Raw genomic sequence first — 57,671 nt, 5'->3', positions numbered from 1 at the left:
AATTTTGTGGGGGAAGGGTTTGCTAAAGGCTGGGATAGGTGCAACATCGTGCAAAAACTCTGTTAATTCATATAGTTTTGCTATAACAGCTTGTGCTTCAGGACTGTCATCGAATTCGTGAAAATTTTCTTTAGCAGCGACTAAGCAAGAAGCCGCTGGGCAGACGATGGCATCGCATTCAACACCTTTAAAGGCATTGAGCAGTTTTAATGTGGTTTTTTTGGCTTCGTTAAAGCAGCCTGAGTTTGTCATTGGTTGGCCGCAGCAGGTTTGACCGCTAGGCAAGATGACTTGGTGACCGAGTTTCTCTAGTAGTTCAAGTGTCGCTACCCCAACTTCTGGGACCATTTGGTTCACTAGACACGGAATGAAAAGTGCTATCTTCATTGTGCTTTCTCTTCTATTTGCAGACATTATTATGCGATTTAAGAGCCGCAAAAAGCCTGCAAGAAGCGGACTTTAACTTAGCTCGATATTCGCTTTAGGTTTCCTCACCCGATTAATATAGGCGCATAACCTTATAAAAAGTAGTGCTAATTTAGCAAATAAATAGAGAGACTTTTGCAAAAATGAAAACAAGCTAGGTAACTGTATAATATGAAGATATTGAGTTAAAGCTCTAATGTTATAAATCTTATATTTTAAAAGTGGGGTGGCGAGATTGGGGCGCGTATGTTAATGAAAAGCAAAAAGAATTAGAGGCAGATATAGCCTCTAATTCTTTACCTTTAGTCTGCTCAGCTTAAGTTTTGTCGGTAGTAACTAACAGGTAAACCTAAGTAAGTTATTTACAGCGGTTACTATCGAGTGCACTCTTCTAGTAGATAAGCTAAGTGACGGTATGACACGCCGCTGTGTTGAGTTAAGCCAACTTCACACATACGGTTAGCGTAATAGCCCTCTTTGACATCTACTGGGATGAGCTTTTTGATATTCCTTAGGGCGCTGGCATTGATTTCGGGCTTATAAAGTCCTTTCTCACCGGCATATCCGCAGCAATCAATGCCAGCTGGTCGAATGACTTGTGTGCTACAAGCATCGACTATAGCTTCCATTTTTGGCTCAATCTTCATCTTACGTGCGCTGCAACCAAGATGCAGTGCAACCGCAGGTTTCTTGCTAGTTATGGTTAACTTATTCAGTAGTTTGTCATGGATAAAGTCGACCATATCAACAATCTCAACCTTGTCGGTTAATGAGCTGTCACCGGCAAGCGTGCGGTAGGTACAAGATAACGCATCAATAATGACTGGCAGTTTTCCGCCTTGAGTCATAGAGGCAACCGCTTCAATTAACTCTTTGCGTTTTGCATCGGCATTTTTAAAATCACCCTTTGACTCCCACATTTGACCACAGCATAGATCACGGGTTTTCTCTGGAGTGATAACGTTGTAACCAGAGCGCTCTAGCAGAGTCACAACCACTTCTGGCAAGGTTCTATTGTCAGGATCTTTTGGTGTCGGGCCAAATGTGCGTCCACCACAAGCAGGGAAGTAAACCACGGTTTCTTGCCCTGGAATTGGCGCGGAAAGTTTTGGTAGCTTACCGCCTTTAGGGAAGTCCTGATTCCAGTAAGGCACTTCTTTTGTCACTACGCGACCAGCTTTCATGATCGCACCAGTAACAGCGCTACCAGTGATTTTATGAATAGTGCCTAATACGTCAAAGCCCGTGCTGATCACTTGGTTAACGGCACCAAAATGCTTAGCTTGGAAATCTAGCACTTTTTGCTCTGTGGTGCTTATGTAAGGGGTTCTCAGTTTACGCACTAACTGACCCATACTGTTATCTACAGGGCAAGCAATGGTACAAAGCTGACAAGCCGCACAGGTATCAACTACGTCATATTTAGCGGCAGCGCGCATTTCGCCGGCAGCTTGTTTATCACCAGATTGCTCTAGGCGCTCAATTTCACGTAAGGTGGCGATACGCTGGCGCGGTGACATGTTAAGTGCTGATGTCGGGCAGGTCTTTTCACAGAAGCCGCATTCGATACACTTGTCGACCAAATCATCGACCACTGGACATGGCTTAATATTTTTAACGTGGATTTGACTATCGTCGTTAAGAATAACACCTGGGTTTAACAGACTTTCTGGATCAAATATCTGCTTAATGCGCTTCATTAAGGTGTAAGCATCACTGCCCCATTCCATCTCTACAAAGGGAGCCACTGCACGACCTGTGCCGTGCTCGGCTTTCATCGAGCCGTCATATTTGTTGATCACCATCTCAGCCACATCCTGCATAAAGGCATGGAAGCGCTCAATATCGGCTTGGGAATTAAATGTTGGCGTGATGATGAAGTGGAAGTTTCCTGCTAACGCGTGCCCATAAATAACGCCTTCAGGGTAGTTATGCTTATGGAACAGTTCAGTTAAATCATTCGCTGCAGCAGCAAGGTGCTCTAGCTCAAAGGCGACATCTTCAATAATGACAGAGGTCCCTTTTGGTCGCTCGCCGCCAATAATTGGGAATAGTCCTGAACGCATCGCCCAGTATTGACCAAATACTGCGGGGTCGTCACTAAAGGTAATAGGGCGCTCAGTATCAATATGGGCAAGTTTGGCGATAACATCTTGAGTGTAGTGTTCAAGCGTCTCTTTATTATTAGCACGGGATTCAATAAGCAGAATTGATGCGCCTTCAGGTAACTCAGACAGCCAGAGCGGCATACCTTCTTTACCAGTAACAGACTTAATCGATGCCCAGTCAAGCAGTTCGGCTGCGGCAACGCTATCACCGACTAATGGTGGAATCGCTTTTGCGGCATCTTCCATATTGAAAAATACCGCCATCGCCGATGCTTTAAAGCGCGCTTCATCGACGGTGTTGTAGGTCACCTCTTCTACAAAGGCGAGGGTGCCTTCGGCGCCTACAATAAGGTGGTTGATAAGCTCAAACGGATCGCTAAAGTCGACCAACGCATTAAGGCTATAACCTGTGGTATTTTTAATGGAAAACTTTTTACGAATTCTGTCAGCCAGGGTCTGATTACTTAGCGTCATCTCTGCTAAATCTAGCAGTGATTTTATCATCTCTGGATGAGTCTTAGTAAACGCAGCCTTAGATGCGTCACAGCCGGTATCAAGTTCACTACCATCTGCAAAAAGCAACTTTGCTGATGCAATTGTTTGATAGCTGTTTTGCGCCGTACCACAACACATGCCTGAAGCATTGTTTGACACAATCCCCCCTATTTTTGCAGAAGCAAGCGTGGCAGGATCCGGGCCAATCTTTTTGTTTAATGGTTTTAGCGCGGCGTTAGCATCAGCGCCAATAACAGCGGTACCTAAAGTGATTTGCTTGGCATCATCGCTTACTTTTAGTGTTCTAAAGCCATCGTGACCCAGAATAAGTAAAATGCCTTCACCAATGGCTTGACCTGAAAGGCTGGTACCTGCGGCTCTGAAGGTGACTGGCGCGCCATAAGTGCGAGCAATAGCGAGTGTACGTTTGGCTTGCTCCAACGTGTCCGCATGGACAACTATCTCAGGTACGATTCTGAAGTAACTGGCGTCAGTCGACCAAGCAAAACGGCGTACAGGATCGTTTGTGGCGGCGTCCTCACCAACTTGCTTACGTAGATCTCTTAATACAGCTTCATAATTAATTGACATCGATTCTATCTCTACACACTTCTATAAGAGTGGATGAAAGCCGCGCTATGCGGCTTTCTCAATATTATTGTTATTAATTTGATTAGTTTTGAACTAGAAACCGCCCCATATCGCGGCAATGGTGCCAGCGACTAAAGCATAGCCTAGTGCAACAGGCATGGTTTTACGGATGATCTCAGACTCGCGCCCAGCCATACCCACAACGGTTGCGGCAGCGACAACATTCATCACACACATCATGTTACCGGCGTTAGCGCCAATACCTTGCATGGCTAAGATTAGCGCATGGTTAGCACCTATGTTATCGGCAACGCTGTACTGAAGACCGGAGAACATCATGTTGGAGAAGGTCGCTGAGCCTGATAGGAAGGCGCCGAAGATCCCTACAATCGGTGAAACCCAAGCCCAAACCGCGCCCATGCTGCCAGCTAATGTGTCAGCCAGTGCTACCGGCATAGAGGCAAGTCCTGAGGCATTCTCACCTGAGTTAAGGAATATTTTCACCATAGGTACAGATGCACCTAATGAAATGATAGTTGGCACCATCGACTTACACGAAACTGAAATGGATTCTTTAATCGCAGGAGACTTCATTCTAAACAGGAAGAAACCTAAGATACACACCAGTACGAAGAAGGCACCAGGTGCGTATAGCGTGGCAAAGCCTGCTTTTAGCTCTGTACCTAACAGGCCAGTCCAGCTGATATTAAAGCTAGTTAACCAAACTTTTAATGGTTCAACGGTGCGCGATAGAACCAGTAGTGCAGCCATAATAATGTATGGAGACCATGCGGCAACTTGGTAGAACTTCGCCTCTGTTGCCAGCTCTTTACGCTCTTGGCCATCATTCTCGGCGAAATCATTCCAAGGCTCTTTTGGTAGAAGGTATCCTTTCTTAGCTACTGGGATCACAATTGCCATCCCGACAAGCGCACCAATTACTGATGGGAACTCTGGGCCGGCAAAGTAGTTAATTAACCATGCTGGCACAGTGAATGAAAGACCAGCGAATAGCGCAAACTTCCAAATAGCTAAGCCTTCTTTAAAGGATTTATTGCGGCCGAAGAAGCCTGTGAGTATCGCGACCATGGTTAATGGAATAAGCGTGCCGGTGATTAAATCGATGGTGATCATGTGCATTGCGATGAACTGTGCATAATCAGCAAAGCTGCCACCATGCTGTGCAATTTGCTCGGCAGCCATATTTACGCCACCTTGAGTAAGGCCTTGATCCATACCAAACAAAACGGGTAGACCAATAGCGCCGAACGAGACAGAGGTCGAGTCGGCAATCAGCGCGACGACCGCTGCGGCGATAGGAGGAATGCCCAATAGAACTAGCAGTGGTGCACCAATCGCTGCTGGTGTGCCAAAGCCTGCTGAACCTTCAATGAACGAGCCAAATAGCCAACAGATAATGATGACCTGCACGCGGGCATCGGCACTAATGTTGGTAAAGCCTGCACGAATGGTATCCATAGCGCCGGAGTACTTAAGCGTATTAAGCAGGAATACGGCACCGAAAATAATGGTTAATGGTGTTAACGCTGAAAGTAGACCTTCAACCACTGACGCTGCGAGAAAAGTGGTATCCATTTGCCAAACAAAAACAGCAGCTAGGCCTGTAAAAACCATGGAAATGGGCATTGCTCTTGATGCTGGCATCCGTAAAAGCACCAAAAACAGCATTACACTGATTATCGGCGTTAAGCTTGCGAGTAGTTGAATAAAGGTCATGCTTGCCTCGTTGATTATTGGGTGGCGAACTTCAATTGTTAGTACCCGACTTATGCTTAATTTTTGATACTGACGGGTTGAGGTGTGTACTAAACGTTAAATAGGCTAACGCTAATATGATCTAGATCAGTTTGTACCTTAATTGTGGTTGAGAATGCTAGTAGTGAGATGCGTCATTGTTTGCTAGTTTTTTTGGCTGTGATCTAGATCACGCTCGTTTCTTTGCTTAAAGCTATTTACGACGCTTTTTTGATAGTTCAGCAGACAAAACAGTAAAAATGGACAGGCGAAATGCGTTATTTGATCTAATACTTTCGTGTTGTGACGTTAACTTTGGTTACAGTAACAAAACCTCGATGTGAACCACGTCACGCTTTTGGTGTTGGGTGTACAGTTTAAATGACTGGGTAATTATCTATGTTATTGGTTTAATTGTTCTTTAAATTTATTTATATGGTCAGTCTTCGAATTGATTAGAGATGTTTAATGTGGTTCTCGTTGTGATTATCTAACCAATAACTACTTTAAATAACGCCCGTTGCCAGTGTGATAAGTTGCTTAAACAGTAGGCTGTTATTAGCTTGTTGCGGATAAAAGACAGTGTGTAAATGATTGAAAGAGTAGGGTCAGTAGCTTTGCTACTGACCCAAGAAATATTAAAACAGCTTGCTACCCCAGCCTAACTTGGTTCGTAAAACATGGAAGTAGTTGTGCCCTTTAGGGTGAATGAGCCTAAGGGTATCGGCGCTACGTTTGACAATAATCTCATCACCTGGCAGTACCGATAAGTTGACGTGGCCATCACAGCTCACCTCTAAGTTGTCACCATTATGTGGTGACACTACAAGCTTAATAATACTGCAAGCATCGACCACTATCGGCCGACAAGAAAGAGTGTGAGGGAACATGGGGACTAAAATCATCGCTTCTAAGTTAGGCGTGAGGATCGCACCTCCTGCTGATAACGAGTAAGCGGTTGAGCCGGTTGGAGTCGATACAATCATACCGTCAGCACGTTGGCTATACATGAACTTGTCATCAATATAGACTTCGAACTCAATCATATGGGCAATCTTACCCGGGTGAAGTACGGCTTCGTTGACGGCGGTATTACTCGATTTAAGCTCACCATGACGGTGTACTTCAGCTTCAAGTAAGAAACGATGTTCGGTATCAAATTCACCTTCTAGTACTTTTGATAAAGCCTCTTCAAAAGAATCTGGTGGCAAATCGGTAAGAAATCCAAGATTACCCCGGTTAACCCCAATAACGGCGATATCAAACCTTGCCAGCACACGTGCAGCACCAAGCATATTACCGTCACCACCGACAACAATCGCGAGATCGCATTGCGCGCCAATCTCTAACAGATCGACCGAGTGAGTATGTGAGCCGACATCGGCGGCAACGCGCTCCTCAACCAAGACGCTGTAGCCTTGCATTGTTAACCAATGATGCAATCTCTTTAGGGTGAGATTGGTTCCTTCATGGTTAGGTTTGCCAATAAGTCCAATAGTGTGAAAGGTATTGCTCATATTTGTGTCAGATCCGGCTTTAGGCCTTGAAACCTCAAAATTGATCCCCATAATATGCCCAGAGCATGCAGAAACAAAGCATTTTTAGCTGGAGCAAAAATGAGCAACGAAACAAATAAAGCACAAGATAACCAAATTGATGAGCAAGTTGAATCGATTGTAGAAGGTGAACTACTGACAGAAGGTAGCGATGAAGCCTCTTTAATGGACGAACTGACTCAAGCAAACTTTCGTGTTGAAGAGCTAGAGAAGGCTTTGCAAGAAGCGCAATCAACTGTGGATTCACAAAAAGACTCAGTGATCCGAGCGGCTGCTGAAGTGGACAACATTCGTCGCCGCGCTGCGATTGATGTCGAGAAAGCGCGTAAGTTTGCGCTTGAGAAGTTTGCCAACGAACTGCTACCTGTACTCGATAACATGGAGCGGGCGCTTCAGGGAACCGATGCAGAAGCTGAAGCGACTAAAGCGATTTATGAAGGCGTTGAGCTAACGGCTAAGAGTTTTGTGAGTGCGGTTGAGAAGTTTGGTTTAACGCAAGTCGATCCGCAAGGCGAAGCATTTAACCCTGAGCTTCACCAAGCGATTGGTATGCAGCCAAGCACTGATTTCCCAGCCAATACTGTGATGATGGTAATGCAGAAAGGTTACACCCTTAACGAGCGTCTACTGCGCCCTGCAATGGTAATGGTGTCACAAGGCTAGTAGATATTAGCTGATACGTCTTTAAACTTTTTAGTATCTAAATAGTTTAAAGACTAAAAAGGACTGCGACTGCAGTCCTTTTTTATATCTGATACTGATTAAATTAGTTTAAGCTAAATACTCTTCAATCTGCTTTTGAATACCCGCAGCATCAAGCTCGAGTTCACTGATAATTTCATTAGGTGCGCCGTGCTTAATAAACTCATCAGGTAAGCCGATTTGTAACACTGGTTTTGGCAACTTAAGTGTTTGCAGTAGCTCAAGTACTCCTGAGCCTGCGCCGCCCATAATGGCGTTTTCTTCAACGGTAACTAGCACATCATGAGTTTCAGCCAACTCTTTTACCAAGTCGACATCAAGTGGCTTAACAAAACGCATGTCTGCAACGGTGGCATCGAATGCTTCTGCGGCAACTAAACTATTTGCCAGCGTAGTACCAAAGTTAAGGATGGCAACTTTTTGACCGCGACGTTTAACCAAGCCTTTACCTATTGGCAGTGCCGTCATAGTTTCGACCTGCTTAGCACCTGTAGCACTGCCACGAGGGTAACGTACTGCTGTTGGGCCCTCTTTATAGCAATAACCGGTATAAAGCATCTGACGACATTCGTTTTCATCAGACGGTGCCATGATGACCATATTTGGCACGGTGCGCATGAAACTTAAATCGAATGCCCCTTGATGAGTTGGACCATCTGCGCCAACGATACCGCCGCGATCGATAGCGAATACCACTGGTAGTTTCTGCAGCGCCACATCGTGGATCAGTTGATCGTAGCCACGCTGTAGGAAGGTTGAATAAATAGCGACTACTGGCGTATAGCCTTCACAGGCAAAACCTGCACCTAAGGTGACCGCATGCTGCTCGGCAATTGCTGCATCGAAATATTGCTTAGGGAAGCGCTGAGAAAACTCAACCATACCAGAGCCTTCGCGCATTGCTGGGGTGATAGCTAATAGCTTTTCATCTTTCTCAGCCACATCACAAAGCCACTTACCGAACACTTGCGAGAAGGTTGGGTCGCTTGGCTTGCTAGCCGGCTTTTCAAAGGTTGACGGATCAAACTTAGGCACAGCATGCCAGCCGATAGGATCTTTTTCTGCAGGCTCATAACCACGACCTTTTTTGGTCATGATATGCAAAATTTGGGGGCCGCTGAGGTTACGCATATTGCGTAAGGTCTCAACTAAGGCATCAACGTCATGGCCATCAATAGGGCCAATATAATTAAAGCCGAGCTCTTCAAACATAGTGCCTGGAACAACCATGCCTTTAAGGTGCTCTTCGGTGCGCTTCGCCATCTCTTTGATGACAGGCATACCTTTAAGTACTTTTTTGCTGTTCTCGCGGATAGTGGTATAAAAGCGGCCTGACATCAGCTGGGCGAGGTGATTATTAAGCGCCCCAACGTTTTCAGAGATAGACATCTCGTTGTCATTTAAGATCACTAGCATGTCGTTGTGCAGATCGCCGGCGTGGTTCATGGCTTCAAACACCATACCGCCAGTCATTGCACCATCACCAATAACAGAAACCACTTTACGACCCGCTTGCTCTTTTTCAGCAGCAACAGCCATAGCAAGTGCAGCACTCACGGAAGTACCTGAGTGGCCAACGCTAAAGGTGTCGTATTCACTCTCTTCGCGCCAAGGGAAAGGATGAACTCCACCTTTTTGGCGAATAGTGTGCATTCTTTCACGACGACCAGTAAGGATTTTATGAGGGTAGGCTTGGTGGCCAACATCCCAAATAAGTCGATCAAATGGTGTGTTATAGACATAGTGGATCGCCACTGTCAGTTCGACAGTGCCAAGGCCTGATGCAAAATGGCCACTTGATTTACCCACTGACTTCAAAAGGAAACCTCTAAGTTCGTCAGCCAATTGTGGCAGAACGGCTTGAGGGAGCTGTCTCAGCTCATCTGGGGTATTTGCCTGTGCTAACACAGGAAATTGAGAAATATCAAAACTCATATCGAGATTCTTTGTCTCTTATTTATACTCTTCGCTCAATGATATAACGGGCGAATTCGGCAATTAACTGGCTATTGTATGGTAATTTAGCCAGCGCTGATAGTGCGTCCTCAATCAAACTTGCTGCAGTTTGTTGGGCACCTTCTAAACCAAGCAACTTCGGATAAGTGCTCTTATTTGAATCTGTGTCAGAACCTTGAGGCTTTCCAAGCTCTTCGGTACTGGCAATTATGTCTAAAACATCGTCTTGTACCTGAAATGCCAGCCCTATGGCGTCAGCAAAATCGAGTAAAGCTTGTCGTTCATCATCGTTAATCTTTGCTGCAATAATGGCAAACTCGACTGCGCAGCGGATTAGTGCACCCGTTTTGAGTTTATGCAGCTGGATAAGGGTGGCTAATTCTATCTGCTTATCTGTGGCACTTAAGTCCATCGCCTGACCGCCGCACATGCCACTGTAACCAGAGGCATTTGCCAAGGCTTTAACCATAGCTAAATTCTGTGATGGGACAATATTTTTAATTGGCTCACTGATGATTTCAAATGCCAGAGCTTGCAAGGCATCGCCAGCTAGAATCGCTGTCGCTTCATCAAAGGCGATATGTACAGTCGGCTGACCGCGGCGCAGTGCGTCGTCATCCATGGCGGGAAGGTCGTCATGGATAAGTGAGTATGCATGAACACATTCAATTGCTGCGGCACAAGAATCTAATGTTTCGAGTTTAACGTTTAGCATCTCGCCGATGGCATAAACCAAGAAGGGGCGAATACGCTTGCCGCCAATTAGGGCGCCATGTTTCATCGCAGCTTTTAGCTTAGGATCGATATCGTCAAGCGCATCAATACGAGTAGCTAGCAGCTGGTTTATACGTTGTTGGTAGGTAACAAGTGACTCTGCTAACAATTACTCGCCCTCAATGTGGTAAGGCTTAAGCGCGTCAACACCCTCATCAGCCATAAGCACTGCGACTTTTTGCTGGGCATTTTCTAGTTTACCTTGGCTATTACGCACAAGCTTAATTCCACGCTCGAATTGCTTTAATGCGTCATCGAGAGAGACATCACCGTGCTCTAAGTCAGCAACTATTTTTTCTAGTTCGGAAAGTGATTCTTCAAAAGAGAGGTTTTCTGGTTTTTTTGCCACGATGATCATTCCTAGAATTAAGCGATACACAAAGTATATCAGCAGGGCACAAGGGTCAAATTAAGCCGTTGACTATTTGCACAAAAGCACGTTTTCGTGTGAAAAAAGTCCACTAAAAGCACATTTATTTACGCAATTTCATCGACAGCTTTTGGTAATCGTCTGTTGAGTGAATACGTGAAATATACATTTGGGATCTATTTTAACGGATTTAACGTAACAATTGCGGGAAATATCACTCAAGAGATCTTAACTTTGGTCGCTATATTAGGTGCAATGTTGAAAATGTGAGTGCTATTTAGCCGTTTATTTACGTGGTGCTTGCCGTCACGTTGCAAGCGTAATATTGTCGCTTATGGATTTTATCGACGCTAGCGTTTTTAGTTATTATTGTGAGCATTCAATTGTATTAGCAGCGTGATTATATTGGTATTTGAGGAGCAATTTTGGATTTAGCAACCCTAATAGGACTGATTGGCGCATTCGCGTTTGTTATCATGGCGATGGCAAGTGGCGGTGGCATAGGGATTTTCATTAATGTGCCCTCTATCTTGATTGTGATGATAGGCTCACTGTTTGTTGTGATGATGAAGTATAACCTCAAGCAATTTTTCGGTGCAGCTAAAATCGCAGCCAAAGCATTCATTTTTAAAATTGATAAACCTGAAGATTTGATAGAACAGTCAATAACGATGGCTGATGCCGCTCGCAAAGGTGGCTTTTTAGCGTTAGAAGAGGCTGAAATTAGCAACAGTTTTATGCAAAAAGCGGTCGATATGCTAGTGGATGGCCATGATGGTGACGTGGTTCGCGATGCGCTAGAAAAAGATATCGCTTTGACTGAAGAGCGCCATAAAACCGGTGTGGGTATTTTTAAATCCATTGGCGATGTGGCGCCGGCTATGGGAATGATTGGTACGCTGATTGGTTTGGTGGGTATGTTATCAAACATGGACGATCCTAAATCCATTGGCCCAGCGATGGCGGTTGCTCTACTGACGACACTTTATGGTGCTGTAGTGGCTAACATGGTTGCGATACCGATAGCGGATAAATTGTCCCTAAGAATGGGCGAAGAGATGCTAAATCGAAATTTAATCATGGATGCTGTACTGGCTATTCAAGATGGTCAAAATCCTCGTGTCATTGAGGGGTTCCTCAAGAACTATCTTTCTGAAAAAGCTCGCACAATAGATACCTTGGACGGGGCTTAGCTCCATGGCAAAGAAAGTCAAATGTGACTGTCCGCCACCTGGGGCGCCGCTATGGCTGGCAACCTTTGCCGATTTGATGTCCCTGTTGATGTGCTTTTTTGTACTTTTGCTCGCATTCTCTGAAATGGATGTGATGAAGTTTAAGCAGATTGCGGGCTCAATGAAGTATGCATTTGGGGTACAAAATAAGGTAGAAGTTAAAGATATTCCTAAAGGAACATCGGTCATTGCATTGGAGTTTAGGCCTGGTAGGCCTGAGTCTACTCCGATTGAAATCATCAATCAGCAAACCAATGAAATGACTGAGCCGATGTTAGAGTTTCAGGCGGGTGAAGATGACAGTGCTGGTGGCGTACAACAGCAGCGAGGTGAGCAGCGTGGCGGCGAGTCATCGTCGACAGCCCAAGAGCAAGAAGATGCGCAAGCGCTAGCTAAGTCAACTTCAGAGTCTAAAAGTGAAGCCTCCAAAGCAGAAGCCGCTGCTCAGGAACAAATTAATCAACAAGTTAAGAAAATGGCGCAAGAGCTCAATAAAGAGATTGTTGATGGCGCGATTGAAATAGAATCTCTAGGTCAGCAGATTATTATTCGTATTCGAGAAAAAGGCGCCTTTGCATCGGGTTCTGGTTTTCTACAACCGCGCTTTAAGCCAATTGTTAGACGAGTCGGCGAGCTGCTAAAAGATGTGCCGGGTATTGTTACCGTATCTGGTCACACCGATGATTGGAATATTTCCAATGAGCTTTATAGCTCAAACTGGGACCTGTCGAGCAAACGAGCTGTAGCGGTTGCCCACGAAATGATAAGAGTAAAAGGCTTTGATCAGCAGCGGCTCAAGGTTGTGGGGATGGCTTCATCGGCGCCATTGGTCGAAAATAACTCTCAAGCAAATAGGGCGCGCAATCGCCGTGTCGAAATCGCTATCGAACAGGGCAAAGCAAAAGAGTCTGACGAGATCCAAGTCTCAAAATAGTTAATCTATCCGCTCGAGCAGATAGCAGCTAGTGTTGCTATCTGCACTCCACTTAGGGATTCCTCTGCTTTATATACGACTTTCATGGTTGCAAAGACGAATATTCGCCGATAATGACAGATCAGATATACGCAAACGTGTCGGGATATTGTTATAATCCACCTATTGCTGTTTAAATTTGCCCCCGCGGAAGACCAATGAAATTTATCGTAAAACTGTTCCCTGAAATCATGATGAAAAGCAAGCCGGTAAGAATGCGCTTTACCAAAATGCTTGAAACCAATATTCGTAATGTACTTAAAAAAGTAGATGAGTCCGCAAAAGTACAACGTCAATGGGACAAAATCATGGTGATGGTGCCAGATGATAGACCTGATTTGATTGAAGCATTTGGCGAGCGTTTAGCTTGTATTCCCGGTATTGCTCATGTGTTGCAAGTGAATGTAAGCACGTTTGAGTCTGTTGATGATATCTATCAGCAAACGTTAGCCGTGTATAAAGACCAGCTAGCAGGAAAGACATTTTGTGTGCGCGTTAAGCGCGCGGGTAAGCATGACTTTAACTCGATTGAAGTTGAGCGCTATGTTGGTGGTGGTCTAAACCAGTTTACTGAAGCTGCTGGCGTACGGCTGAAAAACCCTGACATGACGGTAAATCTAGAGATAGATAACGAACAGCTTTATCTCGTTGATAAACGTATTCAAGGTCTTGGTGGTTTCCCAATGGCGACCCAAGAAGATGTGTTGTCACTTATATCGGGCGGTTTCGATTCTGGTGTTTCTAGCTATCAGTTTATCAAGCGTGGTTCGCGTACCCACTACTGCTTCTTTAATTTAGGTGGCGATCAACACGAAATTGGTGTTAAGCAGGTTGCCTACCATTTATGGCAGAAGTACGGTGAATCACACAAAGTTAAGTTTATCTCTGTGCCATTTGATCCTGTGGTACAAGAGATTCTAGAACGAGTCGACAATGGCCAGATGGGGGTGGTACTTAAGCGTATGATGATGCGAGCTGCTGCACGCGTTGCTGACAAAATGGGGATCCAGGCATTGGTCACTGGTGAAGCGATGGGGCAAGTCTCTAGCCAAACCTTGACTAACCTCAATGTCATTGACCGTTGTACAGAGCAGCTTATATTGCGGCCGTTAATTGCGATGGATAAGCAAGATATTATCAATATAAGCCGCGAGATTGGTACAGAGGACTTTGCTAAGTCGATCCCAGAGTACTGCGGCGTGATTTCACAGAAACCAACCGTGAAAGCGGTACTGTCAAAAGTAGAAGCTGAAGAAGCTAAGTTCTCTGAAGATCTGATTGATAGAGTGATTCAAGATGCTGTCATTATTGACATCAAAGAGATTGCAACTCAGATGGATACCAAAATTACTGAAGCAGAAACGGTTGCTGCAATCAGTACTGATGAAGTGATCATTGATGTACGTGCGCCTGAAGAGGAAGAGAAAGACCCGCTAGAAATTGAAGGGATTGAAACCAAAACTATTCCATTCTATAAGTTAGCGACTCAATTTGCAGATTTAGATAAAGGTAAGACTTACTTATTGTATTGCGACCGCGGTGTGATGAGTAAGCTACAAGCGCTTTATTTGCAGGAGCAGGGTTACAGTAATGTTAAGGTTTACCGACCTTAAAGAGTAGCAGCGACACTATTTGATGAAAAAGCGACCCCAAGGTCGCTTTTTTTGTGATGTTAAAGTGGAATATTTTTCAATAGACACAAAAAAAGCCACCCTTTTTAGGTGGCTTTTTATATATTAATCACGAGACAGAGATGGTTTTCCATCTATGGCCTAACTTTTATCAATCGATTAAAGTGCCTGAGAGCGTCTCTACTGTATTAATATTTGTTAAGTGACTAGTCAGCTAGCTGAACTGTTTTAGTCGCTTTGTCTTCTTGCAGCTCTTCAGCAACAAGCATAGTGTTTAGCTCTTCGGTTAACTGTACCTGCATTAACTCCATGCTTTCTGCTAAGTTAGCAGTTAATGTCGCTTCAAGGTCTGTGGTGTCTACAGCAATTTCATCTGCGCTAACAGCGGTAGAAGCTGATAGGAGTGCGATAACAAATACAGTTTTAAGGTTTAACATGTTCAATAGCCTCCAGGCTTAAATTTGGGGTTGTTAGACACTCCCCAATTACGTCGTAGAGGTTGTCCAACTAGTATCATTTCGTTGGCGCAAAATTTAACCAAAACCACTGGCCTTTACAAACGATAAAATGTAACAATACTCATTAGAAAAACTAATTAAAAAACGGGATCTCGATCACTATGGCCAGACGACTACCCCCCCTTAATGCGGTGAAGGCATTTGAGGCTGCAGCAAGGCATTTGAGCTTTACGCGGGCGGCGGAGGAACTGTTTGTGACTCAAGCGGCAGTGAGTCATCAAATTAAGGCGCTTGAAGAATATTTAGGGCTAAAGTTATTCAGGCGTAAAAACCGCTCTCTTTTATTAACAGAAGAGGGACAAAGTTACTTTCTTGATATCAAAGATATCTTTACACAACTCGCTGACGCGACTGATAGATTACTCGCAAGAAGTGCTATAGGCTCCTTAACTGTAGCGACTTCTCCGAGTTTTGCTATTCAGTGGTTAGTACCTCGGCTTGCCAAGTTTAGTGAAAAAAAACCAGATATTGATGTACGAATTAAAGCCGTCGATGATGAGGATGGTTCGTTGACCGATGACGTCGATGTTGCCATCTATTATGGCCTTGGAAATTGGAGTGGAATGCGAGCCGATAAACTGCGTAATGAAGTGCTTATTCCAGTTTGTTCACCGATGTTGTTAAGTGGTCCTAAGCCATTAGAGAAACCAAGTGATCTAAAAAATCACACTCTGTTACATGATTCTAGCCGTCAAGATTGGCAAGCTTGGTTTAGACAATGTGGGATTATGGATATTAATGTGAACCAAGGTCCCATATTTAGTCACTCCTCCTTGGTGCTACAAGCTGCTGCTCATGGGCAAGGTGTAGCGCTAGGCTACAGTGTACTCGCTAGACCTGATATTAAAGCTGGTCGTTTGGTATGCCCATTTCCTGAGGTTCTAGTCAGTAAAAATGCATATTATTTAGTTTGTCAGCAAAACCATGCTGACATTGGTAAGGTTGCGGCTTTTAGAGAGTGGATGCTTGATATGTTTGAAGAGGAGACTCGCAGTGAGCTCCTTACCGGATAAATTAAAGCAAGCATACTTAGAGGGGGCGATTTCAACTGCGGTAGAACAGCTAAGTGCAGACGAGCTGGCCTATGATGCTGGCGAATACCTTTTAACGCCTCCTGCTGCTAATGATCAGCAAAACTGCGATACGCTCATTATTCTGGCTCATGGTGCAGGTGCAAATATGCAGCATGAGTTTATGGCGCTGTTGGCTAGCGGCCTAGCTCAAGCAAATGTGCAAGTTGTGCGTTTCAATTTTCCTTATATGCGCGCCAATGCTATCGACGGTAAACGACGTCCGCCAGATCGCGCGCCAAAGTTGATTGCCGATTATGCCTTGCAGCTGAGTATATTAAAGCAGCATTTTAAGCCACAAAAAGTATTTCTTGTCGGTAAGTCGATGGGAGGGCGTATGTCTGCCATTTTGGCTGAAAGTTTGATGCTTGATGGCGTTGTTTGTTTAGGTTACCCATTTATTCCTTTAAAAGGCGGTGAGCCTCGGCTTGAGCCTATCGAGAAGTGCAAAGCACCGCTTATGGTCATTCAAGGCGAGCGCGATAAGTTTGGCCATAAAGGTTTAGTTGAAACTTGGCCGGTAATGGATAAAGTGCAATTGCACTGGTTAACCGATGGTGATCATAGTTTTAAACCAAGAAAGTCGTCAGGTACCACGTTTGAGGCTAATCTAGCGAAAGCTATTTCACAGATCCAGACGTTTATAGGCTGACAATGCTTTGACGTCGTAGTGTCGATCTAGCGTAAATTTAATCTAACTCACAGCATTAGGTTGATGAGATTCAGGAGGCTAAATGCGTAGTGGTTTTTTATTATTGGCAGCGTTAAGTGGTTTTATGGCGGTAGCCCTTGGGGCGTTTGGCGCGCACGGGCTTAAGAATGTTGCCTCTGCCGAGATGATAGCAATCTTCAATCTTGGAGTTGAGTATCAGTTTTATCATACCTTTGCATTGATTGTGGTTGCGTTCGCCGGCCATTGGCTTAAATCTCGCCTATTGGATTGGGCTGGTTATCTCTTTATGTTGGGGATTGTCCTGTTTTCAGGTTCGCTCTACTTATATGCTTTACTCGGCACTAAGTGGACGGGTCCCGTTACACCGCTGGGTGGTGTTTGTTTTCTTCTCGGTTGGTTGTTTATTGCTGTCGCAGTGTGGAGAAACCGAGTTAAAGAGCTCGATTAAACAGTACAGCAATATACTGGCAGTACCCTACTGGGCAGTAAAAGTGTAAAATAGCGGGCAGCAGTTTTGTTGGCCGCTATTTTTATTCGTTATCTTCAGGAAATTCAATGATAAACCTATTTTTATTTTGCCGTGCTGGTTATGAGAAAGATTGCGCGGCAGAGATCCAAGTGCGTGCCGCTGAGCTCGATATTGGTGGTTTTGTTAAAACAAACACCAATGATGCTTATGTGATATTTCAGTGTTTCCAAGCGGGTGATGCTGAGATATTAGCAAAGAACATCAGTCTTGATTCGTTGATTTTTGCTAGACAGATGTTTGCCGCTAAAGCGCTATTAAAGGGATTACCTGAACAAGATCGTATCACACCGATTGTTGAAGCTTTGGCTGATATACATAAAGCGGGTGAGTTACGAGTTGAAACACCTGATACCAATGAAGCAAAAGAGCTGTCTAATTTCTGTCGTAAGTTTACGGTGCCGTTAAGACAAGCGTTAAGAAAGTCGGGTAACTTGTTAGAGAAAGAAAACCCTAAACGCCCGATTATTCATGTCTGTTTTGTTGCTCCTGGTCAAGCTTATGTTGGCTTCTCATTAAGCAATAACAGTTCTCCATACTTTATGGGGATCCCGCGTCTTAGAGTCGCAGCTGATGCACCAAGTCGTTCTACTTTAAAATTGGATGAAGCCTTTATTCACTTTATCCCTAAAGATGAGCAAGAGACCCGTCTTAGCAGTGGTATGAGAGCGGTTGATCTCGGTGCTTGTCCAGGCGGTTGGACTTATCAGTTGGTAAGGCGTGGTATGTTTGTCGCTGCGGTTGATAATGGGCCTATGGATGAAAAGTTAATGGAAACGGGTCAGGTAAAACATTATCAAGCTGACGGTTTCCGTTTTGAACCACCAAGAAAAAATATCACTTGGTTGGTTTGTGACATGATTGAAAAACCAGCTCGAGTGGCCGAACTTGTTGAAGCTTGGGCGATTAATGGTTGGTTCAAGGAAGCGATATTCAACTTGAAGTTGCCAATGAAGGCACGCTATAAAGAAGTGACTACCATACTGGACACTATGGCTGAAATCTTGAAAGAGAATGGCATTAAAGACTTTAGCATGGCGGCTAAACATCTTTATCATGACCGTGACGAAGTCACAGTGCATTTATGTTTAAAGCCAGCGCAGCCTTCTTCATAAAATTCGCTTAATCAAAAGGCCCTAAGTGTTAAACACTTGGGGCCTTTTTAGTGTGCATAGCGCAAGAACTTCTATCTACGAAAGACGCTCAATAACGGCTTGTGTGAAATCAGTTGTACCATGAGTACCACCCAGATCGCGAGTTGTACGGTCACCTTCTTCAATCACTGCAGTAATTGCATTGCGAATAAGCTCAGCTTTGTCGCTCATGCCTAGGTATTCAAGCATTTGAATTGATGCTAGAACTACTGATGTCGGGTTCGCAAGATTCTTTCCTGCAATATCTGGTGCACTGCCATGTACTGCTTCAAAAATTGCAGCATCGCTACCAATGTTTGCACCTGGTGCCATACCAAGACCACCTACAAGACCTGCACAAAGATCTGACAAGATATCACCAAATAAGTTGGTGGTAACAATCACGTCAAAGATTTCAGGACTCATGACTAACTTCATACATGTTGCATCAACAATCATCTCTTCAGTTTCGATGTCTGGGTAGCGCAAGCTCACTTCGCGCGCGACTTTTAAAAACAGACCTGAAGTTGACTTCATGATGTTAGCTTTATGAACGATAGTAACCTTTTTACGACCCTCTTTACGGGCTAGCTCGTAGGCAAAAGTCGTAATTTGCTCTGCACCTTGGCGAGTAATAATACTGGTCGCTTCCGCGGTTGCACCATCATCTGAAACGGTTTGCCCTAGGCCTGAATACATGCCTTCGGTATTTTCACGAACGGTGATGATATCGATATTGTCGTAACGTGCTTGAGTACCCTTAAAAGACAATACTGGGCGAACGTTAGCGTAAAGGCTAAATTGCTTGCGTAGGCTCACGTTGATAGAGGTAAAACCTTCACCGACTGGAGTCGTTAATGGGCCTTTAAGCGTAATACGATTTTTTTCGATTAAATCGAGCGTGCGTTGAGGTACTAGTTCACCGTGCTTTTCGAGAGCAACAAGACCTGCGTCCGCAAATTCATAGTCAAAATTACAACCCGCTTTATCGAGAATTTTTAGTGCTGAATCGATAATGCTTGGGCCAATCCCATCACCTGGGATGACGGTTATAGTTCTTTTTGTCATGGATAATCCTACCGCGCTGAGGCGTTACTGCAATTGTCTAACCATGTCTTAAGGACATAGCAAGTGATTAAAGGTCTGTTGCCAATCATGCTGCACTTGAAGAAATACTGGCTTCATCTTTGTTTTAGGTCATGCCTGACGTGTAAACATCTGAGTCATATCAGCATTTATTCAAGGGCAACAGCTTCCATTAAAGGAGTAGCAACATCCCTTAGTATTATTTTCGTTTTGTGCGACGTATTTTAAACACTTTTAAACACTTTTCACAGGAAAAGGTGAGCAATCTCACGTTTTTTTCTGTAGGGTAACTTGCATAAATCACCGCTAATGACGATGATTGATCGTTAAAGGTTAAAAAAGTCTACTTTAGTCTAATAACTATATAAAAATGAGGAAGACCTTGAAGTCATTACCTATGAAATCTCTGCTGTTATTTTCGGCGAGTCTATTACCAGCAAGCCTCTATGCCGCGACCCATTCAATCACTCCTGACGACATCATGCGATTCGAATCACTCAGTAAACCTGTGATCTCGGATACAGGCACAACTCTGGCGGTTGAGGTTTCACCAGACAGAGGCGATAGCCGCGGTTTAGTCAAAAACCTGACCATGAAAAAAGAGTTTAGTGTAAAAGGGGGGAGTAAGCCAAAGGTAAGCCATGACGGTCGTTATGTTGCCTTTGTTGACAAACAACCTTTGCTGACAACTGAGATGGCATCGAAGAAAGAAAAGAAGCAACTAAAGTCAGGTATGGTGTTAGTCGATACTAATACGGGCAAAGAGCTGCGTTATGAGCGGGTTAAGTCGTTTGAATTTAACGAAACCGGCTCACATATTGCCATTTGGTATGAAGCCGAAGACAAGAAAAAAGAGACTAAAGCTAAAGACAGCGATGAAACAAGTAAAAAAGACATTAAAGTTGATGATTACGACAAAGGCTCAACCGTTGAGCTTGTTGCACTTGATGAGCTGAAATCGATTACTTTTAAAGATGTGACCGCATTTAATTTTGACAAGGCAGGTAAGCACTTTGCGCTTGCAATAAATAATGTCGAGGCTGACAAACACGAACTAAGGTTAGTCAGTTTGGCTAACAATAGCGCCAAAATAGTCCATAGCTTAAAACAGCAACAGCTTGGATCATTGGCCTTGAGTGACGACGGTAAGTACTTAGGTTTTACTTTCGGTGATGCTAAACAAGCGCCATTCGGGCGTGAATATTCATTATCTTTGTTCAATATTGAGTCTGGGAGTGTTACTACTACACCGACATCAAAAGATTGGACTTTAAATCGTTACGCTTCTTTACGCTTCTCAGATGACAGTCAACGCCTGTTTTTCGGACGTGTGCCACAGGTCAGCCAACAAATCGAGTTAGCAAAAGTTGAAAAAGAAGCAGACCTTTATGATCAAGGTGTCATTACTGGTCAGCGAGCGCTGCGTGTTTGGCATGGTGAAGATCCTCGTATAAAGCCTCATGAAGTAAAACAGTATAAAAAAGAGCTTAAGCGTACTTATCTAGCAGTGCTGCATGTTACTGGTAATAATCTGGTGCAACTTGCAGATTTGCAAGTTCCTGATGTAGAGATTCAACAACAGCAGCGTTATGCACTGGCAAGTTCCGATTTACCCTATAGAAAGATGATCACTTGGGCTGGCTTTTATCGAGATTTTTATTTAGTCGATATCAATACTGGTCGTAAAATTCCAGTGTTGAGTCAACAGAGCAGTGGGTCAGAGCCTGTTCTATCACCCAATGAAAAGTTTGTTGCTTATTACCTGCAAGGAAATGCTTTCCTATACGAAATTGCTAATGATAGGAAAATTAATGTTACTAAGAGCTTAGGGGTATCCTTTGCCGATGAAGACCATGATTATCCATCGAATGCGCCTGGGTATGGTTTCGGTCCGTGGCTCGCTGATGACTCAGGGCTGCTTATTTACGACAAGTTTGACATCTGGCAGTTAAATACTCTTTCCCATGAGGCCTTTAACCTGACGGCAGGCAAGGGACGTAAAGAGAGAGTGCAATATCGTGTGACTGGATTGGTTGAGGATAAAGACAGTCCGAGTGTATTGAGCAATAACCAACAGGTGCTTTTACAGGGTTATAGTGATATCACCAAAGGTGATGGTTTTTATCAAGCGCAAATAGGCACTGCAGGCGTGACTAAACTTGTAGGCGGTGACTACAAGTTGAAGCTTCTAGCTCGCAGTAAAGATGCGGAAACCGTGGTGTTCTCGAAAGAACAATATGATCTCTTCCCTGATCTTTATACCGCTGACTATTTATCACCACAGAACGCAACCCGTCAGACAGATTTTGATAAACAAAGACGGGCATTTAACTGGGGGAAGTCTGAGTTAGTACAATGGACCAATGGCGATGGTAAGCCGCTTGATGGTGTGCTGATTAAGCCGACTAACTACGTTGAAGGTCAGCGTTACCCGGTACTCGTTTATTACTATCGCTTTATGAGTGACAGATTACATTCGTTCCCGCAAATGAAACTTAATCATCGACCGAACTTTGCTTGGTTCGCTGATAATGGTTATGCGGTCTTTCTACCTGATATCCGCTTTGAAGTCGGTTACCCTGGAGATAGCTCTGTACAAGCGTTAACTTCTGGGGTGCAACACCTGATTGATATCGGTATTGCCGACCCACAAGGCGTTGGGATCCAAGGGCATTCTTGGGCGGGCTACCAAACTGCTTTTGCGGTGACTAAAACCAATATATTTAGGGCTGCAGTCTCAGGTGCCCCTGTATCTAATATGACCAGTGCATACAGTGGCATACGTCACGGTAGTGGTTTAGCAAGGCAGTTTCAGTATGAAACCGGTCAAAGCCGTATAGGTGAAAGCCTATTCAAATCACCGCAAAAGTACATCGAGAATTCGCCAGTATTTTATGTTGAACGAATTAACACGCCGATGATGATTATGTTTGGTGATAAAGATGATGCCGTGCCCTGGGAGCAAGGTGTTGAGCTGTATTTAGCGATGCGTCGCGCTGGTAAAGATGTGGTATTCCTGCAGTATCAAGATGAACCTCATCACCTTAAAAAGTATCCTAATAAGCTAGATTACAGTATTCGAATGATGGAATATTTTGATCACTACTTAAAAGGAAAACCAGCACCTCAGTGGCTTAAAGAGGGTGAAGCTTACACTGAGTATAAAAAAGCAGATTAACGATAAGCGTTGAAAACAGCCGAGGTGATTAGTTACCTCGGTTTTTTTATTTCTAAAATTAAGGAAAAGTATAGAGCACTAAAAAATTTATAGCCTTATCAAGGTGGAAATTTTGAAAGTGGCTGATATGTTTAATAAGTAATCAAATTAAAGAGTAGCAGGATGTCACTCTAAACCTAAACTACAAGGAAGTAATAATGAAAAATATCACGTCAGCTGGTTTTATACTTTGCGTGTCTGCTTTATCAGCGTTGTCTTATAGTGCCTATTCGGGGGCAAAGGCGTTGGAAGGGGAACCTGAGTGGGAGGCTAAAGTCGCTAGCAGTGAGGAGTTAGAAAAGCTGCGATTAGAGCTGTTGATTAAACAGCTTGAGGAAGAAAAGCAAGAGAAAGAAGAAGCAGATTCTAAAGATTAATCTCAACCTTTTATTTTTAATGTTTCTTAAGCGAAAAAGCAGCTTGTAAGCTGCTTTTTTGTTTGTAGGTTATAGAGCTTATCCATATTGGTTTTCAAAGTAGCTTTCAATAATCAATACTGCAGACATGGCATCGACTTGGCCTTTGGTTAGCGCTTTATAGCCACCCATCTCAAAAAGTCGTGCTTTAGCATCAGCTGTTGTTAAGCGCTCATCTTGAGTAACCACTTTGACACCGAAACGGCCATTTAGCCTGTTACCAAATTTTTTGGCCCTCAGCGTTATCTCTTGTTCAGTGCCATCCATATTGAGAGGTAACCCCACCACAATTAAGTCGGGTTTCCATTCCGTGATAATTGCTTCAATCTCTTCCCACTTAGGAATGCCATCAACCGCTTTAATAGACATTAACGGCCGTGCGCTTGCTGTTAGTTGTTGGCCAATTGCAATACCAATACTTTTTGTACCGTAATCAAAACCTAATACAGTTTGTGAACTCATTTGTTATTCCCGATTCCTTACTATGCATGTCCAGCAAGGTTGGACAGTTGCCAGATATCGAAGCCGAGTGACTCTGCTGCTAGTTGCCAACGCTCCTCATGTTCAATATCAAATAGAAGCTCTGCTGTTGCGGGAACTGATAACCAAGAGTTATCCGCTATCTCTTGCTCTAGTTGACCTCTTGTCCAGCCGGCATATCCTAGCGCGATAAGAAATTTATCGGGCGCTTTATCTGATCCTAAACAACTAAGAATATCTTGGGAAGTGGTTAGCATCAGCGAGTCGGTAATGGGATCGCTATTGCTCCAGCAATCTTGGTTGGTATGCAGCACAAAGCCGCGCTCAGGATTAACAGGGCCACCTACAAGTACTTCTCTACCGAGTGAGGTTACAGGTTGAGGTTCTTCCGCGAGTTCCATCTGTTGTAACAGTTCATCGACGATGATGCCGCTAGGGCGGTTAATCATAATCCCCATAGCGCCTTTTTCATCATGTTCACAGATATAGATCAATGAGCGTTCGAAAAAAGTATCATTTAAAGAGGGCATTGCGATAAGAAATTGATTTTCCAAGCTATCCATAAAACGTCCTTAGTGGTTAGCCGCCAGCAAGCTTTACTGTGTAACCTAACTTTTCGAGTAACGTTTTAAGTTGCTCTCTATTATCTGTTTGCACTTCAACACAGAAATCTTTGACAGTACCGCCACAGCCGCACTGCTTCTTTAATTTTTGTGCAAGGGCTTTAAGCTCTTTTTCTGCGAGGCCTAGCCCTTTAATTACCGACACACCTTTTCCTTTTCGGCCTTTGCTGTCTTTATGTATTCTGACAATGCCGTCACCAGTAGGCGCACTTTGAGTCGCTTTTTCTTCGGTGATTCTGCCAATATCGGTGCTGTAGACTAATGAGACGTTCGGATCGGATTTCATAAATATTATTGATGAATTACTGATAAGCGTAGTTTAACAAAGATGCAGTTGAAGCGGGAGTCAAATGAGTGGATATCTTCTTTCGCCAATCGCTAATGCCATTGGCGAATTAAAATAAGGCTAGAGGTATAACGCAAGCTCTATTAGTAATGCTGCAAAGGTTAAGCTTGCTATCACTGCGAGGTATCTGTGCAACTGAGGTAAAGCGACTGCGCAGGAAGTGAGTACAAATCCGACTGCAGTGCCAGCAAAGGGGGTGATAGGAGCACTAATGATAGCAACAACCAACCAAGTCAGAACGGTAATGGGTAACAGTAGCAGTGAATGCTGGCTTAGCTTATTAAAGAAAGAGGGGCTATTGTCAGCATGTTGAATCGCTTTTTCTGGCGTAAAGAAAAACATAATACTGGCAGCAATAATCGCGACAATGAACCAAAGCATAATAAAAAGCCTATTAAATAGTAATTGATAATCATTATCATTAACTTGTTTGCTTAAGTCAAGCTGAACCAGAAGCTGATTTACTAAAATTGAGTTGTAGATTAATAGATTGCTATGTAAGCTTATTTAAAACAGTGTCTGAATGCCGTTGGCATGGTGGAGAGAAGATGAAAAAGATATTAGTTATTATTGCTGCATTAGCACTTAGTGCTTGTAGTTCACTTAAGACAAGCTCTGATTATGATCCAGGAGTGAATTTCGCAGATGTTAAAACCTATGCTTGGGTTGAAAAAAAGACTGATAAAGCGGCATACCATCTTGATGGATTAATGGATCAACGTATACGTGCAGCGGTTAATGACCAGCTGCAGCTTAAGGGGTTAAGTTTAGTTGCTGCAGACAAAGCGGATGTATTAGTTAACTACCTGACTAAAGTCGATAAGAAAATTAATGTCGATACCTTTAATAGTAACTATGGTTACAACCCATATTATGGCGCTGGCTGGGGTAGAGGAATGGGCATGGGCCATACTCAAACAACAGTGCGTGAATATGAAGTTGGGACATTGATTGTTGATTTGGTCGATACCAAGTCTGGTAAGTTGATGTGGCGCGGTTCTGTAGCTGATACTGTGCGCGATAAAGATACGCCGGAAGAGCGCGTTGAAGTTGTTAACACTGCCATTGGTGCATTGTTACAAAGCTACCCGCCTCAGCCTGAAAAATAGATTTTAATATAAAACGGCCGATTGGCCGTTTTTTATTGCCATATCAAATAACCTACAGACGAGCAGTTGGGCACTCTAAGCTGATTAGCTTGATTGAAACTAGCCGTTGTTAAAGTTTTCTGTAACGCTAACCTTAGCCTATTCGAATTCGTAAAGAGAGATAAGTGACGTGATCCGTTGTTGATAAATCCACAGCGTCGCTATTGCGGATTAGTGAAAACCTGTTAACTTCAGTATTAATAACATCTATTTAACCTTTTGCTGCGTTTTGGCGCTATATCAAATGATCGTATTGAGTTTTTATCTAAGCATTTTTGGAGATAACAATTTTTATGGAACCACAGTTAGTAGAGATCAAAGATTTTGTGTCTTTCACACTTGCCATCATTGCGCTGTTTATTGGTAAAGGGATTATCTCTCGTTATGAATTGCTGCGTAAATACAGCATTCCAGAGCCTGTTGTCGGAGGTTTTGCCTGTGCCGCGGCCGTTGGCGTTTTGTATTACGCATTTGATATTCAAATTGAGTTCAACCTCGCGGTAAGAGATACCTTATTGCTCTATTTTTTTGCAGGGATTGGTTTGAAAGCTGATTTTGCCACCTTACTTAAAGGAGGCAAGCCTTTACTGATCCTGATTGTATTAGCAAGCGTGTTTATCTTTTTACAGAATTTCACCGGAGTAACTGTTGCGACGCTGTTTGGATTAGATCCCAAAGCAGGCTTGATGTCCGGGTCGATTTCACTTATTGGCGGTGTAGGCACTGCGATGGCTTGGACACCGACTTTTGTTGAAGAGTTGGGGATCACTAACGCCAGCGAACTGGGCATCGCATCAAACACCTTGGGGCTAATATCTGCCTGTGTGATTGGCGGTCCAATCGCAGCTTACTTGATGAAGCGTCATCAGGTTAAAGCCAACACTAACGAAGAGCTTGATATTGGTACCAGCCATCAAAATAACACTTCACATATGAAGGTTGATTACTTCGGCGTATTACGCGCTTGGTTATGGCTTAACGTGACACTGATTATTGGCTACTTTATTGATCTAGCTATGCAAGAAGCGGGTTTGAAACTACCTATGTTTGTAGCTTGTTTGCTGGCGGGGATAATCATCGGTAATTTAGGGCGAGCAATAATAAATCGTCGTAAGAAAAAAGACAGAACGTATATCGAAGATGCGTCTCGAGGTTTATCTCTAATTCAAGATATCTGCCTTGGGATGTTTTTAACCATGGCACTGATGAGCCTGAAAATCTGGGAACTGGAAGGTAGTTTACTATACATATCAGTGATCATGACCCTACAAGTGCTGCTTTCGGTAGTGTTTACTATTTTTGTCGTGTTTCGCTTAATGGGCAAAGATTATGAAGCTGCGGTGATCTGTTCAGGTTTTGGCGGCGTTACTCTCGGTTCAACTGCAACCGCAATTGTTAACATGACTGCTGTGACTCAGCAATACGGTGCGGCGCACAGAGCGTTTATTATAGTGCCGTTAGTGTGTGGATTCTTTATTGATATTATCAACGCAATGATCATCAACTTGTTCGTTTATTTCTAATGTTTTACTAATGAAAAGGGAGCATTTGCTCCCTTTTTTCATTTCTGATGAACCTTTTATATTTACCAGTCGTCTTTATTGTAAATGATAAGTGGAGTGATATAGAGCCTATGCAGCAAGCGCAGATTGAGTTGTGGGTATTAGAAGCTCAAGCGGGAGATAAACAGGCTTTCTCGGCTTTGTGCCAACACTTTTATCCCAGTGCGATAGGTTTTGCTGCCAAGGTTGCAGGTGACTCAACATTGGCACAAGATGCGGTTCAAGATGCACTGTTAAAGCTGTCGAAAACGATTTATAAACTCGAAGACCCGGCAACCATTAATGCATGGGTGTTTCAATTGGTACGTTGGCAGGTGCTGGATCATTTGAAAATACAGAATCGCTATAAAAGCCTAACAGAGGTGGATGTTCATAAGTATGAGGCGGTGGATATAAAGCCTGATGAAGCTATAGAAGGGTTAAAGCACGGGCTTTCAAAACTGCCGCCGCTTGAAGGGCAAGTATTACACTTATTCTATTTAGAGGAGTTGAGCATTGCTGAAATAGCCAAAATTTTGGAGATCCCCAAAGGTACAGTTAAATCACGATTATTCAGAGCAAGAAAACTATATAAACAGCATTTGGAGCAGGAGAGTTAGTTATGGATATTGATAAAAAGATTCGTCAAGAACTAGCAAAAGAGAAGGCTCTATTGAGTCAGCAGCAAACCGCAGATGCATCTTTATTTGCGATGCTGGGCGATGCCTACAAAGGTCGCTTAGGTGGTTGGATGGTATTGATGAGCATTATTGCCGTGTTATTAAGTGCTCTTATGTTATGGTCGGGCTATCAGTTCTTTTTTGTGGTCGAAAGTGTACCTGAACTGATCCGCTGGGGAGTGACCTTATTGCTAAGCAGTATGATGCAGATAGCGATTAAGATGTGGACCTTTAACGAGGTTAATCGTAATGCTCTGCAGCGAGAGATAAAAAGATTGGAGTTGGCTATTGTGGTGAAGGAGTCGCAATAGCCGTGCTGTGAGCCAAATTTGAGTTTATAACAGCTCTTTTACTATGCGTTTTAGCAAATAGGTTTCACGATCAATCGACATTCCCTTTTTAGGGCTATTGGCTATGGTGTGCTCGTTATGAGCAATGGCTTGATGGATATTGATCCATAAAGGGCGCATACCATTTTGGATTTCATGATCTTCAAGCCGTGTTTCACCCAGTTCCGGATGAATGGTGCATACAAAACAGAATGACTCCATATGTACTAAGTCAAAGCCATCCTTGTACCAAGGCCTAAACTCTTCATAAAGACCAAACTCACTGATGACATCAATATGCTTGGCACCGGTTTCTTCCTCTAGCTCTCTGATTAAGCCTTGGCGTAGATCTTCTCCTTCGTCTACACCGCCCCCTGGAATACTGTAGTCATGGTAGCGCTCGGTGTATAGCATTAGAATATTCTCACCATCAAGAATAATTCCGCGCGCTGCTTGGCGGTGGAATCGATTACCTGCGAGGGACGCCAGGTCAGGATGGATAGTAGATCTTAAAAGCTGCATAGTTTTAATAGGCCTAATGTTTTGCAAGCGTTATATCAAGGGGAAAAGCAACTGGCCGCCGATTGTACGCGATACGATTATTGAATGCCTCTAATAATTAAGGCCATTTTAGAGCGCAGCTAAACACTACTTTTTGTCGAGTGTCAGTGCTTGATATTGCTTAATGATATTCGACACATCTTCAGCTGAAACATCAGTTACTGAGGTTATCGTGCTAATTCGCCTGCTCAATTGACCAGACTCAATACGCAGGTAGTGAGATAAGGTTTTTTGCAAATAGCGCTGATCGAGTGTGCGGGTTAAATCCCACATCTGGCTACCAACCAATGATATTGGCACTTTAGAGTGAGTCGAAACATGCAGCACCTCATAGAAGCGGCGGTTTTCTTCTAGCAGACGCTCATCAATTAAGCCAAGTCCTAGGTTTTTGAGCGCTTTACGGACTTCATAAATATGGTGGACAGGGCATAAGATAAACTCAAGTTGCTGCAGTGGGTGAGCAGCTATGATTGCGTCGACTAAGCTGATTAACAGTTCGCCGCCGACTCCAGCAATGATGATCAGCTGGCTATTTGTTCTTTTAACCAATGGTAACAACGCGACATCTATGCAGTGTACTTGCCAACGCTGTTCCTTCCCATCCGCAGCGGGGTAAAAGCGCTCAAGTTTATTGCTCACTTCTCGCATTAAATCAGGTACAACATCAACAAAATGAACCACTGAAGCTCGATCATTATCTAATAGCTTGGCACCTAACAAGCCATGATCGCAGCAACAATCCCATATATGCTCATAGCGGTTGTTTACCATGGATTCAATTAAGTTTAGGCGCTGGCTTATTTTCATCTGCAGTTGTGACGTTCAATTTAAAAGAGGAGGGCATTCTAATCTATCTTCTAACGATATAAACCCCATGTGCCTTTAATTTGGCAAATCACAGCATATCTTCATTTTTTACCCTAATGACTTTGGGCTCAATTGTGTTCATAGACTGATGGTTAGGCTCATTGGAGCGTGAACCGAGAGCGAGGTTGAGCATTGCTGCGGCAACCTTGTCAGCCGCAATTGGTTGATAACGTTTCAGTAGTCCAATAAATAGCGGAGAAATTAGATTAAAAATTGTTTGCCCGAAAGATTCGAGCGGACGCCGTTCAGTACGTTCGCCAATAAGTAGACTTGGCTGGAAAAATACCAGCTTATGGACTGCGCTTTCAGTCTGCAGATTGTCAGATAAATTAGACTCTAATGTCGCTTCAGTCTCGCCTTTGACTCGATTATAGAAAGAGTTTGATTGAGCATTCGCCCCAAGTGCGGTGACAATAAAGCTACTGTTTGCCTGACATAATTGCACGAAGTCGACAACGGCGGTTTTATCTACGGCAATGAATGCATCTTGACTCCCAGCTTGTTTGATTGTGGTACCCAAACAGCAAAATGCTTGATCTATATTTTCTGGTAATGAGAGTGTGGCGAGCTCGTCTAATTGGCAGGCGATGAATATAACCTCTGTGGTGCTAGAGGGCTGGTAGCTAGCTTGGCGGCGGCCTAACATATAAATTTTGTTATAGGCAGTAGAGTCTATTAGCTTTTGCAGTAGGTGCTGACCAATTAAACCCGTAGCACCGATAATAGCTGCATTCATAAATGGCTTTCTTTATCTAAATAGGTTGTAAATAGTGTAGATGCAAACAGAGTCGATTTACATCTTTTCTGCCATCAATCAACAGTGATAAAGCGGGAGTTTCCTTGGCTCAACTTATAAAAAATGCCGATTTTAGAATCGGCATTAACTTATTTGCTTAGGAGACTTTATCGCAGATATTAAGCTTGTAGCTGCTCTATTGCTGTCAATCTTGCTATCTCTATAATGGTTAGCGTTGCTTTTTCCATAGATTCGAGACAAACATATTCATGCTTTCCATGGAAATTGTGGCCACCGGTGAAGATATTCGGACAGGGGAGCCCCATATAGGAAAGACGTGCGCCGTCAGTACCACCTCTAATCGGCTTGACGATAGGAGTGATATCTAAGTTAAGCATTGCTTGTTTGGCAATATCGATAATATGTGGGTGTGGCAAGATTTGCTGTTTCATGTTGAGATAAGAATCTTCAAGTGCAATAGATAGCTTACCTATTTTTAGCTCACTATTATATTTTGCCACTAAATCGGCTAACCAGCGTTTTCTTTGTTCAAACAGTGTTAAATCAAAATCTCGAATAATATAGGTGAGTGTGGCTTTTTCTGTGACGCCTTCCATGCCTATAAGGTGGAAAAAACCATCATAGTCAGCACTAAATTCTGGTGTGTCTTTTAATGGCATTTTTGCATGGAAGCGGGCTGCCATAGTTTGAGCGTTGATCATGACGCCAAACGCACTGCCTGGATGGCAGTTATTGCCTGTTGCTGTTATTACTGCTGTAGCGGCATTGAAGTTCTCGTATTCGAGCTCGCCAACTTGTCCACCGTCGACAGTATACGCCCAGCTAGCGCCAAAGCTTTCGACGTCAAAGTGGTCTGCTCCGCGACCAATCTCTTCATCAGGCGTAAAGCAAAGTCTAATTTTACCGTGAAGGATCTCTGGGTGAGTGATTAAGTGGTGTAGAGCGGTAATGATTTCTGCAATACCAGCTTTATCGTCTGCACCGAGCAATGTTGTGCCATCGGTAGTTATGAGCGTTTGGCCAACATATTGGTTGAGGCTTTCAAATTGAGCTGGTGAAAGGGTTTCTTCTAAGCCTAACGCTATTGCTTGGCCATTGTAGTTTTCAATGACTTGTGGCGACACTTCATCGCCGCTGTAATCTGGAGCTGTATCTAAGTGGGCGATGAAGCCAATACAAGGAACATTGTCTACCGTTGCAGGAACCGTTGCTGTTAAGTAGCCCTTATCTGAGAGTTGTACTTCATCAAAGCCTAAACTGACCAGCTCTTGACGCAGGAATTGGGCAAATACAAACTGGTTATGGGTACTTGGGACGCTGTGATGTTCACCGTCAGACTGTGTATTAAATCCGACATATTTGAGGAAACGTTCACGTAGATATTGCTTCATATTCAAGTTTTCTAATAACGAAAAGTGGTCAGAGTCTAACAAGGCGTATAATGAAATCATTAGATATTGATCAAGTTTTGTTTAATCCAAATTTGAAATATTGAGCTAGTCTCGACTAAATATTCTGACTATTTGCCTTTTTAGTGTTTTAACTCTCAAGTTAACCCTTTGTTTATTATTATAACTTTTAATATCCAATGTATTACTCGCCGTGGTGTTCTGTAGATTTTGGTGATTAAGGTATATCTGCTGATAAACGAGATTTCTTCAACAATTACGATTATATTGCTTAGTTAACGAGATTAGCATTAGAGAAAAGTTGCAATGGATATTAGCTGGTGGCAGTTAGCAGGCTTTATGACTATATTGCTGATCCCGTTTGCGATTAGTCGCTACTTCGAACTCGGCTTGAATAAAGATATGCTTTATGCGGTCATACGTATGTTGGTTCAACTCATTTTAGTTGGCGTCTATCTGCAATACTTATTTGAGTTAAATAGTCTGTCGGTCAATTTTCTATGGTTAGTGTTGATGTTGTTAATTGGCGCAAGTGCGATTGTGAGTAAAGCAAAGCTATCACGACGATTACTCTATTTTCCTGTACTTACTGGCCTGTCTATTGGCTTGTTTCCGATACTATGGCTGATGATTGTTTATTTGTTATCTCCAGAACCTCTATATAGTGCTCAATACTTGATACCGACAGCAGGAATGTTGTTGGGAAACTGTTTAAGCGGCAATATTGTCGCTTTACAGCGATTGTTCGGCGCTTTTGAAGATAGGAAGCCTGAATATGAGGGAGCACTTGCGCTTGGTGCGAGTAGCTACCAAGCAGCGCTGCCTTTTATTAGATCTGCAATGCAGCAATCTTTTGCACCGATATTGGCTTCAATGGCGACGACTGGACTCGTGACCCTACCGGGCATGATGACTGGACAGATTCTAGGTGGCGTCGATCCGTTGATCGCGATTAAGTATCAAATTGTTATTCTAGTCGCTATTTTTGTCACATTAACGGTTTCAGTATCAAGTTCGCTACTGCTGAGTATTAAAACTGCGGTAACGGTTAACGGAAGAGTCAAAGGCGTTCCTTAATTTGTCGCAGTTACTTTTGTCTACAACATGATTGCCTATAAAAGCTCATACAGTGAATAGCTCAAAGGCATTGAATATTTTCTGCAAATCATCTGATCTATTTTAGGTAATCCATTGAATTTCTACTACGCTTACTATTAGCTAATTATAGCGACGATTCATAACCTTAAGTTCTTCGCTTGACCGCATTTAATTGGGAATAGTCAAATAGGTATTGGCTTGTCATTGCTTACTGCATCAATGGAAACGGAACGCCTATGTTTAAGTCTTACATCTCTAAATCGAAAATATTAAATGGGTTATTATCATGCTTGTTAGCCTCTTTGTTATTAGTCACTCAAAGTGTAAAAGCTGCGACTTGGGAGTTTGAAATATCCCCCTACCTTTGGCTTGTTAATCAGCAAGGTCAAACGGGTTATATCGATGAAAACGGTATCCCAATTATTGTTGATATGGACATGTCATTTAGCGAAATTTTTGAAAACCTAGATGGTGCTGCACTGCTTAACTTTCAGGCTAATAAAGCTGACTGGCAATTTTGGTTAGACTTAGTTTATATGAAACTCAAATATGATACCAAAACAGACTTTGCTTCAGCTGAACTGACTGCCAAACAAAAGATGCTCGATATCGTAGCGGCTTACCGCTTCTCTAATAAAGCTAACAATCAATGGTATGCTTATGCAGGCGCGCGGGCTATCGATATCAGCAATACACTTGAGGTTCGTTTTTTTGAATTGAATAGAGAGCCAAGTTTTGGCGATGATTGGTATGATCCGCTGATCGGCATTAAAAATAAGTGGAGCTTTAGTGAGGGCTTTTACCTTGTTAGTCGCGCCGACGTTGGTGGTTTCGGCATTGGCTCTGATTTTTCATGGGGAGTGAACTTAACCATGAACCAAGATCTCTCTGAGAACTGGGCGCTAAAATACAGCTTTAGGTATTTAGACGTTGATTATGATGACGACAACTTTATATTTGATATGGCTTCAAGTGGCTTTGGCTTGGGGATAACCTACCAATTTTAATTGGCTTTAACTTTCTATTTGCATAAATAGAAAGTTAAATAGAAAGCGTGCAGGTTTGCTTAAAGCTCACAAAAATACTGTGAACTTTTAGTAACTAATCAGAACGACAGCACAAATCTTATAGCACTAATTCCATATCGAGTTCGATATCAGTACAACCTTTCTTGCAGCGGATCCCTGAAAGCGTATCTTGCTGATCTTTTACAGGCAGCTTCATTTCTAACGCTTGTTTACATATTGGGCAGAGGACAGTGTTGCCTTTAAAAACTCTCTTTATTAGGTTTTTTTGTTCAATAAAAGATTTGGCTGTGGTGTCATTAATTACTGAGAAATCCATCTTTGCCATTGGGCGTCACCTTAAATATTTTGTTGGTAGTGCGTAATACCGCCGAGTATATCTAGGCAATTGGTAATGTGGAAGCTAAAGATACTATTGCAGTTACTTCTGAGTATCTACACCTAATAATGATTCCTATTTCGCTATATTCACCTGACAGTTAATTATAAGTCTATATTTTTAACTTTACGGTTCAGTTGTTGTATAAAAAAAACACTAGTTATCTATTCTGAAATTTGGCAATTTAATGATGCTTTACTTCATTGTATGCAATATACCGAGAGTATTGTCTGATTTTATAAAATGGAGACTAATTCAGATTGTAAGATGACATTTTAGAGGTAAGATAGGTTGTAATTTTTGATTGATCTGTAGAGCATAACAATAATAATGAGCGCTCATAGTACCAAAAATGATTATCTTCCAAGCCTTATAAAAACCTCTGCCATTAGCGCAAAACGCTATGCAACCATCTTAACTATGTTGCTTGGCGAATCTTCGTTAAAGTCAGTTTTACATGCGATAGTGCGTCTTATCGAAGAGAAAAATTTCGGCAGTAAAAGCTCTATTTTGTTACTTAGCTCTGACGGAAAACGTTTGCTTAAAGCTGCAGCGCCGAGCATTTCGGATAGTTACAATAATGCTATCAATGGTATTGAGATAGGTCCGAAAGTGGGCTCTTGTGGAGCCGCTGCATTTTTGGGACAAAGGGTCATTGTTGAAGATATTGCCTCTCATGAGAATTGGGCTCCTTATCGCGAGTTGCCGCTCTCTGTTGGGTTAAAATCTTGTTGGTCGGAACCTATCTTGAGTGGTGAAGGCGAGGTCTTGGGTAGTTTTGCGATGTATTATGAGGAAGTTAAAGCCCCTCGTGCTGAAGACTTAGCATTGATCTCTGAAGCGGCACTCTTAGCTAGCCTAGCTATTGAGCGTGATCGCTCATCTAGATTCCAGCGCCTATGCGGGGGGATCTTTAATCAAATGCCGCTAGCGTTGTTAATCACCGATGCCAAAGGCACCGTGCTTGATGCTAACCCCTCTTTTTTTGATATTATGCACTCGGCTAAAACCGATCTAGCTGCGTTTGAACCACATTGTGTTTTTGAGCAATCCTCCATCGAATTAGCCCATCTATTTGAGCAAATAAGGAGTGGTAATGCTTGGCACGGAGAGTTAATTGGTCGTCGTGCTGATGATGAGTCATTTTATGCCGACGTTAATGTTACGGTATTTAAAGAGTCTGAGGACATTGAGTATTCATACGCATGGATTTTTTCAGATATTACCGATAAGAAATCAGCTGCAGAAACTATCCATTATCAAGCAAAGTTTGATCCGTTAACCCAATTAGTCAATCGGCCACATCTGTTTGAGAAAATTGAACAACAGATCAATATGTCAAAACTGAATCCATATGCTTGCTTCAGCTTTATTCTGATGGACTTGGATAATTTCAAACAGATCAATGACAGCTTAGGCCACAAGCTCGGAGATGAAGTCCTTATTCAGGTTGCTGAAAGAATTAAAGCCTGCATGGGAAAAAACGACGTGTTAGGGCGACTTGGTGGGGATGAGTTTGCGCTCATTATTCCTGATGAAGTGTGCCCAGAGGTGTTATCAAAGTTAGTTCAACAGCTCAATCAAGTCATTTCACAAGAGTATTTGCTAGATTCTCATCAACGGGTGTTTACTCGATTGAGCGCTGGTATTAGCAGATTTCCTCAAGATGCATGTAGCTTAGAGCAGCTGTTGAACTGTGCTGACCAAGCGTTATTTTGCGCCAAAGAGCAAGGTCGAAACCAGTTTCACTTTTTCAATGATCAGATGCAATCGGATGCAGAGCGGACGGCAAAGTTAACTAATGCGCTGAAGTTGGCGATTGAAAATGATGCATTTGAATTGCATTACCAGCCAATAGTGTGTGCTAAACAACATAAAATCCGCCATGTCGAAGCACTCGTTCGTTGGCGACATGATGGACGATTAGTCAGACCTGACGAGTTTATTCCCGCAGCAGAAGCAAGTGGTTTAATTATTGAATTAGGGCGTTGGGTGCGCGTTGAGGCGATGAAAACCTTACTTGAATTTGAAGCGCTTGGGCTGGATATTGGTATATCTATTAATGTCTCTACATTTGAATTTTGGTCCCATGACCTCCAAGACTGCCTAATAAATTCAATAACTGAAACAGCAACTAAAATTCTCCCAGAAGGGTTCCCTTTTCATAAGCTAACCTTAGAAATTACAGAGTCGTTGCTGATGAAAGAGCAAGTGCATTTGATTAACTCTTTAAGCCAATTACGTGAGCTTGGGATAAAAATTGCCATTGATGATTTTGGCACGGGTTATTCATCTTTATCCTATTTAAGTGAATTTCCTGTAGATATTATTAAGATAGACAAAAGCTTCATTAGAGATGTTAACGATAAAAAGCAGGCGGCTTTAGTTTCTGCTGTGGTTGCATTAAGTCGGGCTTTGAATTTAGATGTTACGGTTGAAGGGGTCGAAAGCCATCTTCAACTGGCTTTTGTCAGTGAAAAAGAGGTAGATAGTATTCAAGGCTATTTCTTCCACAAACCACTCGAAAAGACAGCATTGCTTGAAGTAATAACCAAGCACTAGTTATTTAAAAACTATGCTAGCTTAGAGCCTTAAAGCACTCTTAGTGCGGGTACTGCCATAGAGCTCGTTGTTAATTATTTAATAAAAATGGATTTACCCTAAGTCGCCTGAATTGTCTGAGCAGTAACTAAACGTACCTGCGACTCTATCCTCTTTTTCAACCTGTTTTTTAATTTAAAGCCAGTTAGAATAGGACTGCTATAAAGTGTGGGGATATTTGTTGATTGAATTTAGTGGGGTAAATGTGTGAGTGATAGTAATGAGTCGGGATTGGCAGCTGCGCCTGCAGAGGTAAAGTTAGCAGTGGACCTTATTTTTCTTTTCGAGTCCAATAATATCGCTCCAGAAGTCGCATTGGCAGCTTTAAAAATCGTTAGTTCAGATCTCGAAAGTAAACTAAAAACCTAGTTTGTAGCTAATGTAAATGCTGCATTAATCAACTTCTTTGAGAGTGTTATGACTATTTCAGTGCTAGATATGATAGCGATTTTGAGCTTTATTATTAGCTGGGTTGGCTATGCTCGTTTTGCTAAAAGTAAGGCTAAAACGACTAACTGTATTGCTCGCTGTTTGCATCAACATCGTATCCATTGGATGTACGAACTGATTAGCCGAGAGATCAGGGTCGGTGAAGCGGCATTGCTGGCGAACCTTGAACGTAACATCTCCTTTTTCGCAAGCACAACCATGCTAGTGCTTGCTGGTGTGTTAACACTGTTTGCTCAAGTTGAGCGCTTAGAAGCTGTCATTGCTTCGATTCCGTATGCCGCGGATCCAAATCATGCGTTGGTGCAGGTTAAGCTGGGTGTATTAACTTTCATCTTCGTAATGGCCTTTTTCCAGTTTACTTGGTCAATGCGTCAGTATGGTTTTCTCAATGTGATGATTGGCGCTGCGCCGTATGACAAAGACGGGCTAAATGAAAATTTACGTCGCTATGCTAAGCAGATGGCCGTTGTACAAGATCAAGCTGCGCACTCCTATAATTACGGACTGCGTTGTTACTATTTTGCCATGGCGGCGCTCTGTTGGTTTTTCCATCCACTGTTGCTGATTGTTGCGAGTGTCTTTGTTGTGGTGACCCTGTATCGGCGTGAATTTAAATCAAAAGCGGTGATGGCGATTACCCAAGGGCAAGAGCTTTTAAAAACAGAGCGTGCGATGAAATACCAGTCTAAGTAGAGTTACCTATATAATTGATTTTTAATCAAAGGTTTTCAAATAGCTGTTTAACGTTGACTTTAGCGCCTATGCGCGACGCTAATAAATATAAGCCTGCTAGTTTTCGGTGGATAAAAATAGCATCGGCTGGAGGGCTGTGCCACTCATTACTCTGCATGCTCATCGCCATGCCTGCCTCTTTAATCCTGCTGGCTAAGGTATTGTGGCTAAAGTCATACTCGCCATTAAATCGCAGCGGCTCGCAGGCCATATAAAAAATATCGAGTACCAGAGATTTCTGCGTTGCAGTAATTGAATCTTGGAAGAACCCTATACCTTGCGCTGCACTTTCCATTGCTAACCTATCATCGATAATGCTGGCTGACATAAGCTGTCTATATTGCTCCGATAAAGCATTTGGAATCACTCGGCTGGCGCCAAAGTCGAGTAATACTAATTTTCCGCTCGTGTTTTGGTATTGATAATTGGCAAAGTTAGGATCTGTTTGCATAAGTTTGAAGCAAAACAGCTCTTTAAAAAATAGCTCAAGTAGTCTTGTCGCCACTTCATTCCTGATAGGCTGGGCAAGTGCTGCTACTGATTCAATGCTTTGCCCTTCGATAAACTCCATGACTAGAATATTCTGATTACACAGCGATGGGTAAACTTGCGGTATTAAGAAGTGATTTCCAGCAATCTTCCCGTTGCTTATAAAAGATTGAAACCGCTGCAGCATTAATAGTTCACTATGGTAATCGGCTTCAACATGTAACTGCTTTTTAGCCTCTGTTAATAGCTGGTCTAACTGTACGTTACTTGGAATAAGGTTAGATAATTTGAGTATGGTCGCAACGTTATCAATATCGCTGTTAATGCTGTTGCGGATCCCTGGGTATTGCAGTTTTACAGCCAGTTTTTCGCCTGTGCTTAATGTCGCTAGATGAACCTGTCCAATAGAGGCTGCTGCAAATGGCGATAGCTCAAAGTGCGCAAAAGGGTCGAGCCAATCGTCGCCCCAATTTGATTTGAGAATGGTGATTAACTGCTTATGAGGCATTGCTTTAGCATCAGAGCGAAGTTTAGAGAGTATGTCACTTAACTCTTTAGGTAGCAGTTCTCCTGAGTCCATCGACAACATTTGCCCCACTTTCATTGCTGCGCCGCGAAGTTCTGCCAGTTTATTGGCCATGTGGGTGATATTTTGCGGAGTCATCACTAATTCGTTGAGCGATGGCTTTTGACCCTGAGTTAGTTTTTTAGCACCTGCAAGGATAACATTGCCTGCTAGCCGAGAGGCTAATCCACCTAAAGAGGAGAATCGTGATAGGCGACTTGTCGGAACTTTAGCGGTGTGCTTGTTTTTCATTATGGCTCAACCTCAACTGCTGTTTTAGCAGACTTAACTTATGCTAAAGCAATACGTTATAAAGTAAATATGGATCAGCTTAAAGCAGAGCTATCTATTTGGATTATTTGTTAGGACTAACTATTAGGACTATCTATATCCATTATCGGTTTAGTTTTAATCGCAGCTTTCTCATTAACTAGAGATGTATTACCATTGCCGCCAATTTTATTTTTCGATTATCAATAATAAAGGCAGTAGATTTTGCATACTTTGGCACAACTCGCTTCAGGTGAACTAAAAGGTATAAAACGACTCACTATAACAGAGGAGTTAACTGAGTTTCCTGATGCTATTTTTACGCTTGCCGATACGTTAGAAGTGCTAGACCTTTCAGGGAATAAGCTTTCTCAGCTCCCAGACAATTTCTCCTGTTTAACTAAACTAAAGCTGCTGTTCTTAACTGGTAATGAGTTTGAACAAGTCCCAGCAATTATAGCAGCTTGTCCTCAATTAGAGATGATAAGCTTTAAATCCAATAAGCTGAAAACAGTTGCGACAGGCTCACTGCCGGTTCAGACCCGTTGGCTCATTTTGACTGATAATCAGATAACTTCTCTGCCTGAAGATATGGGTTCACTCACGCGATTACAAAAGCTCGCGTTAGCGGGTAACAGGCTAAGTGCGTTACCTTCCAGCATGGCAAACTGTACTAATTTAGAGCTCGCTCGTTTGTCTGCCAATGAGTTTACACAATTTCCAGATTGGTTATTTCAATTACCAAAACTTGCTTGGTTGGCCATCGGTGGAAATGCATTGCGTGCTGACAATAAAGCAAGCTTAATCAATGCAAAGCCAGCCGAGCCGATGCAGTCGGTGCCTTTAGCTGATATTCAATTAGGTCAAGTGATAGGACAAGGTGCCTCTGGCATTATCTACAGTGCTAAGTGGCTCAATCAGCCTCAGTCACTTAAAGGCTCTGCAGTTAATATCGCGGTTAAGCTTTTTAAAGGTGAGGTGACAAGTGATGGCTATCCGTCTGATGAGCTTGCATGCTGCTTACAGGCTGGCGCACAAGACAATCTAATTAAAGTCGTCGCTCAAATCGAAGATGCAGGCAAGCTTGGACTCGTGATGGAGCTTATCCCTAGCTCTTTTGCAAATCTTGGTCTACCGCCTTCACTCGATACTTGCACTAGAGACACCTTTGTTAAAGGTCAGGAACTGTCCATTGAGCATGTTTTATTGGTGCTGATACAGATGGCATCAGCGATGACTCATTTGCATCAAAATGGTATTAGTCATGGTGATGTATATGCACACAATACTATGATTAATAGCCAAGCTGATATGCTTTTTGGCGACTTCGGTGCCTCATCTAACTTGAAGCTACTCCCAGGATTGCAGCAAGAGGCGATGGAGAGCGTTGAGGTGAGGGCATTGGGTTGCTTAATTGAAGATCTGCTGGATAACCGATTGATGCAGCATACTGAACAACTTGAGATTGTGGCGAGGTTACGACAGTTTGCTGATGATTGTCTGCAAACCGATTCTGCACTACGTCCTCGATTTAGCGACACTTTATCTCAGCTCAAGTTTTTGCAAAATAAGTTGCTTACCATAGAGTCTTGCAGTGAAAGATAAAATCGTTTGTTAAAAAGACTCCATAGATGCGCGTGTATCTATGGAGTGTGAATCTTGCCTAGTCTCTTCTTTGTTTGTGATTACTTCCTTTATGGCTGTTGGCTGGCTTGTGACTCTTTGCTTGTCTGTAGCTTTTCTGTGGTTGATGACTGTTAACTCGCTGATGGCTCTTTGCCTGTTGATGACTCTTCACTGGCTGACGGCTATTTGCTTGCTGATGGCTTTTAACTGATTGATGGCTTTTAACCCGCTGCTGGCTTTTAACTGATTGATGACTGTTAACTCGCTGATGGCTTTTAACTGGCTGATGGCTTTTAACTGGCTGATGGCTCTTCACCACCTTGCTGTTACCGTAGTGAACGTTGCGCACTTTGGGCTGTTGCTTTAAATTTTTAGCAAACTGCATCTCACGGCTTTTATTCACTTTATAGGTTTTTTGAGTCCTAAGTGTTTTGCTGTAGGCACGGCTTGGGTTATGACTCTTGTATTTATGCCTTAAAGCGTTATTGCTATAGGCGACTCCTCGTCTGTGTTGTGGCTTGTGAGCCCAGCGTTTAGCACCATGGCTAGTGACAATTCGTCCGCGATGACGATAATGATGCGAGTTCTTATGATGCACTACCACGACATGATGCTTATGCCAGTGAAACGCACTGAAATAGTAATTGAAGCTGATGTGGACGCCTGTATGCCAGTAAAAATGACCATGTCTAGGTCGCACATAGCCAGGGTACATAGCCCAGTATACTGGCGGATAGTTATACCAATACCAGTTTCCATAGATGACTCTAGGGTCATAGTAGGGCACGTAAACAATCTCTTTTCTAACCGGTTCAATCACAATTTGATTATTGACCCGTGTTACCTGCATGTTCTCCATATCATTGAGGTTGTTGGCGTTGTCTGCTTTATGGCGCAGGGCTTGAATACTGGCTAGCACCTGTGCTTCATTTTGCAAGAAAGCATCGCCGAGTGATTGTGTCCACTGCAGGTCTTCACTGAGTTTTTGTAGCACGGTCGGAAATGCAATCAGCGCGATAACGCTTGGGTCCCATTGCATGCTCTGGGCGTTCGAGACTTGCTTCTCGGTACTGAGTTGTTGATTTTGTTGTTGCCAACGTTGGGCTTCAACAACTTCTAATGGGTAGGTGGCAGCGATTAAGATATGTGTCAGCAGACTGTCTGGATACAGCGCAATCGGCGCTAACATCTGTGCAAGCTCTCCCTCATTGAGCTGAGTCTGTTGAGCGCTTTCATAATCTTCAGCGTATGCGCTTGCTGGAGTTAACCACTGCAACATAATAACCAGAGACAAGCAACAGCATTGTTTGAATATGTTCATATGCTCTCCTATCGAATATTGACGATAAGCAGATTATAAAGAGGCGAAGATGAACATAAGCTGAAAGCCAAAAATAGCTCGAATTCGGATGTGTTCTGCTTTAATAGAGCTGTAGGGAGTGAGTGTTAGTATTTGAAAATTAGGGTAAAACAAGCTCCGCCTAATAATTCTGACCGGCCTATGGATAATTGCCCGTGGTAGCTATCAACTAAATCTCGCACGATGGCAAGCCCGATGCCGTGTCCCAACTTATAGGAGTCAGCTCTAATACCACGTTCAAATATTTGTGTTTGCAGCGACTCATCTATGCCATTGCCATCGTCCTCGACTTGGATTATCAGTGATTCAGCATTGTGAGTGACACTCAATAGAACCTTGCCCTTGGCCGCTTTACAGGCATTATCGAGTAAGTTACCTAATATCTCTGAAAGATCTGCTTGGTCGCCCTTAAAGATGGCATCTCGTTTAACAGACTCCTCAATAACTATTAGCGGTTGGTTGTATATTTTAGGTAGATTTCGAACCAATTTATCTGACACTTCAACAACTGGCACACCTAAGTGCCAAGCACTGCCCGCAGCGGACTGAGCACGTTTTAATTGGTGGCCAATAATCCGATTGATATGGCTGACTTGTTCAAATGACTCTGCACTTAAATCGACCTGACTTTGTATGACAGCTAACGGTGTTTTGAGGCTGTGGGCAAGATCTGCAAGTGCATTTCGATAGCGTTTTCGCTGATTTTGTTCGGTATTCAATAAGGTGTTAAGTTGCTGCGCCACAGCTTGAAGTTCTGTCGGATACTGGCGTGTTAGTTGGTTCGCTTTGCCATTTTCTATCGCGCTAAGCTCGGTTTCTAAGCTGGATAATGGCTTTAAGGTCCACCACAGCCAAGCTATCTGTATCACGACTAATAACCCCAAAAGGATCATTAACCAGCGCCACAGTTGTTGGGTAAATTGACTGACTTGTTGTTGAAACTCTGTTTGATCTTTAATGATATGGATAGTGATTGGAAAGCGGTTATCTGACTGTTGGCCATCTTTACTATTGAGTGCGGGTAGCTCGAAACTGACACTAAAACTGTAAATTAAGTGTGGTTGTCCATTCAGTTTCACTTCGCTAAGTTGCCCCATTCCTTTTACTGGTGTGGGTAATGTCTTTGGTAATTCAATACCCAATAAAGAGTTCGATTGCCAAGCGATATGTTGTACTTGGTTTAGGGGAGGCAAGTGGCTACTTGTGGCTGTGCTTTTGGGCTTTTCTACAAATTTCGCATCAAAGTTTTCGTTATTCTTGGCTGTTTTATCTGGTGATTTTGAAGTAGTAATTACTGCATAAAGGCCAGATTGAATGACGTTAAATTGGTTCTCCAACAGCACTTCAGGCATGATGATGCCGTCTCGATTGACTTCAGTTACCGCTAAAACAGCATAAACATAGGCTTTCAATTCATTCAGCGAAGCGCTCTTTACCTGCTGCTTAAACGCATCATTGAGGCCGAAACCGATGAGCGGCATCAAAATCAAAATAAGCAGTAACGCACTCACGATCAGTCTGGCTTTTAGTGAGTGCATTGTTGCTAAGCGCGATACAGAAAACATGCTACGACGGCTTATCGGGTTGATTAAGTGGCGCAAGTTTTATTAAACGGTATCCTTGACCTCGGAGTGTTTCAATCAGTCCAAGTTGATTATCCGCATCTAATTTCTTACGTAAGCGGCGAATAAATACTTCAATGACGTTGGAGTCGAGGTCAAAATCTTGATCATAGATATGCTCTGTGAGGACGGTCTTTGATTTTACCTCGCCAATATGCAGCATAAAGTATTCCAGCAACTTGTATTCTGAGCCGCTTAAGCTAATTAGTTCGCCATTTTTAGTCAGCTCTAAACTGCTGGTATTCAATGAGAAAGGCCCATTATTAATGACTGGACTAGCCTTCCCTGCAGAGCGGCGTATGAGTGCTTTTAGCCGAGCAACTAACTCTTCAGGATGAAAGGGTTTCGTGAGGTAATCATCGGCGCCAGCATCTAACCCTTCTACTTTATCTTGCCAGCTATCGCGAGCAGTTAAGATAAGGATAGGAAACTCTATGCTTAGCGCTCTAAGCTCGGTGATCAGGGCGATACCATCAAGTTTTGGCAGTCCAACATCAATAATCGCCGCATCATAATTGTACTCTTTACCTTGAAATAGACCGATTTCACCGTCATCTGCAGTGTCGACAGTATAGTTGGCTGCAAGTAAATGCTGCTTAAGGTTACTTTGTAGTGCGAGATCATCTTCAACGAGTAAAAGTCTCATAGTCAGTCCTTGTAAGTCGTCGCTAATTACGACGGATACTGCCGGTTTTGGCGTCTACGGATACGTGAAAAACGACTCCATCTTTAGAAAGCAGTTTGACTCGATAGCCTGGGTTGCCGTTTACACGGGCGGACTGCACTTTTAGGATCTTACCTGAGTAGCGGCTTTTAACGAGTTGTGCTGCTTGCTGTGAACTGCCGACTTTAAGGGATTTTTCAGTATGGTTTGCTGCCATCGCCATAGAAACTACCGATATAGTGAGGTAATGGCCGCTAGCATTAGCAGACGCAGAACCTAATAGAGCAAGCGGTATTAATATCAACAGTAAAACAGCTTTCATTAAGGGCACCAAAGAGTTGAGATGTTATCAGTTTAAAAGATCCCGCTAGATTAGTCATTATACCAATTCGAGTTAAGTCCATCACTTTCCCATGAGTCAACACTCCTTACCAATATATGGAGGAAGTTAAGTATCGTGATTCAATTTGTAGATATAGCGTTTGTAAGATGAACCCAACCTGAATGCCAAAGAGGGAGTGACCTGACCTAAGTAGCTAATTTTAACGTTCAGCTTGTGTTCATTTTGATTGGCCTTTAATAAGCGAAACTTAATAAACTTTTCGAGGTAATGATGAGTCAACTAATATGCCAATCCAAACGATTACCCCTGTTTGTGCTTCTTCTAGGTGTTTTACTGCCTGCTGCGGTGGCCGCTGAAAATCTTGGGCAGATTCGGAGCACCTCAGCGGGTTATAAGATAGAAAAAGAGCTTAACAGCAATGCAAGAGTAGAGGCTGAGCTAACATTGCAACAGCAGGATCTGTTGAAAAGACTGAGTTTTGAGAATACGAATAAAATACCTGACAAGAAAAGCAGAGAACAGGTGATACAAAGTCACATCGATAATGCGCTTAAAGGGGAGAGTCAACGACAAGTTTCGGCTTCGCCCGCGTTATACGCTAATAGCGTTTACCGTGATTTTTATATCTACGATGCTTACAGTCGTCTATTTGTTGATAACGACTATGATGGCTTTTATCAAACTTTTAGCGTCACTTTTGACGCAGATGTTAGTGGCGCCTATATCAATGAAACAGCCAATGTGTTTGCAGAGCTATATTTAAGCCGTAATGGTGGACCGTGGGAGCACTACTATACCACTGATATATTCAATATTTTCGGCGATGCTACCGATGACGATTATGAAGTATTAACCACACTGGAGTCCGGATTTACAACAGATCATTACGATGTACTTATCGATCTTTATGAAGTGGGATACGGTGATGTTGTGGCAACTGTCAGTTCAAATGATTTCGATAGCCTCTATGCCTTACCGTTAGAAAGCAGCTACTGGGATGATGAGTATATTGTGATAGAGACTGAGCATGGTGGAAGCATGTCGCTGTGGGGGATATTGGTGCTATTGGCGTTGGGACTTTCACGTAGAAATTTAGCTCGTCGCCAATCATAATGATAATAAGTGGATTGAGAATTAACTATTGATATATTCGCCGCCACATTGGAAAATTAGGCATCTTAACAGCCAGTTAATTGTCTATTCTATGAGTTATCAGTCAGTCTCTACAGCAGTGGTTAATTCAATACCCTTAAGTGGTTCTGTGCCAGTAGAGGTTAATTTGGCGGGCGATAGTCATGATGTTGCTTTGTGGATCTGGGAGCAGCTAGTACCTCAAGTTGGCTCCGCGACGACATTGCAAGGTGAGATTATTCGTGCCATTGAACTACTGTCTTGGGAGGCACAAAACAACAGTAACCTCAATTGGGATAAAACTTTTGACGCACTTATAGCATTCTTAAAAGAGGCCTTCTTGGGCCAATCCATGCTTGCACACTGGTTATCTGACACCGATAAAAAACAGATAGCTGCAGATTTAGCTAGGTTATCTTGTTTTATCTTGCCAACAGAGCTCGATAGCCGAGTGTATGTCGAAGAGCTGCCTTATATTAATGACGATTTATACGATCGATTGATCGACTACCTTGTTAAGTTTTGCAGGCAACATCCAGCAGTAATCTTCTTCTGATAAGAAAAAGTTAACGCTTCTTAAAGTAAATAGACCATTGTCATAGGATGAGGTCTATTTTTTTAACGGGTTAGGTTTTATGCAATCCCGTTAACTCCTTGAGCACTCGATTGTATGATTTTTGTCATGCAAATTAGTGCGATACCCTTTCTCGAACAGCTAGCTAGCCAAGGTTTAAGTGTGATCTCTATCACTGACTTTGTCTTATCTTCATAATTTACATTGTAAGGTTTTCGGTAAAAATCTAATAAAATCAATAGTAAGTTAATTTTAATGGTGTATCAGTAGTTGTAACACTTGTTGTTTTGTTAATGATAATCGTTATCATCACGCCGCATAATACTTAAGTGGGGTTATTGGATGAAACATTTTCGCTATTCTTTGTTAGCAATTGCATGCGCTACGACATATTTACCTGCAACGATTTACGCGGCAGAAACTGCTGAAGCGAGTTCTATTGAACGGATCACCGTTTACGGTAGGCAAAACCAAGTTGTGATGAATTCAGGTTTAGCAACTAAGTCAGATATGTCATTAATGGAAACTCCAGCGGCAGTCGTGATTGTCGACGAAGAGCTAATTCAAGCCCAAGGCGTCGATAACCTGCAAGATTTAGTGCGTAATATTAGTGGTGTTACACAAGCGGGTAACAACTATGGCATTGGTGATAATTTAGTTATTCGTGGTTTAGGTGCAAACTACACCTATGACGGTATGTATGGTGGTGCTGGTCTTGGAAATACCTTTAATCCAACTCGCTCTCTTACCAATGTTGAATCGGTAGAGGTTCTAAAGGGCCCTGCTACGGGTCTGTATGGTATGGGGAGTGCTGGCGGTGTAATCAACCTTATTGAGAAAAAACCGCAATTTGAATCTTTAAATGAGTTCACTGCTGAAGTAGGGCAATGGAACAGTTATTCACTCTCTGTTGATAGCACTGCCGGTATTAGCGATAACTTAGCTTATCGAGTTGTGGCTAAGACCGCCCGTAGCGATGGCTACCGTGATATTGGTACTGATAGAGATGAAATTTATACCTCTTTGAAGTATGTAATGAGTGATACGCAAGATCTAATGCTGTCCGCTAGTTATATCAAGGATGCGATTGCCGTAGATTCAATTGGTCACCCTATTCGAATCTTTAACGCTGAATCTGTGGGTGGTAAAGGCGCAGGCGAAGTCAGCTGGGAAGACCTAATTAATGATCCCAATAATGCGGGTTTGCAACTTACTGATGAACAGCGACAGCAACTTGCAAACTCGCTTTCGAGTAGCGATGGGCAAACCCCCTATGCATTTGGTCATGCTGGCATTATCTCACCGATGGCAAAAGATAATGAAGGTGAAGAATTACGTTTTAAGTTAACTCATAATATCTATTTCAACGACAATCTATTCTTAAACCAACAACTGCAATACCGTAACTATACGTCAGGCTTTGCGCGTCAAACTGGTGCTTACAACTACGTTTATTGGGACAGACGTGGAAAGATCAATGAAGACCCACGAGCACCTTTAGTTGAGGATGGCGTACTGTACCCATTTGCGGCACGTCGTCAGGAATATCGTAAGGTTGAAGCTGATGAAAAATCATGGCAGTACTTTGCTGATCTGCGTTACGACTTCCAAATTGGCGAGATTGATAACGAATTATTGGTAAATGCTAACTTCGAAGATAGAGATATTGCATTTAAGCAATACTCCATTTACGACGCTGACAAAGTGATTAAAAACAAAGCTGGCGATGTCGTTTACCAAGGCTCGTTGCCTTATATTTATGATATTCGCAATCCTAACTGGGCTGATGGAAGCTTTGAAGATCACGATCCATTAATGACCAGTAATTACAATAAAAAGGTCAGTGCTTGGGGCGTAGGTCTACAACATGTTGGATACTTGGGTTATGGCTTTACCACCCGTATTGGTGTGGCATTTAATGAAATTAAGCAGTCGTACCAACACTTGGGTGTTGATCCACGTTACTCCGCAAGTAGAGCTGAACCTAGAGCGGAAGCTGATACCACTGATAATGGAGTTACCTACAATTTAGGGGTAACTTATATGCCAACCGATGATTTATCACTGTTTGTCAATCATTCAAAAGGGCGTACTGCCTATAGTATTCTCGGTGGTATTGAAGGGACGGGCGATGACCGTGCTGACTCAGAGTCTGTAAGTGACGACATCGGTATTCGCTATAAAGCGTTTGACGATCAAATGTTGATGTCTTTAGTCTTCTTTAAAAGTGCCCGAACTAACCTAGAGTATGGAAACCCAGATTATGAAGAGGGTGTTTCTGCTCCAGGAACGGCGAAGAGCTTTTATAACGGTAAAGAGGAAACCACTGGTGTTGAACTTGATTTAAATGCACATATCAATGAGCAATGGATGGTTAATCTAAACGGCGTTTATCAAGATGCACGAGATAAAAAAGACCCGAATAGAAGCAGCTACGATACTCGTCAAAAAGGTGTGCCTTACGTGACAGCCAGTGCCTGGGTGACTTATGGTGCGGATTGGTTCTCTCTTGCCAACCCACTAAACATAAGCTTAGGTGCTAAATTTGTTGATGATCGTAGTACTAACTCCAGCTCATTTGGGATCCCAGACGGCTACGTGCCTAGCTATACAGTACTCGATTCAGCGATTAGTTATGATGCTGAACAGTGGAAAGTACAGTTGAATGTAAATAACCTCTTCAACGAAGAGTATTACAGCAAAGCGATGTTCCTAGGCGGTATGCCAGGAGAGGAGCGTAACGCTAAGCTGTCGTTAACCTATCGTTTATAGCGATAGTTTCACTCAATAATGCAGCCAGTGGCTGCATTTTTTTTAGCTTGATGAATCTATATTAGAGCCGTCACTATCGCAATATGATGAGTCATTTTTAGCTGAAGAGTAAACATATTCTCCGCCTAAGAGTTATGTTAGTTTAACCTTTCAGTTACAACTTGAAAGGGAAAGCATCGTTATGAAAATTCGCTTTAAAACACCTATTGCTTTGGGCTTGCTATGTACCCTTACGGCTCCATTGAGTGTGGTAGCAGCCGTTACAAGCTTAAACAGCTCTGTCGAACGTTCGATGCCAGAACTTGAACAACTCTATCTGCACCTGCATAAAAATCCTGAGCTGTCATATCAAGAAAAAGCCACCAGTGCACGAATGGCAAAGGAATTATCGGCACTAGGGTTTGATGTAACAGAGCAGTTTGGTGGTTATGGTGTTGTTGGTATCTTTAAAAATGGTGACGGTCCAACAGTGATGATCCGAGCCGATACCGATGGATTGCCTATTACTGAAGAGACCGGTAAACCATATGCGTCAAAAGTAACGACTACGGACGCCAGCAATAACACTGTAGGGATTATGCACGGATGTGGCCATGATATTCATATGACGAGTCTGATTGGTACGGCAGAGCAGATGATTAATCATAAAGCAGATTGGAAAGGCACATTGATGATGGTGGCACAACCGGCAGAAGAGGTCGGCGGCGGTGCAAAAGCGATGCTGAAGCAAGGATTGTTTAGCCAATTTCCTACACCTGATTACGTGCTAGGGCTGCATGTCAGTGCAGCGCTGCCTGCGGGAAAAGTCGCCATAGCGCCAGGATATGCGTTGGCAAATGTCGACTCCGTAGATATAACAGTGAAAGGCAAAGGGGGCCATGGTGCTTATCCTCATTCGACTAAAGATCCTGTTGTTCTAGCATCGCGTATGGTGTTGGCGCTGCAAACTATTTCTAGTCGTGAGATCTCACCACTGGAGCCAAACGTGATGACAGTGGGCTCAATTCATGGCGGTTCTAAACACAATATTATTTCAGATGAAGTTAAGCTGCAGCTTACACTACGATCCTATAATCCTGATGTGCGTTTGCAGCAAATCGACGCACTTAAGCGCTTAACTCGAGGGATTGCGATGAGTGCTGGCGTTCCCGATGAACGGATGCCAGTGGTTTATGTTCACGAAGAGGAGCGGATCCCTTCAACTTATAATGACCCGACTTTGGCTATGAATGTAAAAGGGAGCATTGAAAAAGAGCTTGGTGCCGACAATGTTCTAAAGTCTGAACCCGTTATGGCCGGTGAAGATTTTGGTTTATATGGTCTTACTGCAGAAAAGCGTCCGATCACTATTTTCTGGTTGGGTGCGGTCGAACCTAACGCTTATCAAGTGAGTTTAGATAAGGGAAACAGTTTACCTTCATTACACTCAAGCAAGTTCGCTCCCGATTATCCAATAACGATCAAAACGGGTGTAAGAGCTATGAGCGCAAGTGCAATGGATCTTTTTAATAGGCATTAGAACTTAAGTAATTAATTGTGTGCGGCTAATGGCTAATGATTAGTTAGCCGCTCACACCGTTTTAGCAATTCATTGTTGCTTATTCTCAACTTTGCTCAGTAGCAACATTGTTTCATCTTTTAGTTTAGTAAGCTGTTTTTGGGTGACAATATCTACTGACTGCTTGACGTATTTATAAGCTGCCGAATAGTTATATTCTATTAATGCCAGCCGCGCTAAGTTATTTAGTCCAATCACTTGTCCAGCTTGATCTCCGACCATTTTATGGTAGTCCACAGATAACAGGTATTGTTGGCTTGCAGTGTCATAGCGGCCGAGGCGTTGGTTGACGTAACCTGCCCACGCCGCAATATATGCCAGATATAGCCAATCTTGGGAGTTTGCCGCATGGGTGCGACTCAGCGATAAGGTTGAAAGTGCTCGCGTTAACTCTGCTTGCTCAATGTAACTTTTAGAAAGAGTTAAGCCGAGTCTCGCTGATTCTCGGCGGTTATTGATTGAATTAGCCTGTATTAACCCAGTGTTGACTAACTTATCGGTTTTGGAGTAGTCGCCTTTTTTAAGCCGTATTTCGGCTTTTTGTCTTTGTGCTATGAGGTTATTTTCTTCAGCCACTAATAGCTCATCTAGCAGTACTTCAGCGTTGTCTAGCTCACTATATTGCAGCTGCTGCAGCGCTAAAATCAGTAACTGGTTATCAAAAAAGTATGTACTAGTTATATTTTTAGCACTGACTGCCGCGCCGGTTTTTTGGTTAATTAGTTTGGCAAAATCTAGGTAAAGTGACCTCATATCTTCAGCGCTAACTTGTCCAGCTTGTTGAAGGTTTGGGCCGTAAAGGTGATAGTTAAGATGGTAGCTACCATTCTCTTTAGATAAGGTTGTTTCTGCGACTAAAGCTGCACCTGACTGAGTCAGTAATTGCGACAGTTTCAGCGGTCGAGTATCTTCAATGTAGCTAGTATTTTGCGCCAATAAATTAATCACATCTTCAACTTGAAGTATGGGGTAGGTATTAGATTGGTGTAGCAGGGCTATGAGGGATTCCTGTTGTGCATATTGTTGCCACAGCCCTGATTGAGTCGTTAAAGCTGACTTGACCGGTAATACAATGACTGCACCTTTTTTCATCGGGGCGAATTTATCTTGCGGGTAGAATATAAACCCTAAAATCAAGATAGTTAGCGCAATGACGACAACAAGCTTAATACGAAGATGACTCATTAACTATGATCCTTGAATAGTGCTTTCTGAGTGTTTCTGGCTTCCGACTTCTGCAACGAATAAACTCATAATGGAATAACCATTGTGTCATTTATCCGTCTTGAATTAGTTCGGCAAAAACACTCTGTGTAGACCAACTTCTTATACTGATTAGTATTACTAATATTAGTTTAAATATAATAAGCTTCACTGATCTTTTTCGGCTAGTTCAGCGCTGCTTATTGGCCCTTTGTAGGGATATGTAAGAGAGTACTATTTAACATGGTCGCCAACATATTAAAAAAGATAAAGATACGGTGTTGTGTTGGCGTTAACAGGCTTTATTTGAAAGACAAAAGATCCATTTGAAATGAATGCCTTTGAACATGGAGTGAACCTTTTTAAAAAGCCGCTTAAAAAAGCGGCCTTGATGATGTGTTTATGTGTTCCAAGGGTTAGGAGGTAGCTTATTACTGCTATCGCGAAGGTTATTTTTGGAGCGGTTGCTAGCGCCTTTATTATCATTGCGCTTCTTAGATGATGAAGAGCCTAAGCTAGATTTGGATTTGGACTGTTCGCTATCCTTGCTGTTCTCTGTCATCTTTTTAAATTTAGGCTTAAAGTTCAAGACTGATATCGGTACCTCTTTTCGAGGAGCAAAACCTTCTATCTCCCTTCTTTCAAGCAGGTGGCCTAGGCGACTTTCAATCATGCATAAGTTTTTAAAATCATCTTTAGAAACTAAAGATACCGCTTCACCATTGGCTCCAGCGCGGCCAGTTCGACCAATGCGGTGGATATAGTCATCAGCGGGGTAGGGGAGATCATAGTTAATGACTAAAGGTAATTCATCGATATCGAGACCTCGAGCTGCAACGCCAGTGGCTATTAATAATCCAATTTCTCCAGCCTTAAAGTCTGAAAGGATATTTTCTCTAACCTCTTGGCTTCTACCACCATGGATACACTCGGCAGAAATGCCACGCTTTTCGAGTTGGCTTACAAGCTTTGCCGCACCTTGTTTAGTTTCAATAAAGATCAGCGCCTGCTGCCAATTGTTTTCCTTAATCAGGTGGCTCAATAACGCCGATTTTTTATCTTTATCTACTGTGGTTAGCCATTGTTCAATTTTAGGCTTGGAATCAGTATTGGCGATAACTGATATTTCAACAGGCTTATCAATCGCTGTTTTGGCTAAGGCTTTCACTTGATGTGATAGGGTCGCTGAAAAGAGTAAGCTTTGTCTGTCTGCTGGCAGCTTATCCATGATCTTATCGATGTCTTCGATAAAGCCCATATCGAGCATTCTATCGGCTTCATCAAGCACCAGAATATCTAACTCATCAAAATGAATCGCTCGTTGGGTATACATGTCCAGCAGACGACCTGGTGTAGCGACTAATATGTCGACCCCATCTAACAGACGCTGGCGTTGTGGCTTGGCATCTACGCCACCATACATTGCCATTGAAGTCAGTGCTAAATGTTTACCGTAAAGCGCAATGTTGGCTTCAACCTGCACGGCAAGCTCGCGAGTGGGCGTCAAGATTAATGCTCTAATTCGCTTTTTACGTTGGGTCTGCGATTGACTAAGGAGCTGCAGGATAGGTAATACAAAGCTTGCCGTTTTACCTGTGCCTGTTTGCGCTGCGGCGATCAAGTTTCGCCCGCTTAAGATCACCGGAATGCTCTTCGCTTGGATTGGAGTAGGGCTGGTGTAACCTTGTTCGGTTACTGCGGTAACGATTGGATTGCTTAATCCAAGCTTAGAAAACGGCATGGTGAGTCTCAGTTATCAGTTGTGATATTGCGTATTGCAGGTTTTAGCGCCGAGTTATCACGGTCGCTGCAATAGATTATAACAGTATGTAGCTATAATCGGGTGATATTGTTCTTATACATAGCGGCTATTTCATGCTGACCTTACCGCCGACAAATTTATAGGCCGGAGCACCGCGAATGAGTGTATCTCTGGCAAATATCTGGCCGCACTTTGGGCAACTACAAGCCGTCGTAGTGTAGTCGGTGACAATACGTTCTTTAAAGCATTTTACTAATGCGCCTTTGCCGCCTTTTCGGTACTTAAAGAGGATGGCTCTGCATTTAGCACAAAATATCTCAACAGTTTGCGTTGGCCCTTTTTTATTGGGTTTTGCCATGGTTTAACTTTACTTTTTTATGTTGCGGATGATTTTGCCATATCGAGTAGAGCGCTGTCGCGGTTTAATGAGTCAAACTAGCTTTTGAATAATTAAAAAGAGTGTTTAACAAATTAGCAACCCAGTTTATGATGATTGATAAATAGGAATTTTGTCAAAGTTATTACAGGTAAGTAAATGATAAAAATAGTAAAAATATCGGTCGTAACGCTACTGTCCATAGTGTTCGTATCTGCAGTTTCAATATACTTATTACTGTTTATGAGCTTGCCTAAACTTGATGCATCGATTAATAGTGACGCCATAAGTAATGACATCACTATTGAACGAGATCGCTTAGGCACGGCCGTGGTGACGGCTGATAGCCGCCAAGATGCTGCTTACGGATTAGGATATGCCCACGGACAAGATCGCTTTTTTCAAATGGATCTGCTGAGGCGAAATTCTGCGGGTGAGTTATCAGAGATATTTGGAGAGAAGGCTTTGCTGTTGGACAAAAGCCGTCGTTTTCACCAATTAAGAAAGCGAGCCAATGGTATTGTTGCTACATTATCAAAGGATCATTTAGCGCTTTTGAAAAGTTACGCTCAAGGGGTTAATGATGCTGTTGATACCCAAGCAATAAGTAGCTTTGAATATCTCGTTACTGGCGCAAAGCCAAGACCTTGGGAACCAGCCGATAGTCTGTTAGTGATCTACAGTATGTATTTAGATCTGCAGGGCAATACTATCAAGCGCGACCTAACTCTTACCTATATTAAATCGATATTTGGCGAGCAGATGCTGGACTTTATTACTCAGCCTAGCCGCTATCAAGCAGCGCTCGATGGCAGCTTAATTGATTTGCAGCAACCAGTGATCCCATTGATATCACCTCAGTATGTCGCTCAGGCTAAAACCAAACCGATAACAGAAACATTGGATATCGGCAGTAATAATTGGGCGGTAACGGGAGAGCTAACCGAAAATGGTAAGGCAATGCTCTCTGATGATATGCACTTATCTTTTGCTGTGCCTATCATTTGGTACCGTGCACAGCTTAATTACTCTCAAAGTGATGAGGATATCAGTATTACTGGCGTATCACTGCCGGGGGCTCCAGCCATAGTGGTTGGCAGTAACGGTCATGTGGCTTGGGGTTTTACCAACGCCTACATTGATACTGCTGATTGGATTGAAATTGACAATAGTTCAGATCTGACATTCGAAAATGAACAGATTTTACTGCCTGATTCTTCCGTTGAATATAAGATACTGATGTCTGAGTATGGACCCGTGAAAGGAGCATTAGCACAGCATTATGCATTGTCTTGGGTCGGGCATCGGGATTATGCGGTAGATATGTCTTTGGTTGAACTCGATAAAGTAAAAGACGTGCAGCAAGCGATAACCATAGCTAATAGCATGGGGATCCCAATTCAAAACATGATGCTAATTGATACTGCAGGTAATGCAGCTTGGAAACCTGCAGGTGCTTTCCCATCAAGAACAAATCCAAGTGATGTTGCAATTAAGGAGTCAGAGTATCAAGCCGATAACTGGCTTATTGATCATGCAGGGTTACCAGAAATGATTAATCCACAAAGCCATCGATTGTGGTCTGGTAATTCCCGCGTAGTATCAACAAAGCAACATGAAGTGCTAGGAGACGGTGGCTATGCGCTTGGCGCGCGCAGCTCACAGATCCGAGACCGTCTCTTTGCTGGAAATAACTTTTCTGTCGATGATTTCTACCAGTTGCAGTTAGATAATGAAGCTCGTTTTTTAACGCCTTGGCATCAGCAATTAGTGACCCTTTTAAATACTCAGCCAAAGCGCTTTGCTAAGGACCTCGCTTATTTAAATAATTGGCAAGCATGCGCCTGTAGTGATTCTGTCGGATATACGTTGGTAAGACAGTATCGACAGCGACTTATTGATAGCACTTTTGCACCGCTTGAAACGCAGCTAGGTCTGTCTTCACAAAGCTTGTCGCCGGTTAAACGCTATTTGGAACCTGCTATGTGGCAACTCATAGACGCTAAACCCGCATCTTGGTTACCGACTCCATATGCAGATTGGTCGGAGTTTATGATCAGCAGTTACCGACAAAGTAAGCATCAACTATTAGCGACTTACAGTAAAGACGATGATATGGAAGATTTAGCATGGGGGCACGTTAATCAATTAAAAGTACAGCATCCTTTCTCTAAACAAATCCCGATATTAAGTGCACTGCTCGATATGCCAGTCGTTAACGGTTTTGGTGATAGCTATATGCCAGCAGTTCAGGGAGCTTCATTTGGCGCGTCCCAGCGATTTATTGTGCAAGCTGGCGATGAGGAAAATGGCGTGTTAACCATACCTGGCGGCCAATCAGGGCACCCATTATCTGATTTCTATCGGTCAGGCTTTGCCGAATATGCCGCTCAGCAACAAACCCCTTTATTACCAGGTAAATTATTGCACCGAATAGAGGTAAGCGCTCAATAGCTGATAAGGCTTTTTAGCAGGATTAAGGGCACTTTTGCCCTTAATCAGTGGTGGATTTGCAGAAATGTGAACTTTTATTCGCAAATTGGCTTTTAATTTGAAAAGGATTTAATCCTAATAAGTCGCTGTCAATCAGTTTATATGTTTGCTTTTTTTGGTCTGGTTGAATATTCATTCTAGAAAAGTGCATATGCAATTTGGTAATAACTTATTTCTTGTAGTTAGCTTCCCTTCGTAGCGCTAAACAATCGCCTGTATCTTTGTTAGTATTGGATACAAATAATTACACTTATGAATAATTACGCAATGAACCTGGCTACATACCTTGTTATTAGTGTGGGACTGCTAAGCTTATCTGCATGTCAAAAAGATCTCACTTTTCAGATTGCACTCGCAGCCGAAAGCACTCGCTTCAGCACGGATACTCAACAGGAATCAGTGGCTTGTGATATTGGTATTTATGCAATCAATGAGATGGAATTTGGTGTAAAAGTTGCCCCTGAGTTGACTATATTTACTGACGATGAAAAGTACACAATGAGAATTAAGTCATGGGGTGATGACTGGGATTATTTAGTTGCTAAAGATGGCGATGAAACCAGCAAACAGGGCTTATGTTTTAAAGAGATAAATCAAAAATCTTTTAGTTGTGATGAGGTCATGTCTGC

General features: G+C 42.8%; 52 protein-coding genes (2 of these 52 running past the window's edge). 26 read left to right on the top strand and 26 right to left on the bottom strand.

Annotation, left to right across the window (positions count from 1 at the left end):
• From L2730_RS07115 to nadK, 4 genes are all read right to left on the bottom strand, one after another.
• On the bottom strand, positions 1-387 hold the 5' portion of the coding sequence (locus L2730_RS07115; protein ID WP_248973950.1) for a (Fe-S)-binding protein. Its footprint begins 357 nt before the window's first position; 387 of the gene's 744 nt are visible here — the first part of the coding sequence; its start codon is at positions 385-387; the stop codon falls past the left edge of the window.
• 413 nt (positions 388-800) lie between these two features.
• Positions 801-3,620, bottom strand: a complete 2,820-nt coding sequence (locus L2730_RS07110; RefSeq protein ID WP_248973949.1) for an FAD-binding and (Fe-S)-binding domain-containing protein — start codon at positions 3,618-3,620, stop codon at positions 801-803.
• Positions 3,621-3,713: 93 nt separating this feature from the next.
• On the bottom strand, positions 3,714-5,357 hold the full coding sequence (locus tag L2730_RS07105; protein WP_248973948.1) for an L-lactate permease: 1,644 nt from the start codon (positions 5,355-5,357) through the stop codon (positions 3,714-3,716).
• Between the two features lie 656 nt (positions 5,358-6,013).
• A complete protein-coding gene (gene nadK, locus L2730_RS07100) occupies positions 6,014-6,892 on the bottom strand; it encodes an NAD(+) kinase (RefSeq protein ID WP_248973947.1) in 879 nt (292 codons plus the stop codon).
• A gap of 99 nt (positions 6,893-6,991) precedes the next feature.
• Between nadK and grpE the strand changes: the two genes are divergently transcribed.
• On the top strand, positions 6,992-7,594 hold the full coding sequence (gene grpE, locus L2730_RS07095) for a nucleotide exchange factor GrpE (protein ID WP_220737274.1): 603 nt from the start codon (positions 6,992-6,994) through the stop codon (positions 7,592-7,594).
• 108 nt (positions 7,595-7,702) lie between these two features.
• Here the strand turns inward: grpE and dxs are convergent, their stop codons facing one another.
• Genes dxs through xseB form a run of 3 tightly spaced genes read right to left on the bottom strand, consistent with a single transcriptional unit; the run spans position 7,703 to position 10,712 of the window.
• Entirely contained in the window at positions 7,703-9,568 is a 1,866-nt protein-coding gene (dxs, locus tag L2730_RS07090; RefSeq protein WP_248973946.1) for a 1-deoxy-D-xylulose-5-phosphate synthase, read from the bottom strand.
• 22 nt (positions 9,569-9,590) lie between these two features.
• Positions 9,591-10,472: a (2E,6E)-farnesyl diphosphate synthase gene (gene ispA, locus L2730_RS07085; RefSeq protein WP_248973945.1), complete on the bottom strand. Its 882-nt coding sequence runs from the start codon at positions 10,470-10,472 to the stop codon at positions 9,591-9,593.
• A complete protein-coding gene (gene xseB, locus L2730_RS07080) occupies positions 10,473-10,712 on the bottom strand; it encodes an exodeoxyribonuclease VII small subunit (RefSeq protein WP_248973944.1) in 240 nt (79 codons plus the stop codon).
• A 446-nt stretch (positions 10,713-11,158) separates the two neighbouring features.
• On the opposite strand from xseB, the gene pomA reads away from it, so the two are divergent.
• The 3 genes from pomA (at position 11,159) to thiI (ending at position 14,551) form a co-directional block, all read left to right on the top strand.
• Positions 11,159-11,926, top strand: coding sequence for a flagellar motor protein PomA (pomA, locus tag L2730_RS07075; protein ID WP_248973943.1), 768 nt, complete (start codon positions 11,159-11,161; stop codon positions 11,924-11,926).
• 4 nt (positions 11,927-11,930) lie between these two features.
• A complete protein-coding gene (locus tag L2730_RS07070; protein ID WP_220737264.1) occupies positions 11,931-12,899 on the top strand; it encodes a flagellar motor protein MotB in 969 nt (322 codons plus the stop codon).
• A gap of 197 nt (positions 12,900-13,096) precedes the next feature.
• Complete coding sequence (gene thiI, locus L2730_RS07065; RefSeq protein WP_248973942.1) at positions 13,097-14,551, top strand: tRNA uracil 4-sulfurtransferase ThiI; 1,455 nt, start codon at positions 13,097-13,099, stop codon at positions 14,549-14,551.
• Between the two features lie 224 nt (positions 14,552-14,775).
• On the opposite strand, the gene L2730_RS07060 is transcribed toward thiI, so the two are convergent.
• Positions 14,776-15,006: a hypothetical protein gene (locus tag L2730_RS07060; RefSeq protein WP_248973941.1), complete on the bottom strand. Its 231-nt coding sequence runs from the start codon at positions 15,004-15,006 to the stop codon at positions 14,776-14,778.
• Positions 15,007-15,188: 182 nt separating this feature from the next.
• On the opposite strand from L2730_RS07060, the gene L2730_RS07055 reads away from it, so the two are divergent.
• The 4 genes from L2730_RS07055 to rlmM all read left to right on the top strand — a co-directional run bounded on the left by L2730_RS07055 (position 15,189) and on the right by rlmM (position 18,471).
• Complete coding sequence (locus tag L2730_RS07055; RefSeq protein WP_248973940.1) at positions 15,189-16,100, top strand: transcriptional regulator GcvA; 912 nt, start codon at positions 15,189-15,191, stop codon at positions 16,098-16,100.
• Positions 16,101-16,164: 64 nt separating this feature from the next.
• Positions 16,165-16,809, top strand: coding sequence for an alpha/beta fold hydrolase (locus tag L2730_RS07050; protein WP_283105672.1), 645 nt, complete (start codon positions 16,165-16,167; stop codon positions 16,807-16,809).
• Between the two features lie 82 nt (positions 16,810-16,891).
• Positions 16,892-17,278: a DUF423 domain-containing protein gene (locus tag L2730_RS07045; RefSeq protein WP_020913646.1), complete on the top strand. Its 387-nt coding sequence runs from the start codon at positions 16,892-16,894 to the stop codon at positions 17,276-17,278.
• A 107-nt stretch (positions 17,279-17,385) separates the two neighbouring features.
• Positions 17,386-18,471, top strand: a complete 1,086-nt coding sequence (gene rlmM, locus L2730_RS07040; protein WP_248973939.1) for a 23S rRNA (cytidine(2498)-2'-O)-methyltransferase RlmM — start codon at positions 17,386-17,388, stop codon at positions 18,469-18,471.
• Between the two features lie 75 nt (positions 18,472-18,546).
• Here rlmM and L2730_RS07035 read toward each other — a convergent pair whose 3' ends face one another.
• Positions 18,547-19,557, bottom strand: coding sequence for an isocitrate dehydrogenase (locus tag L2730_RS07035; protein ID WP_248973938.1), 1,011 nt, complete (start codon positions 19,555-19,557; stop codon positions 18,547-18,549).
• A 400-nt stretch (positions 19,558-19,957) separates the two neighbouring features.
• Between L2730_RS07035 and L2730_RS07030 the strand changes: the two genes are divergently transcribed.
• A complete protein-coding gene (locus L2730_RS07030) occupies positions 19,958-22,753 on the top strand; it encodes an alpha/beta hydrolase family protein (RefSeq protein ID WP_248973937.1) in 2,796 nt (931 codons plus the stop codon).
• A 197-nt stretch (positions 22,754-22,950) separates the two neighbouring features.
• On the top strand, positions 22,951-23,169 hold the full coding sequence (locus L2730_RS07025) for a hypothetical protein (protein ID WP_248973936.1): 219 nt from the start codon (positions 22,951-22,953) through the stop codon (positions 23,167-23,169).
• Positions 23,170-23,247: 78 nt separating this feature from the next.
• Here the strand turns inward: L2730_RS07025 and ruvX are convergent, their stop codons facing one another.
• The 4 genes from ruvX to L2730_RS07005 all read right to left on the bottom strand — a co-directional run bounded on the left by ruvX (position 23,248) and on the right by L2730_RS07005 (position 25,038).
• Positions 23,248-23,670 carry a Holliday junction resolvase RuvX gene (gene ruvX, locus L2730_RS07020; protein WP_248973935.1) on the bottom strand — a complete coding sequence of 141 codons (423 nt, stop codon included), beginning with the start codon at positions 23,668-23,670 and terminating at the stop codon, positions 23,248-23,250.
• Positions 23,671-23,690: 20 nt separating this feature from the next.
• A complete protein-coding gene (locus L2730_RS07015; protein WP_220737254.1) occupies positions 23,691-24,251 on the bottom strand; it encodes a YqgE/AlgH family protein in 561 nt (186 codons plus the stop codon).
• 16 nt (positions 24,252-24,267) lie between these two features.
• Complete coding sequence (gene yciH / locus L2730_RS07010) at positions 24,268-24,597, bottom strand: stress response translation initiation inhibitor YciH (protein WP_248973934.1); 330 nt, start codon at positions 24,595-24,597, stop codon at positions 24,268-24,270.
• 120 nt (positions 24,598-24,717) lie between these two features.
• Positions 24,718-25,038 carry a hypothetical protein gene (locus L2730_RS07005; RefSeq protein WP_248973933.1) on the bottom strand — a complete coding sequence of 107 codons (321 nt, stop codon included), beginning with the start codon at positions 25,036-25,038 and terminating at the stop codon, positions 24,718-24,720.
• A 167-nt stretch (positions 25,039-25,205) separates the two neighbouring features.
• Between L2730_RS07005 and L2730_RS07000 the strand changes: the two genes are divergently transcribed.
• From L2730_RS07000 to L2730_RS06985, 4 genes are all read left to right on the top strand, one after another.
• Positions 25,206-25,766 carry a DUF4136 domain-containing protein gene (locus L2730_RS07000; RefSeq protein WP_020913634.1) on the top strand — a complete coding sequence of 187 codons (561 nt, stop codon included), beginning with the start codon at positions 25,206-25,208 and terminating at the stop codon, positions 25,764-25,766.
• A 332-nt stretch (positions 25,767-26,098) separates the two neighbouring features.
• Positions 26,099-27,328 carry a sodium/glutamate symporter gene (gltS, locus tag L2730_RS06995; protein ID WP_020913633.1) on the top strand — a complete coding sequence of 410 codons (1,230 nt, stop codon included), beginning with the start codon at positions 26,099-26,101 and terminating at the stop codon, positions 27,326-27,328.
• Positions 27,329-27,375: 47 nt separating this feature from the next.
• Positions 27,376-27,966, top strand: coding sequence for an RNA polymerase sigma factor (locus L2730_RS06990; RefSeq protein ID WP_248973932.1), 591 nt, complete (start codon positions 27,376-27,378; stop codon positions 27,964-27,966).
• A gap of 2 nt (positions 27,967-27,968) precedes the next feature.
• The gene (locus L2730_RS06985; RefSeq protein ID WP_248973931.1) at positions 27,969-28,337 is read left to right on the top strand and encodes a DUF6768 family protein; all 369 of its coding nucleotides are present in this window, start codon (positions 27,969-27,971) and stop codon (positions 28,335-28,337) included.
• A 24-nt stretch (positions 28,338-28,361) separates the two neighbouring features.
• Here the strand turns inward: L2730_RS06985 and L2730_RS06980 are convergent, their stop codons facing one another.
• From L2730_RS06980 to pepT, 4 genes are all read right to left on the bottom strand, one after another.
• The gene (locus L2730_RS06980; protein ID WP_248973930.1) at positions 28,362-28,877 is read right to left on the bottom strand and encodes an NUDIX hydrolase; all 516 of its coding nucleotides are present in this window, start codon (positions 28,875-28,877) and stop codon (positions 28,362-28,364) included.
• A gap of 126 nt (positions 28,878-29,003) precedes the next feature.
• Positions 29,004-29,723: a tRNA (adenine(22)-N(1))-methyltransferase gene (locus L2730_RS06975; protein WP_248973929.1), complete on the bottom strand. Its 720-nt coding sequence runs from the start codon at positions 29,721-29,723 to the stop codon at positions 29,004-29,006.
• A gap of 88 nt (positions 29,724-29,811) precedes the next feature.
• Positions 29,812-30,519, bottom strand: coding sequence for an NAD-dependent epimerase/dehydratase family protein (locus L2730_RS06970; protein ID WP_248973928.1), 708 nt, complete (start codon positions 30,517-30,519; stop codon positions 29,812-29,814).
• 179 nt (positions 30,520-30,698) lie between these two features.
• Positions 30,699-31,931, bottom strand: a complete 1,233-nt coding sequence (gene pepT / locus L2730_RS06965) for a peptidase T (protein ID WP_248973927.1) — start codon at positions 31,929-31,931, stop codon at positions 30,699-30,701.
• A 324-nt stretch (positions 31,932-32,255) separates the two neighbouring features.
• Here pepT and L2730_RS06960 point away from each other — a divergent pair, with 324 nt between their 5' ends.
• Positions 32,256-33,026 (top strand): ABC transporter permease, encoded by a 771-nt coding sequence (locus L2730_RS06960; RefSeq protein ID WP_248973926.1) that lies wholly within the window; start codon positions 32,256-32,258, stop codon positions 33,024-33,026.
• 257 nt (positions 33,027-33,283) lie between these two features.
• The gene (locus L2730_RS06955) at positions 33,284-34,054 is read left to right on the top strand and encodes a hypothetical protein (RefSeq protein WP_248973925.1); all 771 of its coding nucleotides are present in this window, start codon (positions 33,284-33,286) and stop codon (positions 34,052-34,054) included.
• A gap of 118 nt (positions 34,055-34,172) precedes the next feature.
• On the opposite strand, the gene L2730_RS06950 is transcribed toward L2730_RS06955, so the two are convergent.
• Entirely contained in the window at positions 34,173-34,400 is a 228-nt protein-coding gene (locus L2730_RS06950; RefSeq protein ID WP_248973924.1) for a hypothetical protein, read from the bottom strand.
• Positions 34,401-34,781: 381 nt separating this feature from the next.
• Here L2730_RS06950 and L2730_RS06945 point away from each other — a divergent pair, with 381 nt between their 5' ends.
• The 3 genes from L2730_RS06945 (at position 34,782) to L2730_RS06935 (ending at position 38,195) form a co-directional block, all read left to right on the top strand.
• A complete protein-coding gene (locus L2730_RS06945; protein ID WP_248973923.1) occupies positions 34,782-37,013 on the top strand; it encodes a putative bifunctional diguanylate cyclase/phosphodiesterase in 2,232 nt (743 codons plus the stop codon).
• Positions 37,014-37,259: 246 nt separating this feature from the next.
• Positions 37,260-37,421 carry a pleiotropic regulatory protein RsmS gene (rsmS, locus tag L2730_RS06940; protein ID WP_220737433.1) on the top strand — a complete coding sequence of 54 codons (162 nt, stop codon included), beginning with the start codon at positions 37,260-37,262 and terminating at the stop codon, positions 37,419-37,421.
• Between the two features lie 48 nt (positions 37,422-37,469).
• Positions 37,470-38,195, top strand: a complete 726-nt coding sequence (locus L2730_RS06935; protein ID WP_248973922.1) for a DUF599 domain-containing protein — start codon at positions 37,470-37,472, stop codon at positions 38,193-38,195.
• Between the two features lie 25 nt (positions 38,196-38,220).
• On the opposite strand, the gene L2730_RS06930 is transcribed toward L2730_RS06935, so the two are convergent.
• Entirely contained in the window at positions 38,221-39,540 is a 1,320-nt protein-coding gene (locus tag L2730_RS06930) for an ABC1 kinase family protein (protein ID WP_248973921.1), read from the bottom strand.
• 243 nt (positions 39,541-39,783) lie between these two features.
• Between L2730_RS06930 and L2730_RS06925 the strand changes: the two genes are divergently transcribed.
• Positions 39,784-41,163, top strand: coding sequence for a leucine-rich repeat-containing protein kinase family protein (locus L2730_RS06925; RefSeq protein ID WP_248973920.1), 1,380 nt, complete (start codon positions 39,784-39,786; stop codon positions 41,161-41,163).
• A gap of 58 nt (positions 41,164-41,221) precedes the next feature.
• On the opposite strand, the gene L2730_RS06920 is transcribed toward L2730_RS06925, so the two are convergent.
• The 4 genes from L2730_RS06920 to L2730_RS06905 form a co-directional block, all read right to left on the bottom strand.
• Positions 41,222-42,505: a DUF3300 domain-containing protein gene (locus L2730_RS06920; protein ID WP_248973919.1), complete on the bottom strand. Its 1,284-nt coding sequence runs from the start codon at positions 42,503-42,505 to the stop codon at positions 41,222-41,224.
• A 125-nt stretch (positions 42,506-42,630) separates the two neighbouring features.
• Entirely contained in the window at positions 42,631-44,109 is a 1,479-nt protein-coding gene (locus tag L2730_RS06915; RefSeq protein ID WP_248973918.1) for an ATP-binding protein, read from the bottom strand.
• Position 44,110: 1 nt separating this feature from the next.
• On the bottom strand, positions 44,111-44,812 hold the full coding sequence (locus L2730_RS06910) for a response regulator transcription factor (protein ID WP_248973917.1): 702 nt from the start codon (positions 44,810-44,812) through the stop codon (positions 44,111-44,113).
• Between the two features lie 22 nt (positions 44,813-44,834).
• On the bottom strand, positions 44,835-45,152 hold the full coding sequence (locus tag L2730_RS06905) for a PepSY domain-containing protein (RefSeq protein ID WP_248973916.1): 318 nt from the start codon (positions 45,150-45,152) through the stop codon (positions 44,835-44,837).
• A 288-nt stretch (positions 45,153-45,440) separates the two neighbouring features.
• Between L2730_RS06905 and L2730_RS06900 the strand changes: the two genes are divergently transcribed.
• From L2730_RS06900 to L2730_RS06885, 4 genes are all read left to right on the top strand, one after another.
• Positions 45,441-46,286 (top strand): choice-of-anchor H family protein, encoded by an 846-nt coding sequence (locus tag L2730_RS06900; RefSeq protein ID WP_248973915.1) that lies wholly within the window; start codon positions 45,441-45,443, stop codon positions 46,284-46,286.
• Between the two features lie 91 nt (positions 46,287-46,377).
• Positions 46,378-46,860 (top strand): hypothetical protein, encoded by a 483-nt coding sequence (locus tag L2730_RS06895; RefSeq protein WP_248973914.1) that lies wholly within the window; start codon positions 46,378-46,380, stop codon positions 46,858-46,860.
• Between the two features lie 360 nt (positions 46,861-47,220).
• The gene (locus L2730_RS06890; protein ID WP_248973913.1) at positions 47,221-49,650 is read left to right on the top strand and encodes a TonB-dependent receptor; all 2,430 of its coding nucleotides are present in this window, start codon (positions 47,221-47,223) and stop codon (positions 49,648-49,650) included.
• Positions 49,651-49,831: 181 nt separating this feature from the next.
• A complete protein-coding gene (locus L2730_RS06885; protein WP_248973912.1) occupies positions 49,832-51,169 on the top strand; it encodes a M20 metallopeptidase family protein in 1,338 nt (445 codons plus the stop codon).
• 69 nt (positions 51,170-51,238) lie between these two features.
• Here L2730_RS06885 and L2730_RS06880 read toward each other — a convergent pair whose 3' ends face one another.
• From L2730_RS06880 to L2730_RS06870, 3 genes are all read right to left on the bottom strand, one after another.
• Entirely contained in the window at positions 51,239-52,393 is a 1,155-nt protein-coding gene (locus L2730_RS06880) for a hypothetical protein (RefSeq protein WP_248973911.1), read from the bottom strand.
• 418 nt (positions 52,394-52,811) lie between these two features.
• On the bottom strand, positions 52,812-54,152 hold the full coding sequence (locus L2730_RS06875) for a DEAD/DEAH box helicase (RefSeq protein WP_248973910.1): 1,341 nt from the start codon (positions 54,150-54,152) through the stop codon (positions 52,812-52,814).
• A gap of 127 nt (positions 54,153-54,279) precedes the next feature.
• The gene (locus L2730_RS06870) at positions 54,280-54,531 is read right to left on the bottom strand and encodes a hypothetical protein (protein ID WP_248973909.1); all 252 of its coding nucleotides are present in this window, start codon (positions 54,529-54,531) and stop codon (positions 54,280-54,282) included.
• 177 nt (positions 54,532-54,708) lie between these two features.
• On the opposite strand from L2730_RS06870, the gene L2730_RS06865 reads away from it, so the two are divergent.
• The gene (locus tag L2730_RS06865; protein WP_248973908.1) at positions 54,709-57,003 is read left to right on the top strand and encodes a penicillin acylase family protein; all 2,295 of its coding nucleotides are present in this window, start codon (positions 54,709-54,711) and stop codon (positions 57,001-57,003) included.
• Positions 57,004-57,309: 306 nt separating this feature from the next.
• On the top strand, positions 57,310-57,671 hold the 5' portion of the coding sequence (locus L2730_RS06860; protein WP_248973907.1) for a hypothetical protein. 139 nt of this gene lie beyond the right edge of the window; the window shows 362 of its 501 coding nt (coding positions 1-362); the start codon lies at positions 57,310-57,312; its stop codon lies beyond the right edge, outside the window.

Source organism: Shewanella kaireitica (genome assembly GCF_023284045.1).
GTDB classification, from domain to species: domain Bacteria; phylum Pseudomonadota; class Gammaproteobacteria; order Enterobacterales; family Shewanellaceae; genus Shewanella; species Shewanella kaireitica.
The sequence above is the reverse complement of the archived record's forward strand: the minus strand, read 5'-3'. Positions and strand labels throughout refer to the sequence as shown.

Excerpts from the sequence above, each read along its gene's own strand:
- L2730_RS06895 (WP_248973914.1), top strand. The coding sequence starts at position 46,378 with ATGAGTTATCAGTCAGTCTCTACAGCAGTGGTTAATTCAATACCCTTA.
- thiI (WP_248973942.1), top strand. The coding sequence starts at position 13,097 with ATGAAATTTATCGTAAAACTGTTCCCTGAAATCATGATGAAAAGCAAG.
- L2730_RS06870 (WP_248973909.1), bottom strand. The coding sequence starts at position 54,531 with ATGGCAAAACCCAATAAAAAAGGGCCAACGCAAACTGTTGAGATATTT.
- L2730_RS06950 (WP_248973924.1), bottom strand. The coding sequence starts at position 34,400 with ATGGCAAAGATGGATTTCTCAGTAATTAATGACACCACAGCCAAATCT.
- L2730_RS06915 (WP_248973918.1), bottom strand. The coding sequence starts at position 44,109 with ATGTTTTCTGTATCGCGCTTAGCAACAATGCACTCACTAAAAGCCAGA.
- L2730_RS07105 (WP_248973948.1), bottom strand. The coding sequence starts at position 5,357 with ATGACCTTTATTCAACTACTCGCAAGCTTAACGCCGATAATCAGTGTA.
- nadK (WP_248973947.1), bottom strand. The coding sequence starts at position 6,892 with ATGAGCAATACCTTTCACACTATTGGACTTATTGGCAAACCTAACCAT.
- pepT (WP_248973927.1), bottom strand. The coding sequence starts at position 31,931 with ATGAAGCAATATCTACGTGAACGTTTCCTCAAATATGTCGGATTTAAT.
- L2730_RS06990 (WP_248973932.1), top strand. The coding sequence starts at position 27,376 with ATGAACCTTTTATATTTACCAGTCGTCTTTATTGTAAATGATAAGTGG.
- L2730_RS06975 (WP_248973929.1), bottom strand. The coding sequence starts at position 29,723 with ATGAAAATAAGCCAGCGCCTAAACTTAATTGAATCCATGGTAAACAAC.
- L2730_RS06875 (WP_248973910.1), bottom strand. The coding sequence starts at position 54,152 with ATGCCGTTTTCTAAGCTTGGATTAAGCAATCCAATCGTTACCGCAGTA.
- L2730_RS06945 (WP_248973923.1), top strand. The coding sequence starts at position 34,782 with ATGAGCGCTCATAGTACCAAAAATGATTATCTTCCAAGCCTTATAAAA.
- L2730_RS07060 (WP_248973941.1), bottom strand. The coding sequence starts at position 15,006 with ATGTTAAACCTTAAAACTGTATTTGTTATCGCACTCCTATCAGCTTCT.
- L2730_RS07025 (WP_248973936.1), top strand. The coding sequence starts at position 22,951 with ATGAAAAATATCACGTCAGCTGGTTTTATACTTTGCGTGTCTGCTTTA.
- L2730_RS06985 (WP_248973931.1), top strand. The coding sequence starts at position 27,969 with ATGGATATTGATAAAAAGATTCGTCAAGAACTAGCAAAAGAGAAGGCT.
- grpE (WP_220737274.1), top strand. The coding sequence starts at position 6,992 with ATGAGCAACGAAACAAATAAAGCACAAGATAACCAAATTGATGAGCAA.
- L2730_RS06910 (WP_248973917.1), bottom strand. The coding sequence starts at position 44,812 with ATGAGACTTTTACTCGTTGAAGATGATCTCGCACTACAAAGTAACCTT.
- L2730_RS07110 (WP_248973949.1), bottom strand. The coding sequence starts at position 3,620 with ATGTCAATTAATTATGAAGCTGTATTAAGAGATCTACGTAAGCAAGTT.
- L2730_RS06880 (WP_248973911.1), bottom strand. The coding sequence starts at position 52,393 with ATGAGTCATCTTCGTATTAAGCTTGTTGTCGTCATTGCGCTAACTATC.
- L2730_RS06980 (WP_248973930.1), bottom strand. The coding sequence starts at position 28,877 with ATGCAGCTTTTAAGATCTACTATCCATCCTGACCTGGCGTCCCTCGCA.
- L2730_RS06920 (WP_248973919.1), bottom strand. The coding sequence starts at position 42,505 with ATGAACATATTCAAACAATGCTGTTGCTTGTCTCTGGTTATTATGTTG.
- ruvX (WP_248973935.1), bottom strand. The coding sequence starts at position 23,670 with ATGAGTTCACAAACTGTATTAGGTTTTGATTACGGTACAAAAAGTATT.
- L2730_RS06905 (WP_248973916.1), bottom strand. The coding sequence starts at position 45,152 with ATGAAAGCTGTTTTACTGTTGATATTAATACCGCTTGCTCTATTAGGT.
- L2730_RS06900 (WP_248973915.1), top strand. The coding sequence starts at position 45,441 with ATGATGAGTCAACTAATATGCCAATCCAAACGATTACCCCTGTTTGTG.
- L2730_RS07035 (WP_248973938.1), bottom strand. The coding sequence starts at position 19,557 with ATGACAAAAAGAACTATAACCGTCATCCCAGGTGATGGGATTGGCCCA.
- L2730_RS06930 (WP_248973921.1), bottom strand. The coding sequence starts at position 39,540 with ATGAAAAACAAGCACACCGCTAAAGTTCCGACAAGTCGCCTATCACGA.
- L2730_RS06865 (WP_248973908.1), top strand. The coding sequence starts at position 54,709 with ATGATAAAAATAGTAAAAATATCGGTCGTAACGCTACTGTCCATAGTG.
- L2730_RS06960 (WP_248973926.1), top strand. The coding sequence starts at position 32,256 with ATGGATATTAGCTGGTGGCAGTTAGCAGGCTTTATGACTATATTGCTG.
- gltS (WP_020913633.1), top strand. The coding sequence starts at position 26,099 with ATGGAACCACAGTTAGTAGAGATCAAAGATTTTGTGTCTTTCACACTT.
- L2730_RS06955 (WP_248973925.1), top strand. The coding sequence starts at position 33,284 with ATGTTTAAGTCTTACATCTCTAAATCGAAAATATTAAATGGGTTATTA.
- L2730_RS07070 (WP_220737264.1), top strand. The coding sequence starts at position 11,931 with ATGGCAAAGAAAGTCAAATGTGACTGTCCGCCACCTGGGGCGCCGCTA.
- rlmM (WP_248973939.1), top strand. The coding sequence starts at position 17,386 with ATGATAAACCTATTTTTATTTTGCCGTGCTGGTTATGAGAAAGATTGC.
- L2730_RS06970 (WP_248973928.1), bottom strand. The coding sequence starts at position 30,519 with ATGAATGCAGCTATTATCGGTGCTACGGGTTTAATTGGTCAGCACCTA.
- yciH (WP_248973934.1), bottom strand. The coding sequence starts at position 24,597 with ATGAAATCCGATCCGAACGTCTCATTAGTCTACAGCACCGATATTGGC.
- L2730_RS07005 (WP_248973933.1), bottom strand. The coding sequence starts at position 25,038 with ATGCTTTGGTTCATTGTCGCGATTATTGCTGCCAGTATTATGTTTTTC.
- L2730_RS06935 (WP_248973922.1), top strand. The coding sequence starts at position 37,470 with ATGACTATTTCAGTGCTAGATATGATAGCGATTTTGAGCTTTATTATT.
- dxs (WP_248973946.1), bottom strand. The coding sequence starts at position 9,568 with ATGAGTTTTGATATTTCTCAATTTCCTGTGTTAGCACAGGCAAATACC.
- L2730_RS07000 (WP_020913634.1), top strand. The coding sequence starts at position 25,206 with ATGAAAAAGATATTAGTTATTATTGCTGCATTAGCACTTAGTGCTTGT.
- L2730_RS07045 (WP_020913646.1), top strand. The coding sequence starts at position 16,892 with ATGCGTAGTGGTTTTTTATTATTGGCAGCGTTAAGTGGTTTTATGGCG.
- L2730_RS06890 (WP_248973913.1), top strand. The coding sequence starts at position 47,221 with ATGAAACATTTTCGCTATTCTTTGTTAGCAATTGCATGCGCTACGACA.
- L2730_RS07055 (WP_248973940.1), top strand. The coding sequence starts at position 15,189 with ATGGCCAGACGACTACCCCCCCTTAATGCGGTGAAGGCATTTGAGGCT.
- L2730_RS06885 (WP_248973912.1), top strand. The coding sequence starts at position 49,832 with ATGAAAATTCGCTTTAAAACACCTATTGCTTTGGGCTTGCTATGTACC.
- L2730_RS07015 (WP_220737254.1), bottom strand. The coding sequence starts at position 24,251 with ATGGATAGCTTGGAAAATCAATTTCTTATCGCAATGCCCTCTTTAAAT.